This is a genomic window from Pseudomonas karstica (genome assembly GCF_009707515.1).
GTDB lineage: Bacteria > Pseudomonadota > Gammaproteobacteria > Pseudomonadales > Pseudomonadaceae > Aquipseudomonas > Aquipseudomonas karstica.
This window is the reverse complement of record NZ_WLYI01000013.1, coordinates 1-57,671: the sequence shown is the minus strand read 5'-3', so window position 1 is coordinate 57,671 and position 57,671 is coordinate 1. Positions and strand designations below refer to the sequence as shown.

At 58.4% G+C, this 57,671-nt stretch carries 33 protein-coding genes and 2 pseudogenes (1 of these 35 running past the window's edge); 5 read left to right on the top strand and 30 right to left on the bottom strand.

Annotated features, from left to right (window positions below; translation table 11 throughout):
• A protein-coding gene (locus GIR22_RS11305; protein WP_154743405.1) for a type ISP restriction/modification enzyme crosses the window boundary here: on the top strand, positions 1-1,669 show its 3' portion. The gene continues 1,460 nt to the left of window position 1, outside the view; only the last 1,669 of its 3,129 coding nucleotides appear in the window; its start codon lies beyond the left edge, outside the window; it ends in the stop codon at positions 1,667-1,669.
• A 694-nt stretch (positions 1,670-2,363) separates the two neighbouring features.
• On the opposite strand, the gene GIR22_RS11300 is transcribed toward GIR22_RS11305, so the two are convergent.
• The 6 genes and pseudogenes from GIR22_RS11300 to GIR22_RS11280 all read right to left on the bottom strand — a co-directional run bounded on the left by GIR22_RS11300 (position 2,364) and on the right by GIR22_RS11280 (position 10,444).
• The gene (locus GIR22_RS11300; RefSeq protein ID WP_154743404.1) at positions 2,364-5,216 is read right to left on the bottom strand and encodes an AAA family ATPase; all 2,853 of its coding nucleotides are present in this window, start codon (positions 5,214-5,216) and stop codon (positions 2,364-2,366) included.
• Positions 5,217-5,979: 763 nt separating this feature from the next.
• Complete coding sequence (locus GIR22_RS11295) at positions 5,980-6,528, bottom strand: hypothetical protein (protein WP_154743403.1); 549 nt, start codon at positions 6,526-6,528, stop codon at positions 5,980-5,982.
• Between the two features lie 136 nt (positions 6,529-6,664).
• A pseudogene (locus GIR22_RS26395) lies at positions 6,665-6,727 on the bottom strand (hypothetical protein); the annotation flags it as partial.
• Positions 6,728-7,464: 737 nt separating this feature from the next.
• Entirely contained in the window at positions 7,465-8,073 is a 609-nt protein-coding gene (locus tag GIR22_RS11290) for a hypothetical protein (RefSeq protein ID WP_154743402.1), read from the bottom strand.
• Positions 8,070-8,642, bottom strand: coding sequence for an RNA polymerase sigma factor (locus GIR22_RS11285; protein WP_154743401.1), 573 nt, complete (start codon positions 8,640-8,642; stop codon positions 8,070-8,072). The genes GIR22_RS11290 and GIR22_RS11285 overlap by 4 nt, the downstream gene beginning before the upstream one ends.
• 152 nt (positions 8,643-8,794) lie before the next feature.
• A complete protein-coding gene (locus GIR22_RS11280) occupies positions 8,795-10,444 on the bottom strand; it encodes a vWA domain-containing protein (RefSeq protein WP_154743400.1) in 1,650 nt (549 codons plus the stop codon).
• A gap of 565 nt (positions 10,445-11,009) precedes the next feature.
• On the opposite strand from GIR22_RS11280, the gene GIR22_RS11275 reads away from it, so the two are divergent.
• Positions 11,010-12,854, top strand: a complete 1,845-nt coding sequence (locus GIR22_RS11275) for a M10 family metallopeptidase C-terminal domain-containing protein (RefSeq protein ID WP_246208223.1) — start codon at positions 11,010-11,012, stop codon at positions 12,852-12,854.
• 85 nt (positions 12,855-12,939) lie between these two features.
• On the opposite strand, the pseudogene GIR22_RS11270 reads toward GIR22_RS11275, so the two are convergent.
• From GIR22_RS11270 to GIR22_RS11190, 17 genes and pseudogenes are all read right to left on the bottom strand, one after another.
• Positions 12,940-13,590: pseudogene (locus GIR22_RS11270) on the bottom strand (DUF799 domain-containing protein).
• Positions 13,591-13,684: 94 nt separating this feature from the next.
• Positions 13,685-14,380 (bottom strand): transposase, encoded by a 696-nt coding sequence (locus GIR22_RS11265; protein ID WP_154743399.1) that lies wholly within the window; start codon positions 14,378-14,380, stop codon positions 13,685-13,687.
• Positions 14,381-14,617: 237 nt separating this feature from the next.
• Positions 14,618-15,025, bottom strand: a complete 408-nt coding sequence (locus GIR22_RS11260) for an Imm63 family immunity protein (protein WP_154743398.1) — start codon at positions 15,023-15,025, stop codon at positions 14,618-14,620.
• Between the two features lies 1 nt (position 15,026).
• Positions 15,027-26,774, bottom strand: coding sequence for a two-partner secretion domain-containing protein (locus GIR22_RS11255; RefSeq protein ID WP_178122208.1), 11,748 nt, complete (start codon positions 26,772-26,774; stop codon positions 15,027-15,029).
• A 30-nt stretch (positions 26,775-26,804) separates the two neighbouring features.
• Positions 26,805-28,517, bottom strand: a complete 1,713-nt coding sequence (locus tag GIR22_RS11250; protein WP_154743397.1) for a ShlB/FhaC/HecB family hemolysin secretion/activation protein — start codon at positions 28,515-28,517, stop codon at positions 26,805-26,807.
• Positions 28,518-28,780: 263 nt separating this feature from the next.
• A complete protein-coding gene (gene pgaD, locus GIR22_RS11245) occupies positions 28,781-29,254 on the bottom strand; it encodes a poly-beta-1,6-N-acetyl-D-glucosamine biosynthesis protein PgaD (RefSeq protein ID WP_154743396.1) in 474 nt (157 codons plus the stop codon).
• Positions 29,254-30,597: a poly-beta-1,6-N-acetyl-D-glucosamine synthase gene (pgaC, locus tag GIR22_RS11240; protein ID WP_154743395.1), complete on the bottom strand. Its 1,344-nt coding sequence runs from the start codon at positions 30,595-30,597 to the stop codon at positions 29,254-29,256. Before pgaC ends, pgaD begins: the two co-directional genes overlap by 1 nt.
• Before the next feature lie 3 nt (positions 30,598-30,600).
• Positions 30,601-32,598, bottom strand: a complete 1,998-nt coding sequence (gene pgaB / locus GIR22_RS11235; protein ID WP_154743394.1) for a poly-beta-1,6-N-acetyl-D-glucosamine N-deacetylase PgaB — start codon at positions 32,596-32,598, stop codon at positions 30,601-30,603.
• A 12-nt stretch (positions 32,599-32,610) separates the two neighbouring features.
• The gene (gene pgaA, locus GIR22_RS11230; RefSeq protein ID WP_154743393.1) at positions 32,611-35,088 is read right to left on the bottom strand and encodes a poly-beta-1,6 N-acetyl-D-glucosamine export porin PgaA; all 2,478 of its coding nucleotides are present in this window, start codon (positions 35,086-35,088) and stop codon (positions 32,611-32,613) included.
• A gap of 407 nt (positions 35,089-35,495) precedes the next feature.
• The gene (locus GIR22_RS11225) at positions 35,496-36,980 is read right to left on the bottom strand and encodes a YdgA family protein (protein ID WP_154743392.1); all 1,485 of its coding nucleotides are present in this window, start codon (positions 36,978-36,980) and stop codon (positions 35,496-35,498) included.
• A 124-nt stretch (positions 36,981-37,104) separates the two neighbouring features.
• Complete coding sequence (locus GIR22_RS11220; protein ID WP_154743391.1) at positions 37,105-37,737, bottom strand: NADH:ubiquinone oxidoreductase subunit N; 633 nt, start codon at positions 37,735-37,737, stop codon at positions 37,105-37,107.
• A gap of 94 nt (positions 37,738-37,831) precedes the next feature.
• On the bottom strand, positions 37,832-39,280 hold the full coding sequence (locus GIR22_RS11215; RefSeq protein WP_154743390.1) for an efflux transporter outer membrane subunit: 1,449 nt from the start codon (positions 39,278-39,280) through the stop codon (positions 37,832-37,834).
• A complete protein-coding gene (locus tag GIR22_RS11210) occupies positions 39,277-40,167 on the bottom strand; it encodes an efflux RND transporter periplasmic adaptor subunit (protein ID WP_154743389.1) in 891 nt (296 codons plus the stop codon). Before GIR22_RS11210 ends, GIR22_RS11215 begins: the two co-directional genes overlap by 4 nt.
• On the bottom strand, positions 40,164-40,373 hold the full coding sequence (locus tag GIR22_RS11205; RefSeq protein WP_154743388.1) for a DUF1656 domain-containing protein: 210 nt from the start codon (positions 40,371-40,373) through the stop codon (positions 40,164-40,166). The genes GIR22_RS11210 and GIR22_RS11205 overlap by 4 nt, the downstream gene beginning before the upstream one ends.
• Positions 40,370-42,448: an FUSC family protein gene (locus tag GIR22_RS11200; RefSeq protein ID WP_154743387.1), complete on the bottom strand. Its 2,079-nt coding sequence runs from the start codon at positions 42,446-42,448 to the stop codon at positions 40,370-40,372. The genes GIR22_RS11205 and GIR22_RS11200 overlap by 4 nt, the downstream gene beginning before the upstream one ends.
• Positions 42,445-42,876, bottom strand: a complete 432-nt coding sequence (locus GIR22_RS11195) for a MarR family winged helix-turn-helix transcriptional regulator (protein WP_154743480.1) — start codon at positions 42,874-42,876, stop codon at positions 42,445-42,447. The genes GIR22_RS11200 and GIR22_RS11195 overlap by 4 nt, the downstream gene beginning before the upstream one ends.
• A 141-nt stretch (positions 42,877-43,017) precedes the next feature.
• Positions 43,018-43,260, bottom strand: a complete 243-nt coding sequence (locus GIR22_RS11190) for a DUF2789 domain-containing protein (RefSeq protein WP_154743479.1) — start codon at positions 43,258-43,260, stop codon at positions 43,018-43,020.
• A 178-nt stretch (positions 43,261-43,438) separates the two neighbouring features.
• Here GIR22_RS11190 and GIR22_RS11185 point away from each other — a divergent pair, with 178 nt between their 5' ends.
• Positions 43,439-45,595 (top strand): PA5441 family protein, encoded by a 2,157-nt coding sequence (locus tag GIR22_RS11185; RefSeq protein ID WP_154743386.1) that lies wholly within the window; start codon positions 43,439-43,441, stop codon positions 45,593-45,595.
• A gap of 3 nt (positions 45,596-45,598) precedes the next feature.
• Positions 45,599-46,303, top strand: a complete 705-nt coding sequence (locus GIR22_RS11180; protein WP_178122207.1) for a DUF3142 domain-containing protein — start codon at positions 45,599-45,601, stop codon at positions 46,301-46,303.
• A 64-nt stretch (positions 46,304-46,367) separates the two neighbouring features.
• Here the strand turns inward: GIR22_RS11180 and GIR22_RS11175 are convergent, their stop codons facing one another.
• The 7 genes from GIR22_RS11175 to GIR22_RS11145 form a co-directional block, all read right to left on the bottom strand.
• The gene (locus GIR22_RS11175; RefSeq protein ID WP_154743385.1) at positions 46,368-47,216 is read right to left on the bottom strand and encodes an ABC transporter permease; all 849 of its coding nucleotides are present in this window, start codon (positions 47,214-47,216) and stop codon (positions 46,368-46,370) included.
• A gap of 12 nt (positions 47,217-47,228) precedes the next feature.
• Positions 47,229-48,080 carry an ABC transporter ATP-binding protein gene (locus tag GIR22_RS11170; protein ID WP_154743384.1) on the bottom strand — a complete coding sequence of 284 codons (852 nt, stop codon included), beginning with the start codon at positions 48,078-48,080 and terminating at the stop codon, positions 47,229-47,231.
• Between the two features lies 1 nt (position 48,081).
• A complete protein-coding gene (locus GIR22_RS11165) occupies positions 48,082-49,107 on the bottom strand; it encodes an ABC transporter substrate-binding protein (RefSeq protein ID WP_154743383.1) in 1,026 nt (341 codons plus the stop codon).
• A 14-nt stretch (positions 49,108-49,121) separates the two neighbouring features.
• On the bottom strand, positions 49,122-50,006 hold the full coding sequence (locus GIR22_RS11160) for a TauD/TfdA dioxygenase family protein (RefSeq protein WP_154743382.1): 885 nt from the start codon (positions 50,004-50,006) through the stop codon (positions 49,122-49,124).
• A 231-nt stretch (positions 50,007-50,237) separates the two neighbouring features.
• Complete coding sequence (locus GIR22_RS11155; protein ID WP_178122206.1) at positions 50,238-51,599, bottom strand: HlyD family type I secretion periplasmic adaptor subunit; 1,362 nt, start codon at positions 51,597-51,599, stop codon at positions 50,238-50,240.
• Entirely contained in the window at positions 51,589-53,745 is a 2,157-nt protein-coding gene (locus GIR22_RS11150; RefSeq protein WP_178122205.1) for a type I secretion system permease/ATPase, read from the bottom strand. The genes GIR22_RS11155 and GIR22_RS11150 overlap by 11 nt, the downstream gene beginning before the upstream one ends.
• Positions 53,746-53,786: 41 nt before the next feature.
• Positions 53,787-55,139, bottom strand: coding sequence for a TolC family outer membrane protein (locus GIR22_RS11145; RefSeq protein WP_154743381.1), 1,353 nt, complete (start codon positions 55,137-55,139; stop codon positions 53,787-53,789).
• A 339-nt stretch (positions 55,140-55,478) separates the two neighbouring features.
• Here GIR22_RS11145 and GIR22_RS11140 point away from each other — a divergent pair.
• Positions 55,479-57,671, top strand: a 2,193-nt coding sequence (locus GIR22_RS11140) for a retention module-containing protein (protein ID WP_154743380.1), incomplete at its 3' end; no start/stop codon positions are given.

The following is a 57,671-nucleotide window of genomic DNA, read 5'->3' as shown; positions in this document are numbered from 1 at the left end:
TGAGGCTAATACCATAAAACGCCAGGCACCGATAATGTGCGTGATTGGAAACCCACCTTATTCTGGTGAAAGCGCAAATAAAGGAGAGTGGATCTCTGGGCTTTTGAATGCTTATAAAGTGGAGCCTGGAGGAAAGCAAAAACTTCAAGAGCGAAACTCGAAATGGCTGAATGACGACTATGTCAAATTTATCAGGCTTGCGGAGCAGGCAATAGCCAAAAATGGGGATGGAGTACTCGGTTACATTACCAATAACGGCTATTTGGATAACCCCACATTTCGAGGCATGAGATGGCATTTGCTAACCACGTTCGATAAGATATTTGTTTTAGACCTGCACGGCAGTTCCAAGAAGAAAGAGACATCTCCTGATGGTTCGCCAGATAAAAACGTATTCGATATCCAGCAAGGCGTATCAATAATTATTGCTATACGGCAAAAAAGTACAAACACGAAGAGAGAATTTGCAAAACTTTTCCATAGAAATTTATGGGGTAGCAGAAGTTTTAAATACGAAGCTCTATGGGGTATGGAGTTAAGCGACGGAGGGTGGACTGAAATCCTACCGACGCTGCCCAATCTTTTGTTCACACCACAAAATCAAGATCTTAAACAGATGTACGATGAAGGTTTTTCCATCGTAGACTTCATGCCTCTCCGGTCGGTTGGTATAGTTACTGCTCGAGATGCGCTAACTATAGATATGGATAAAGATAGGCTATGGGCGCGAATAAATAACTTTCGTGAAATTGGAGTTGAAGAGGCTCGGACCAAGTACAAGCTGGGGCCCGATGCGCAGGACTGGAAAGTTGAAGCAGCACAGAAAGACATCAAAGATAACTTTTCTGAAGAGCTGATAGTAAAGATGGCATACCGTCCATATGATGTCAGATGGACTTACTATACAGGTACATCCCGTGGCTTCCATTGCCGCCCTCGAGCGGAGGTTATGAGGCATATGGCGGGTAAAGAAAATTTGGCACTTTGCATTCCCGGTCAGAGCAAAGATGGTGTTGGGGGATTTGTCGTCGCGAGCGTCGCAGGGCATAAGTCATTTAGCGCATATGACATCAATAGCTTATTCCCACTATATGTTTACTCGGAAGATGGCTTAAGCAGAAAGTTTAATTTCGAACCTGCTCTTTTGCAAAAAATGCAAAAGATTGTTGGGATTGAAGGACGTCCATTACCTTCTGAGGTAGAAATATTTGACTACATATATGCTATTCTAAATTGGCCTTCATACAAAGCCGCTTACAGCGAATTCCTAAAATCAAACTTCCCAAAAATTCCCTGGCCTCAGTCTCCCGACTTTTTTAATCTAATGGTTAGCCACGGTAAACGGCTGCGCGAGATACATTTGCTCGTTCCTGGTGCACTGGGCTCAGCGATTTACCCGTTCTTAGGTGAAGGCGACGCAACTGTAGATAATGTTAAATTTAACGATGGCAAGATTTGGATTAATGCCGAGCAATATTTTGATAATATTGACCCCGATATCTGGTCGTGCGCTGTTGGAGGTTACCAGCCTTTAGCCAAGTGGTTAAAGGATCGTAAGGGCTATTCGTTAAGCTACGTAGATATAAAGTATTATCAGTCGATAATTAAATCTATAGCTGGCACGTTAGAAATACGGAATGAGATGTCTGAATACAGCGTAATTGAGTGATAGGGTACTTCACGACTTTTAATTTTTACCCAGTATTGGAAAAAATTATGGAAAGTTAGATCTGGAGTAAATAGGCGTCCGCCTGAACTCGCCGTACACCTGTATGGTGAGTTTCAGAGGAGCGAATCCAGCTGATTAAGCTAAGAAGATCAAAGAGTAAACTGAACAGAAAGGCTACGGATCATAATTTCAAATGAGCCCTTCCCCTTTTACAGCTGGTTTTAGGTTAGGGCTTAAGGCCGCGAATTAGCAAACATTTCAACCAATGTGCTAGAGCCGCAGCCACTTCAGGAATACCCCCCCCCCCGGTGCAACGGCAAAGATTTACATCAGCCCAGGTTAATCCCAAACAAGCGGATCTAGCTCGCCGCAACGCAACCAGTCCTTGGTCAATGACCGCTCTTGGCCGATCCTGTTGAAAAAGCCGGTTTGTCCAAAACGCTCGGATACTGATAGGTAAAAACACCTGTTTTGCGTGCTGCTACGCGAAATCCGAGTCGTGAACCTTCTGCCCAAAATATCGACTTCAATCTCGGGCGCGAACTTTTCTAACCTGGAAACCGAAGCCGAGTTTTTCAACACAATTGGCCGGTCTAAGCCCTTCGCGACAGTCAGAAATCAGCAAAAAACGGCCATTGATACTCCACAGAATATCAATCCAAAGCATCTAGATCTGTGCGAAGCGGAATGGAGTTCATGGCAGCTCTTTAGCTTGCTCGCGTTGAGCGATGCTGGCGAGACATTGCTCGATAAACTGAAGCTCTTGGTCGAGTTCGACGGCGCGCTTTTCCAGAGCGCCCAACGCTGCTTGATGCTCCTTCTGCACCTCTGCTGGCGCTTTGGCGAGGCCTGCCAGTTTCCTCTGGCTTTTCTTGATTCTTTCATTGACTTCGGCAAAATACTTTTCTCCGGACTCTTTTTTCCTCGCCGGGAAGAGCTGGCACTCTAGGAAGCGGATGGCATCATAGATTCTCAAAACTTCACCGCTTGTCTTAGAGTGCACAAAGTTCAGGCTGCCCTCGTCGAAGGCGTGATGCTCCTGGTTCTGCCCGCCCCAGTTAACTAAGTCATTCTTGATGAAATTGAAGTACGACAGGTCGTAGTCAATGAACGGCTCCACCAGCGAAAAGGTATGCTCCAGGCTGACCTGCAGGTACATGCTCTTCTTAAGCTGCGACTTATTGAAGTTGGCCGTGACCGTGACGCCGTTTTCGATGCAGAACTCAAGTACCATGGATTCAAACCAGATGCGGCAATAAAGCAACGCCTGGCGGACGTCGAAGACCGACAGCGCCACATAGACCTTCTTCTGGAAGCCTCCCGCGTGATCAATCACCACGATGCCCTTGTTCGTGTAGCTGAGCACATGGCTGGTGTGCTGATCGCACTGAGGGTGGCGGTCGGCGATGATGCAGAACCGCTCCCAGAAGAGGCGGTCATGGGTGGTCACAACCATTTGGATCCGGCGCAGGTAGGCATCGCTGAAGAACAGGTCGATAATGTTTGATCGGTGCTCGGTGTCGATCGCATTTACGACGTCATCGAAGACGATGAGCGGGAAATTGTTTTTTTCAGCCATCGCCAAGAGGATAGACAGGCCCAACGCCCTCAAATGCCCTTCGCTAAGCACAGCAAACGCATCGAGCAATGAGCCGTCCACCTTGATGATCTTGATCCTGTAGCTATCCGCCTGCCGGTCGAAGCTAAGCGATGCGATCTGCTCATGGTCGTCGTCGTGGTTGTTGATCGCACGGTAGTACTCGGCAGCCTTGGCTTCTATACCGGTGATTCGCGCTTTCTCCAGCTCAAGCTTGTAATCCTGCAGGTCGCGGTATAGCGTTCGGTACTCTGCCTCCAGATCCTTGAGCAACTGGTTGAAGTGGATGTTGTCGACGGCATCGTTGAGCAAGGCAGCTTTCTGCTTGATCAGCTCTGCCATCTGGTCGTTGGCAATCTTGAACTCGCGTTTCGCCAGTTTTTTGCTGTCGAACTCCTGCTTCAGCAATTCATCAAGTTCTTTCAGCTTCGCCACTCGAGCTTCGAGGCGTGCTGCCCGGGCCTCTGCCTGGCCAACTTCCCGACGCTTATGCTCGCAGCCGCGCAAGTAGACCTCTATCTGATCTGCACTCCCTGCGCAGAGTTTCAGAAACGAGTCGAGAACGAACGACGCCACTTCTGAGCGATCGGTAGCGGCATGGAACTTTGCAAGCACCGCCTCCAGTTCGTCCATCTTCAGTGGGCAGTGAACCTCCGCATCTTCATTGCCCTTCAGCGAGCTGATTCCCGTGGCGACTTTTGAAGCCCATAGCGCAATCCGAGCGTCATTTCGCTGCCTGGATTGCTTGAGGAAATCCAGCTCACCCAGCGCCTTGATCTGCTCTCGCGCCCTCTCGAACGGATTCACCACCACCCGCTCGAGGGGCGTCAGACATGCGGGACAGGTTTCCGCGACCTGCAACTGCTCGATAGCCTCCAATGCCTCAAACACGGCGCGATAATTGACGTCGCTGGCCCTCTGCAGAAATACTTTCTCGATATCGGCTCTACGGTGAAGCAAACGCTTGGCAATAGCACAGATACGCTTCACCTGCTTCAGCGGGATAGCGAACGGTACCTTGGCGGCTCGCAGGCGCTCCGCACCGCGAATATGCATTTCTACCGTGTCGCGCAACCTTAAGACCTTCGGACGGACATCGAAGTCTTGGTCGGCCTTCAGCCCCAGCAGCCTGCAACTCTCGGAGATGGATGCTTGAAGGTCTGCCCTATGCTTACGCCGTAGATGACCTAGGTTGACTCGGGTGCACTCCAGGGCATCCAGTGCCTCGACTTGGTCGACACGCAGGAAAGCTTTGAGCGAGAAGCTTTCAGGCCGGACGAACCGAGAAATGACATCCTGGAGTTCCTCCAAACCAAACAAGGTAGCCAGGACATCACTCTCAGCACTGCCAGTATCCTTGGAGCCCAAGAGCGAGAATTCTTGAAGACGGTTCCGGTCGATGAAACAGCCTGACCAACTGATGCTTCGCTGGACTGGTAGCTTGTCCGTTCCCATCAGCATGAGCTTGGGCTTGACTGCTCCCCGTGCGATGTACTGATTCACTTTAGTCTTGCGCCTGGCCGCTTCTTTGATATCGCCAGTGGTACCGATTTCCAACGCCTCGCACAACGATGATTTGCCGCCGCCATTGGGTGCGTAGAAGATGTTCTTCAGCTTGCTGAATCGAATGAAGGTGCCTGTGTCGTCAGGGCCAAACTCTCCGAATCCTCGGAAGTTTTTCACGCGTAAGTAATCCAACGTACCGAGGCCGGACGGCGGTATGCGATCGAGTTCCGGCTTGCTATCGAGCACCTTTTTGAAGCGGGTGGCGATGCGCTGGTAGTTGCGACCCAGCAACTGATCAGCTGCCGCCGTGATGTGTGCTTTGATGTGATCGGAATAGCGGCCCTTGCTCTGGTTGGCCTGGTACATACACCAGAGCAACACAAGGTATGCGTCAGTACGCCCTTCAAGATTCTGTTTTGCAAAACTCAAAAGGTACTGACTCATTACGATTCCTCCGTGATGCGAATGATCGTAGTCGGACTGAGATCAGAAAGCCATTACCCCAAGCCAAGTGTAGAGGTCCCTTCGGCCGGTAGCTATGAGTCGAATGCGGTCATGCCCAACATGCTGCATTTGGCCGGCAGCTGCCTTTCTGAACGAAAGCCATAATTCGATGACACCCGCCGTAACCATCACAAACAGCTCCTCCTAAGGCATTCATTTATGTAACACCTATTTGCCATGTAACACGCGCACCGGCAAACCAGTCACAGCCGTGTAACGCTAAATAAATCTAATAAAATCATATAGTTATATGTATACGTAACACGCGTAACACACGTAACACGGTTTTAATAGGGTTGCCCCCTAGCCCCGTTAGTATTGCTCCTTCAGCGAGGCGGGTGGTCATGCTCTTGGATTTGGTTCGATGGTGGGGACCCTGAAGCACTCTTCTAAGTACGGGGCATAGAACCCGCGGGATCGTGTTAGCGGCAGTCTTTCCTACGTCGGTTGACAGGTTGACGTGGTTGACACCCATGATCATGGTTGACGCCATACAGGCGTTCGCTATCAGCAACAGATACCGCCACCTTTACCGAAGCTGTAACGATGGCCCTTTTTCTTCAAGGTCCTTTCAATTTCAACGATTGAAATTTCAGTAACTTCCAACGCCTCCCACTAACTCGATCCCGCGGGTTTCATGCCCCGTGTCCCTCGAATGCCGCCAGGGTCCCCTGCGTTAACCCCCTGGAAATGGCGAGGTTGACTAGCTGAAGTCAAGTGACTCGAAAGCTCCTCCTATAACCTCTCCGGAGGAAATGCAAACTTTGAACGGGGACCAGGAGTCCTCCATGTACCATCCCTCCCCCGTAATAAACCCATCCGCGAGCGAAATTTGGATATCCCTAATCCCGTCTAAAGACAAACGCTCAGTGCACCAGACCTCAGCCTCTCCTTTGAAAAGCCTAAGCCACAGCCCATTTGAAACGAGGGTGCTACCCAGCTCTGGAATGCTGATCAAGTTCTCAATATCGCCACCGAAGTGCTTCAAGAGCAGTCCGTTACGAACGTCCACGATGTAACCCTGACCACCGGCAACTACGATCACGTGAAAACTCGACTCCACTTCCAACACACTGTTGAAGCGGCAAAAACCGGGTTGGAAGTTCCCCACCCAAGAAGGCATCCCTTCCGGCAAGAATCTGATAACGATCCCCTCACTATGCTGCCCTTGGCCGGTTGCACTGAACTGGAGAGGAAGAGGGCCATCACCCGGCAGCCCAGCAAGAAGCTGATGTTGCGGCGTATCGGTCATAGATTTGCCTAGCTGCGAAGTTCATTTCCGGCGAATCATGACACTACCTACCCCTCCGTTACAGAGGCGTGACCTTCCAAAGGCGTGGGGCTGCTTCGTTTACCAGCAACATATAGCGACGGAATACCTTGCCCTACATGTCCTCCAGGTAACGCCCCAGGTGGCCCTGGGTCTGGCTGAAGGTCAGGCCCAGCAAACGTGATTCCTCTCATCGAAAGGCGGAGCCGGCGAAATTCGCTTGGTAGGCTGGAGCGCAAAGTGCCTGCCCACAACACCTGGATGCTGACTTTAGCGTTACACGCACGGGCAGCGTTACATCGGATGTACGCTATGTCGCTCAACTGTGTAACAGGCGTGAAATCCAATGAAAACGGGCGTTTGGTGAAGGGCGTTACACTCGTAACACCGGTTACACCAGTTTTGGAGGGGGCTGGATATGTGCTCTCATGCTGCCTTTCCAAATTGGCCCTACACCACATTGTTGGCCTCTGGTGGATCAAGATGACCAGCGTGACTCCCGAGCACCAGGTGGTGAGGACAGCTGATATGCAATGCGACTGGCTCGAGGTAGATTGACTACCTGACAACACGGCGGGAGAACACCATGGAAGACACCCCTTTGCTTGCGTCATTACTCAAGCGCATGAATGAAAACCAACTGGCGCTGGGGGCAGAAGGTCGAACGAAGAAGTAACTACTCAGCTGAATGGCAACACATCACTAACGATTTGGTGTTGCTTTGCCCCACGGGGATGCCACGAAAAAGTGGCCAGAAGGAAGCGCCGTGTATGCCCACGTGTATGCCTAACCGAAGCACCACCAAACAGACCCAATAAATACGGGCCTCTTACTATCCAGTTCAAACGACGCCGGGCACCAGATACAAACGAAAAAGCCCCAGGTCGAAAGACCTGGGGCTTTTTCGTGGGCGTTTATTCAACGCTTTTGCAACGCCTCCAGCCGGGCCGGCAAGTCTACCCGGGGAAAGCGTTCATACAGCGCCAGCAGCTTTTCATCGGCCGCCTTCGCTTCACCCGCTTCGCGCAGGCGCACAATTTCCAGAAGTTCTTGCTCCAGAGGCAGCGGAGCCACAGCCACCCGCTTGCTCATTTTCGCCACTGACTTATCCGGCAGCAGGCTCGTGGCCTCTGCCTGAACCTGCACACTGTCAGCCTGGGGCGTCATGGCGAGCCGGGCCATGGGCGCGGGTGCCGCTGGAGCGGCCAGCGCTGGCGGTGGTGGCGCGGCGGCGTACTGCGCAACCTCGGGCATGGGCAATTCGGCGGTGGGCACCGGCGAACGCACCACCAACCCAATCATCAGCGCTACACCTGCAACAGTGGCAAATGCCATTTGCCAGCGCGGTCGTTGGCAGGCCTGCAACCAACGTTGCCACAGGCTTGGCTGAGGCATCGGTGCTTCGCGGTGGGCGGTGGCCAGAATGAAAGCGTCCAGCGCTGCCGGTGGCTCGCCGCTGGTGTGTTGACGCAAATGTTGGATCAGCACCTCGTCGGTGGGATCCGAGGTATGTCGGGAGTCAGTCATGCAGGTACCTCCTCGGCCAGCAGCCGACGTAATTTCTGCTGGGCGTAACGCAAGCGGCTTTTGACCGTTTCCAGCGGGACGCCGATCAGGGCGGCGATTTGCGGCACTTCCAGCTCGCCATGCAGGCGCAGCAGAAACACTTCCCGCTGGTCTTCGGGCAGGCTCTGCAAGGCAGCGTCCAAGCGGCCCTGGTCGCGGCTCAGGCTCAGCAGTTGCTCGGGGCTGGCGGTGTCGTCGGGCTGAGCGTGAACTTGCTCATCGTAGCTGTCGTGCAATGGGTTGCGGATGCCATGCTTGCGCCAATGATCAATCAGACGGTTGCGGGCAATCTGGAACAACCAGGTACGAAAACTCGCCCGGCCTTGTGGCTGGGTAGTGCTGCGGATCAGGCTGAGCCAGGTCTCCTGGAAGACTTCTTCAGCCAACTCGGTCTTGTTGCTCAAGCCCACAAGGAACCGGTACAGGCCCTGTCGATGTCGCGCATAAAGGGCTTCGAAAGAAGCCCCGTCGCCATTGCGGTAGCGGGCCAGCAACGATTCGTCGCTGGGTGGATCGGTTGGAGCAGGCATGTGGGTGACGAACTCCTGTGGCTGGCTGATCTGTAGGAGCAAGCTTGCTCGCGAAGGTCGTTAACGATTGCGCGGGGGCAACTGAATACCAGCGTTGCTCCTGAGTTTTTCGCGAGCAAGCTCGCTCCTACAATGGATCGTCGTGTTCGATATCAGGGCTTGCTGAGACTCTGCGCCAGCTCCACCAATTGCACAAACTCATTGCGCAAGCCGAACGGGTCGTCGCCTCGAGCCGAGCGGGCCAGGGCAGCGGTGTCCTTCAAGCTCATGTTGCCAGTGTAGCGGCCCTCCCCTTTGAGCTGTTGGGCAAACGCGGCTACGGCGGCAGAAAAGCGCAGGTCATCGCTGGCGTTCTTTTGCTCGCTGCTGATGGGGTGTTCGATCAAGCGACTGCTACCACCTTCCGCGGGTTTGTAGCGTACTCGCAACATGGCCAGCTCGGCAGTTTTGCCCTCAACGGTTGCTGCTGAGGCGTAGCGCAGCGGCTCCAGCCAACCCTTTTCGCCCTTCGGAACAATTTCATACAACGCCGTTACGGTATGTCCGGCACCGATCTCACCAGCATCCACTTTGTCGTTGTTGAAATCCTCACGCTTCAAGGCGCGGTTTTCATAACCCAGCAGGCGGTACTCACTGACCTGGGCCGGGTTGAACTCCACCTGCAGTTTCACATCCCGTGCCACCACTGCCAGGGTCGAGCTGAGCTGCTCCACCAGCACCTTGCGCGCTTCGCGCAGGGTGTCGATGTAGGCGTAGTTGCCATCACCGGCGTCGGCCAGTTGCTCCATCAGGTGTTCATTGTAGTTATCCACACCAAAACCCAGGGTGGTCAGGGAAACTCCACTTTTGCGCTGGTCAACAGCCATCTGCTTGAGGCTGTCGAAGTCGCTGATACCGACGTTGAAGTCGCCATCAGTGGCCAGCAGGATGCGGTTGATGCCCTTGTCGATAAAGCCTTCGCGAGCCATCTGATAGGCCAGTTCGATACCCGAGGCGCCGGCCGTCGAACCGCCAGCGGTCAACTGGTCGATGGCGTTGCGGATCTTCACCTTGTCGCGGCCTGAAGTGGGTTTAAGTACAACCCGCGACTCGCCGGCATAGACCACCAGCGACACCCGATCCTGATCACGCAACTGATCCACCAGTAGTTTCAGGGTGCTTTTAACCATCGGCAGGCCTTCGCGGCGGTCCATGGAGCCGGACACATCCACCAGAAATACCAGGTTGGCCGGCGCCAGATCGGCAACGGCGCGATCCGACGCCTTGATACCGATACGCAACAGGCGGGTGTGAGGGTTCCACGGCGAGGGCGCCACCTCGGTTGTCAGGCCAAAGGGTGAGCCGTCGGTGGGCAGCGCGTACTCGTAGGGGAAGTAGTTGACCATTTCTTCAAGTCGCACAGCGCCTTCGGGCGGCAAGCGGCCTTGATTGAGGAAACGTCGCACGTTGGCGTAACTGCCGGTGTCGACATCGACACTGAAGGTCGAGACCGGGGTTTGCGCGACGCTGTAGACGGGGTTGTCCGTCAGGTTTTTATACTGTTCGCGGGGTTCGGCACGGTACGCCATGGCCTGCGAGTCGCGCATGACCAAGCGCGTGGCCATCGGTGCAGGAGCGGCCATTCTTTTGATCATGGCGCCCTGTACGTGAGCGGGTTCGCTTTGCAATTCGGGGATGGGTGCGGCTTCGGATGTTTGGGGGGCGTCACGGGATGAAGACAACCCGCAACCGGCCAGCGCTACCAGCAAGGTAACGGTAAAGCCTTGGGCGGCAGGACGCAGGAGCAGGAGAGGACGGGACATGGGCTGAACCTCAAGAGTGAATGATCCGTTCACAGGGTCAGACGCAAAGCACTCAGGGTTCGGGTTAAGCGGTAAGTTTTTTTTGAACTGCCTCCCTTTTTGTTGATTGGGCGCCGCCCCATCTCAAAATGGAGCAACTTTGCAGTAGGTAGATAATGCCATGTAAGGCATACCTTATCTGGGCATGAGAAATTGGCCAGATAAAAGTAAAAATATCCTTCAAAAAAATTTAAACCTACAAAGACCTGACAAACCAAGCAGACAACATCTTCGCTATGTAATCGAATTTAAATGTCCATTAATTTCAAACTTTCCACTCATTCAAAACAAGTTTACATGTGCAAAATAAAACCTTTAAAAATCAATACTCTGCCAAACCAACTTCCAACAAACACAGAACAACAGCTGCAACAACATATGACTTACCAGACCCATCACTCTCAGGAAACAAATAAAGCGTTGGCACACCTCCCTGGGGAATGCCAGATTACTTCACTGCAAATGGACGCTGCTTATGCTTTTTACAACAGGACTAAATATAAATAACTAGAAGAGATCCACCCCATTGAAAATCTACTCTGGAAGCTCTTACATTCCATCCTTATTCAACACTCCAGATAAGGCGCAGGCGCGAAAGGGTGTGTTCTACCCGGACAACCTGCACTTTGTTTTCCATCCGTTTTTTAAAGCGCTCATTCAAAGTTTTCGTCTACGCCAGATCATTCAACCAGAGCGTCGCTCAACCGTACTCGAGCGTGATTCGGGCAACAGAAACCGAGAGGCTATCAGCAATACTAAAGACGACACGCTACGCCCCGATGATCCCTATATCTCCAAAGTAAACAAACGCTCCTTCGACGCCCGACAGGCCGTTCAACAACTATCTCAAAGAACTACAAAGTGGCAAGACAATAATCAAAACAACAAAACCGAGATTTCCTACTCATTCCATAGCGGACGTGGGGGCTCCGGATTCAACGAGACACAGAAGCAGGAAGCTCGACGATCCATAGAATCGTGGGCAGATGCAGCCAACTTGACCTTCACCGAAAATGGTGGCCCGGCTGAGGGGCGATTGACCTTCGGTATTTCCAATAGTGTACGTACCGCTCAGGGTACCTATCCGACGCCCGGCAGGCGTGGGGGTGGTGAAACGCTTTATAGCCCGGGAATGGCGACTCGGGTTGTCATGACCCATGAAATCGGGCACGCGCTCGGTTTGAGCCACCCCGGAAACTACAACGGCAGCGCCAGTGAAAGCCAACGTGCGTATGCCCAGGATTCTGTCGCGCATACCGTCATGAGTTACTTCGGTGACCGCAGCAGTGGCAAGCACCTGGGGGCTAAACCTAAGGCACCGATGATGGATGACATTTACACTATCCAGCAGAAATACGGGACCAATCACGAAACTCGCAAAGAAGACAATATCTATGGCTTCAATTCCAATACGAGACGGGACTACTACACGCTGACCGCTGCCCAAGATAAGTTTGTCGGCTGTATATGGGACGGTGCCGGCAACGATACCGTGGACATGTCTGGCTACCGCGCCAACCAGGTAATCAATCTCAAGGCCGGGTCGTTCTCTGATGTCGGCGGGCTCAAGGGCAACTTGTCCATCGCAAGGGGCTGCACCATAGAAAATGCAGTTGGCGGTTCAGGCGATGATGCCCTTATCGGCAACGACACCGATAACCGCCTCACCGGCGGAACAGGCGCAGACCACCTGCGAGGAGGCGGTGGCGCGGATACCTTTGGCTACAACCTGGCCAGCGACTCCACACCGGAAAATCCAGACACGATCATGGACTTCACCAGTGGCACCGACAAAATCGACGTGTCCGGGGCAATGCAAAACGCCAACACTTCAACCCTGACGTTCGTCAGTGGGTTTACAGGCAAAGCGGGTGACACGTTCCTCACTTATGACGCGCAAAGTGGCATGGGTTCCGTGTCCATCGACCTGACAGGAAATGGCAAAGCCGACCTGATGATAAAGTCCCATGGGCAGGTCAAGCCGACTGATATCGTCGGCACCAACACAGTCGTGCCTGACAAGCGCAACAAGACGATACCCGTCATTCCACCCGTCATTAACCCATTGGTAAAATCGCAGTTCACCTTCGAAAAGGCCAGCGACTCAACCTATGACAACGCACGGTTGCTGACGGACTTCGTCAGCGGCCGGGATAAGATCAACCTGGACGGCGTGATGATGGAGGCCAACACTCCGTTCATCTTGGTCGAGTCTTACACGGGGCGTATTGGCGACACCGTGGTGAAGTACAACGAACATAGCGGTCGGTACTATATCGGCGTCGACCTGACCGGCAATGGCCGGACGGACTTTCTCGTCAAAAGCACGGGACTGATAAAGCCCGAAGATATTGTCTGCCTGAGCCTGTAATCGGCAGTCATCCACTTCCCCAAGACCATCAAGCCCTTTACTGGCAATGGCTGCCAGAGAGGGCCTTACCTCGCAAGCCTGACACTCAATCCGAACCGTACTTGGGCGAACGCGGCCCGTAGAGGATCCCTGTGCGTTGGCCCGCCGACAGCAATCGAGCGCTGGTAATGCCGGCAATCGGATGCGCCGCATCGGAGGAACTGTTGATCACTTGCTTGACCGCTGCCGCAATCAACATCCCCACCAAGCCACCAGCGTTGCTGTTACCTTCCTCGCTGGACGCCCGCGCTGAACCAGTCCACAGGGTGGTACCGGTGCGCAGGTCCACCAGTTTGGCCTAGGCGGTCACGGCGGTATCGCTGGAAATCAGCATGTACTTGGTGCCGTACTCGCTGACGGTGATGTACAGCGCCGAATCCGCACCGAAGATCTCATACAGCTTGCCCGGCGCTACGCCCTGGATATCCGTGGGCGTGGTCAGGCCGTTCTGGCGGAAGGTTTCGTCCACCAGGGCAATCGGCAACACGTAGTAACCGGCTTCTGCCAATGGGTAAGTCACCTGGGACATCAGGCTGTAGGACGCCTGCACCTCAGGGGATTCATTGATTGGCGGCAAGACCAGGATCGACTTGGGTCGAGCCTGTTTGAAGGCCGAGTAATCCACGGTCTTCGGTGCCACACAACCGCCCAGCAACGCCAAGGCCAATAAGCCCGCCGAAAGTTTCAACAGGTTCATTTGACGTCTCCGGTTTTCGCGTTCTTGAGCAGGAAGTCCATATAGGCCGAAAGCAAAAAGAGCAAAAAGGAGCAAAAAGGGGACGGATTTATTTTTATGCATCACGCCGTGGCCTACCCTGACCCCGATGCTCGATTCGGATTCCTGCTATACGCTCAACCTCATCAATGAAACGAGTAGTCCCGGTAAGTTGCCCACGCTGTAGAGCCTGACGAATTGTCTTTAGCTCTTCAGTTGAAACAGACTGACTCATAAATATTTTGTAGTTTTCGTGACGTTCCAGCGTTGTGTCCCCCAACACATCAAAACAAGTATCAATGTCCAACCAATCGCTATCAGGTGAACTGCCGACGCGAGCGTTATAACTCGACCATGGGTAATCCGCTGCATCCGCCACCATGCAGGCACGTACAGGATTCAGTTCGATGTACCGACAGCACGCCAGTAGGTAGGTCTCTGATTGCACCACACTTGACCTGTAGCGGCTTTCCCATAACGTACCTGTTCGCCCCTCTAGCCTGTTCCGATAACGGGTGGCCCGAGCAGCAAGCACCTTCATTAACTGCCCCAACCCAGCCACCGACTCACTTGGCGCGACTAACAGATGAGCATGATTGGTCATCAGGCAATAGGCGTATACCTTTATTCCAAATTCATCCTTGAGCTCTCGAAGATCTCCTACGTAGCGCTGGTAATCTTCCGGCGCTGCAAACACCACCTGGCGGTTGTGACCACGTTGTACAACGTGGTGTGGGTAATTTGGCAGAACAACACGTCCCATCCTGGGCATAAGTAACCTCCTTCTTTAGGAGATTACAGCCTAGCAAATGAGTGAAAAATAAATCCGTCCCCTTTTCCCACCTTTTCCCAGATGCGTTGGGAGCAGCAGCCTCGTTTTTCCAAAACCTAGACCGGACAGCAGACCAGGAGGGGTCGTTGCCTTTAGCCGTTTGATTATAGACGTCATCACCGACCTTCCATCCACTCTTCACTGGAGGGTTGTCGATCTGACCAGTCGCTTTTGCACCTATGCATCAGAGTACGGGGCGTTAATTAATATCAACTTAACCTCATCAGAGGCCTTTTTTTCCCACTCTTCATTGACCTGCCCAAGAATTGAAATATATTTTGAAAAAATCAACCTCCGCGAGTCGACACCGAAAATCCTATTAGCTAGTTCATAGTCTGAAGCCAATTTAAAGGCCACACTACTAATTATCCAATACAGCAACTCATCCAAAGAGGCCGTGCGCCTTCTGTATATTTCAAAACCTCTCTCAGAGCACACGTAGTCAAACTCACCTGAGTTAATTTCCACATGAGGACTCCCATCTTCTGGAGAGCTACTCTTAACAATCAAAAGAGATCTTGATGCTCCAATCTGCTCGCCCAAGGAGTAAGTTGACTCTTGTATTTTTTCGATGACTGATTTCATACTAATTAGTCCTCTTCAGAAAACCTTCTTTCACTAATCGTTCAACATTAAACCTTTCAGAAAAATTAGGCAAAATTTGAGTACCCCCTCCTGGCTCACCAAATGCAGGAGCAATTTTCCCTTGAACGACTGGCAATGGCTTAATCACTTCATACTGATAATATCCTCCGGCTTTTGAGCCAGGCGCCAATGCTCTTTGATCAAACGGAACGCCTTGAGGCGATAAGAAAGAGCCTTCAGGTCCACCATACCGGTCCAATTTAGTACCAACTGGTAATGTGCTCTTAACAGGGCTACCAGAGAAGCCAAATTCTTTCGGCCAATCCCAGTTACCGTCAGCCCTTTTAAAACGGTCGTAATAAGAAAACCCTCCTGCTTCATTATCAGCAATAGCGCCGATCGATGATTGATTCTTTGGAGAAGTTCCTTTTGCACCAACCTCTAATCCCCCCGCCGCTTTCTTAGCCGCCATCTTCTCCAGAATTGTCTCAAGGACAGTCTTCGCAGCCTTGGCCCCCGGCATCACCAACATGGCCGCATCCAACTCTGGAGAGACAGTCACAATCCCTTTACCTGCCAGAACCGATAGGCGCTGGGCCGCAGCTTCTACGTTGGAGTCGTAGCTCGACAGCTTTGCAATCTCACCAGAGTGTTGACCCGTCTGCTCCTGGCCATACTGACGCCACTGTTCATAAACAGCGCCAGGTCCATACAACCCCGCCGCGTTGAACAGCGTTGAATCATTGAATTGTTTTTCGGTAGCGCCGAATGCAAAGACCTTCTCGCCATTTGCAACAATCTGGCTTCCGTTGCTCCACGTCAGCGGAATTTGTTGCGCAGACAATTGAGCAACGATGCCTTTGGCGATATTTAAGTCCGCGGCGAAATGCTGAGATTCCGGGTCATTACCCTGAGACTGCAAGACCAATTGGTTCAATCGCGCCTCGTCGGCGACGTCAACGGCACCACCGGCTGCGATCATCAATAAATCAATCCAACGTGAACTGGAGCCGGGTTTCCCTAAGGTTTTCTCCAGCTCTTCAGCCTTCTTCTCCAGAACCGGAATTTCTTGCTGTTTGTGCAACTGCCGGTTAAACGCGTCAACACCATAAGCCGTACCGCCGGCCACGACTGCACCGTTAGTACCGTTACTCGATCCAACCGCTCCCCCGACCCCTGTCGCAATCAGCGAGGCAAGGGCATTTTGGTCTGCAACTGTCATTGCACTGTCGCTGAGGGCTTTGTCAATGAACGGCATCAACGCTGCTGACGCGCCAGCCCCAAGCGCACCACTCTCCACACTGCCACTGGACAACCCGATCGCAGCCCCCGCCAACGCATGCAACAGGATTCGCGCCGCCCCGCCTTCACCCCACGCAGCTTTAGTCGCGCTATCAATACCCTCTCTATTTTTCTGAGCGTCAGCAAACGTACCTATCTTGTTGAAAATGTCACTGGACGACGTATTAGCAACAATCCCAACCGCCGTACCGCCCGTTGCACCACCCAGGCCCGCAGCAACCAGGCCCGATGCAATATCGGCCATCATTTTCTTATCGCCACCGACCTGCCAGCGCTGGGCCTCTGCGTACGCTGCATCGGCTGCACGTGCAGTTCCTGCAGCATCAGACGAACCTGCGTTAGCCTGCGCCTCCGCCTGCTTGCGCAGTTTATTAGCCTCATCCGCCTTGGCTTTACCCACCATGCTGATCACGCTGCTAGAAAGCTGCGCCGAGCTTTGGATCAGGTCGATCCGCTCCTGCATGGCCTTCTCGTCAGGCCGATCAAGTTGTTTGTTGGCATTGGCGGTGTCGCGACTCAAACCCACCAGATCATTCTCCCCGGCAGCGTCACGTACGACGATGGTCCCAGGGCTGACAGCGCTGCGGGTTTTACTGCTGTCAGAGTCTTTGAGCAGCAATGGCATCGAGCCGCCGACACCCGAGCGGGCGTCGTCAAGTCCTGCGGTGGCGCCGGAATAACTCAGGCTCGCGGCCTGGCTTTTGATATCGCTTTTGTTTTTGATGTCACTGACCAATAACCGATCAGTACTGAGATGGTTTTTGTCGACGCTTGCTTCACTGGCAATCACTGCGCCCTGAAGCGTGGTGTTTTTACCAACGTTGATGTCGTAACCACCCTTGCCCGCAAACAAGCCAGTCTGATCAGTCACCGCCCGGTAATCGCTGTTCATTTTGCTGCCAGCGAATTCGGCAGAGCCCGATACCATAGACCCCAGACAGAACGGCGGCACACAAATACTCACGCCCACACCACCGCTGGTTTGTTTGTTCTTCTGGCTTGCCTCGTCCTGACGTGAGGCGATGTTCAGGTTTCCGCCAATATCCGCCTTGATGGCGTCAGCCCGCACTTGAGCACCTGCCAGCGTGGTGTCCTGACCACTTTTGAGAACCAAAATGCCTGTGTCTACCGTGCTGTTGACTTGGGTGACGTCATGACCAGTACCCATGCCCTTGGCCATTTTTGCACCCAGGTCGAGGGTGAAGCCAAGCTGCTCACCAATGTTGAAACTGGCGCCAATGCTGGTCTTGTTGGTGGTGTTCTGGTTATCCCAGTTTCTTCGATCCTGGGCGCTTTCCAGAGTAATGTTGTTTTTCGCCAGCAGCAGGGTGTCCTTGGACTTGATGCTGCTACCAATGACATGAATATCCCCCTTGGTCTTCGGTGCATCACCAGTAGCGACGATGGCCAGGCTGCCACCGCTGTTGAGGGTCGATTGCTTGACCGTTTCGGCGTTGTATTCGCTGGTACTTTTCTTGCGCGTAGACGCCAGCTCGGTACCAATCTTAATCACAGAGCCTTTGCTGTTGGCAGGCTTGCCGTCCGACTCATTGGCCGCGCTGTCATCACCGCTCATTGCGTTGTAGGCCGAAAGCATCGCTTGGGCGCCTTTGACGGCCTTCAGGCGACTGTCATCGGCCTGTTGCGCGGCCCGTACGTCATTGCGGATGCTCTTGGCGGTATCGATGATTGTCCCGCCAATCACGCGTCCCACCGCCAAACTTCTGGAGCTGTCCTTACTGGTCTGGTTGGCCGTTTCGATCCCTGCAGCGATGGTGACATTCGCGCCATTCAAGGACATGTCTTGGGTGCTGACCAAGTCACTGGCCACAACGCTCAACTCGCGCCCAGCCGTCAACGTCACGTTGCCAGCACTTGATCCGATAGTGCTGCCAGTAAGCGTGGTTTCCTGTGCCGTGCCGTTGTGCTTCTGACTGTTGATAAACAGATGCTGGTTGCCAGTCATGTCATCCAGGCCCAGCTTGTTACCGGTCAGTACACCGGTCAGGTCACGTTTCTTTTCCTTGTGCATATCGGTGCGCGAAAAAGTGTTCTGCGCGGCGTCAATGGTCAAGTCACGTCCGGCTTGAACGGCCAGATCGCCAGTGCTGACCAAAGACGACCCTGTCACTTTCACGTCTTGCCCCGCCGCAACGCTCACCGTCTCACCAGAGACCATGCTACCCACCGCCGTCGTGCGTTTCTCGTCAACCTTGTCCTCGACCTTGCTCGACTTGAACCCACCCCAACTGCTTTTGCTTTCCTTGCGCTCATGGCGGGCGCTATCGGAATCAGTCACGGCAAGAATCTGTACATCCTTGCCCGCTACCAATTTCGCCGCACCTTTCTCCGCAGTCACGGCGCTCCCCGCCAACAGCAAGTTCTCACCGGCTACCAGCGTGCTGTTGCCACCCGAGCTGACCAGGCTGCCGACGTTACTGACGGAGTCAGTTTCATCAAGACGGAATTTCTTGCCCGACGAGCTCTTCTTGGTCTTGCTGTAGAAGCTGTAGTCCTGGTCTTCAGCCGCCTTGAGGGCAAGATTTTTACCCGCCACCAGATAGGCCTCATCCCCCGCATTAACCGTACTGGCCACCAACGCCAAATCCTGCCCCGCACTCAACGTCACATCCCCGCCCGCCTTGAGCGTGGTGGACACTTGTTGAACATGATCTTCCTGGCTCTTGACCTTCTTCGTACTCCCCGCCGAATGCTGTTCATTCGCCGCCGAGGCCAAGGTCAAATTACCCGTGGCGGCCATGGCCAAATCACGCTTGGCATCGATCTGGCTGCCAATAGCGCTGAGATCGCGAGCGGCGACAACCTGGAAGTCGCGGCCGGCTTCGATGACGGTGCCGTATTGCGTGACGCTATCGCTGCGTGAGCGAGTGGTAACCGCGTTGGCGTTGCGCTGTTCGGCGCTGGCCAGGTTGACGTCGCGGCCAGCCTGGATGACGGTGTCGGCGCCGCTTTTCAGTACTCCGCCCACACTGTTGACGTCGCGCCCGGCGCCCAGGCTCAGGTTGTTGGCAGCTTCGATGCGAGCAGCACTGTCGACGAAGTCGGTGCGTTCGGTGCGGTAGCCGCTGCTGCTTTGATGGCTGGTGATGCTGCGTTCGTTGAGTACATCGCCGTTGACGGCAGCCACGCTGGCGTCGCGGCCGGCGATGATGCCACCGGCGCGGTTGGTGAGGTTGTTACCGGCCAACAGGTCTAGACGGTTGCCGGCTTCGATCAGGCCGCTGTTGACCATGTCGCGCCCGGCGCTGGCGACCAGGTTTTGGGTGGCACGCAGGGTGCCGACGTTGTCGAGGTTGGCCCCGGCCATCAGGCTCAGGTCGCTGCCGGTGATCAACGCGCCGTTGGGTGCCAGGCGGTTGCTGGCCTGGGCCAGGTAGAGCACCGGCACCAGTACTTGTTGGCCGGCGACAGTGGCGTTTTCCATCCAGACGATGTCATGGGTCAAGGCCGCCACTTGCTCGGCGGTGAGGCTGACGCCTACGGCCAGGTTAAGGCGCTGCTTGGTGCCGATGGCGTTGTCCATCAGGTACTTGAACATCGAAGCGTCGCTGGTCTGGCCGTCGATGAAGCGTTGCCCGGTGCGGGCGATCACCGCCTGCTGAATCAGGCGTTGTTCATAGAGACCATCACCCAGGCGCTTCTGGGATTGGTCCGGGTCGTAGCCCAATTTCGACAACAGGTAATCGGAGCCCATGAACTGCTGCAAATTGGTGAGCAGCGGGTTGGTTTCGATCAGGTACTTTTGCGGGTTGGATGCGAACTGGCTGTCGGGCAGGCCCTGCACTCGGTTGATGATCAAGCCACTGACTGGCGTGCCGTTGCCGGCGACGGGGGCGACTTGGCCTGGGTCGAGCGGATTGACTGCGCCTTGACCTGTCTGCGTACGTATCGGGATGCCCGGCGTGACTTGCGGGCGATCCGCCGTGGCCAGGTTATTGCCGCCCAAGGTCCAGCTTTGTGGCCCGGTATTGACGGGGGTGGCAGTGCCTTCGCCGCTCAGGCGGAACAAACCGCCTTGGCCAGTGGGCAGGCTGAAACCGGGCAGGCTCAGCGGGTTGATCTGCTGTTGGGCCAGGTCTGGCGGCAGCTGTTGATTGATGGTGATGCGGGTCGAGAAGCCGCTGGCCGCGCTGGCACCCGAAGCGTCGGTGGCGGTCTTGGCACCGGCGCCGACATAGTTGAAGCCTGGCCGCACGACACTGTTGTCGATGTTGCCTTGGGCCTTGACGGTGGCCGCACCGGCGGCCTGGATCACGGCGGCGTAACGTTGGTCACCGGAGTCGATTTTGGTGACTTTGCGCAGGGCAGTGCGTTCTTGCTCGGTCATGCCGATGAACGATGCCATGGCAGCTTCAAGGCCACTCAGGTCATTAGGGTTATAGGCTACGCCCGTGCTGGAGTATCGGTTGTTGAATGCCGCCGCCGCCGAATACCAACCGCTGGCATCACGGGTACGCTCGGAGATAAACAGGCGCCAGGTTTCGGTCTCACCGGTCTCAATGCCGTTGTTGGCCAAGTTGTTGACCGTAATGTTCAGGTTGCCGGCGGTGCTGATGCTGCTGCTCGCGTTCAGCAGGTCGCCACCAGTAATCGTGAGGTTTTGACCGGCGCTGATGCTCGATGCAGCACTGGCGTCAGTGACTTCGAACTTGTCTCGCTGAACGACTTGCCACAGGTGGTTTTCCTTACCGCCGCGGCAATCCCCAGCGTAATTAGGACCTTCCTGGCAGGGAAACTCAGTAATCGAGGCGGTGTAGATGCCGCCGTCATTGGTGGTCAACACCGAACGCAGGTTCTTGATCGCCGACGCGGCCAGGTTCAGGTTGCCGTCACTCTGAATGTTCGAAGAGCTGTTGATGATGCTGCTGGCCAGGCCACCCTTACCGTCACGGTCAATACTCAGGTTGCCCATGCTGTAGATATCGGCGTAGCTGTTGTTCAGCGAATCAACCCGCAGGCCCATGTCGCCACCGCTGAAGATCAGCCCGTGGTCGTTGAGCAATGCGCCGGTGGTGGCGATGAGGTTCTGGCCACTGCCAAGAGTGGCGTAGTTGTTGATAGCGCCTGCGGCCAGGCTCAGGTCGGTGGCGGACGTCAGGCGCCCGTAGTTATTCAGGGTTCCCGCGATATTGGCGGTGGTGATACCGCCGCCGGCGATGCTGGCGGTGTTGCTCAGGTTCAATTGCGCGACATTGACGTTCAAGTTGCCCAGGCTGCTGATGCGCCCGGTGCTGTTCAGGGCGCCGCTCAGGGTCAGGTCGAGGCTACCATCGCTGGCAATCAAGCCGTTGGTGGACCAGTTGCCACCGCTGCCGATAAAGCGCTGGGCGGCCAACAATTGGCCGCCGGTGGTCTGGTCGAGCTGGTTGACATTGATGGTCAGGCGACCAGCCTGGATCACGCTGCTGTTGGTCCAGGCGTCTTGATTGACGGTCAGGTCGCCCCGCGTCACCAGGCTACCCCCGACACTGTTGAGATTGCCCGGAGCGATGTCGAAGCGGCCGATGCCAACGTGCAACACCGTGCCGCCAGCGTTCTGCAGGCTGCCAGTACCGAGAATCAGATCGTTGTTGGCGGTTTCCAGCAGACCATTGCGGTTATCAAACAGGCCACCGATGGCAAACTCGGTGCTACCGCTGTTGCCCAGAGCACGCAGGCGGCCGGCCTGGTTATCCAGGCTGGCGGCGCTGAGCTTGAGGGTCGATTCACTTTCGATGATGCCCAGGCGGTTATTCAGTGCACCGCTCAGGTTGAGGTCGATCTGCTGGCCAGCGACCTGACCATCGTTGTCGCCGCTGTTGTCGAAATCATGGCCGGTGACGTTCAGCAGGCCCTTGGCATAGAGCCCACCGCTACGGTTGTCGAAGTTGCCGGTGGAGACCAGGGCATTGCCACTTTGTGCGGAGATGCGACCGCCATAGTTATCCACAGCCCCGCTCAGCAAGTTCAGGGTTTGCCCCTGGACGATGCCGCCCTGGCGATTGTTGTTCAGGTCGTAACCGTTGCGCAGCACACCGACGATGCGGCTTTGCAGCGCGCCTTTGAGGCTGGAGAGCACACCGCCACGGTTATCAACACTGGCGGCGTTCGCGCTGAGGTCGCCCGCCTGGGCAATCAATTTGCCGCTCTGGTTGTCGATGTCGCCCGCGACGTCCAGTGTCAGGCCCGCCTGGCTTTGCACGGCGCCCTTGGCGTTTTCCAAGCGGTTGGCGGTGAGCTTCAGGTCGGCATTCTGGCTGTAGATCAAGCCGTCGCTGCCGTTTTGTACCCTGCCGCTGGCAGTGATAGTCAGGCGTTCATTGGCCGCTACGGTGCCGCGATTACGGTTATCCAAACCGCCGGTCAACAGGGTCAACAGACCCTGGCTGGCGAGTTGACCGCCCTGGTTGTTGATCTGGGTGGCACGGGTAATCAACAACGGGCCACCGCTGGACAGTTTGCCGTTGGTATTGGTCAGGGTGGCGAGCAGGCCGAGGGTGGCCGCCGTACCGCCAGTGATGCTGCCGGCGCTGTTGTCGAGATTCTGTGCCGTCAGGTTCAGGGTTGTACCGCTGTCGATCACTCCGCCCTGGGTGTTGTTCAACAGGCCGTTGACGGTGAGGGTCTGGCTGCCGGCGCTGGTGAGAATACCCTTGTCGCTGTTGTCCAATTCGGCGGTAGTGACCGTCAGTGCTTTCTGACTGACCAGCGCACCGGCGCCGCTGTTGAGCAAGTCGTGGGTGAGTGTGGCGTTAAGGTCGCCGTAACGGCTGGAGAGCGTGCCGTTGTTACGGTTGTCCAGGCTCGCCCCGCTGACGCTCAGGCCCTGCCAACCGGACATCAGGCCGCCCTGGTTGATCAGGTTGTTGGCCTTGAGCACCAGCAGGTTATTGCTGATCAGCTTGCCGGTGCTGTTGTCCAGGGTGCGACCGCTGAGGTTCAGGCTTTGCGCACTGGAGATCTCGCCGCCCTGGTTATTCAAGTCACGCAGGTGGCCCAGGCTCAAAGAACCTGCCGTGGTGATCAGGCCACCGGCGTTGTTCAGATCGCCCGTAGCGTTGCCAAAGTCCAGCGCAATGGTGCTGCCCAGAAAGGAGCCTTTCTGGTTGTCCAGCGCGGCGCTGTTGACGGTCAGGGCCTTGGTTGCGTTGATCAGGCCCTGGTTCTGGTTGGTCAGTTGCCCATCGACGTTGAGCAGTGCATCGCCACGACTTGTGAGAGTCCCGCCGCTGTTGTCGAGAGTGGCTGCACGGGCGTCCACCGCGGCTGCAGCGATCAGGCCTTTGACGTTGACCAGGGCCTGGCTGATACGCAGGGTGAGCGCGTCGTTGCTCAGCAGTTTGCCGCCGTCGTTGCCGAGGTTGTCAGCCGTGAGGGTGAAGGCCTGGCGGCTGGAAATTTCACCGCCTTGGTTGTTCACGTCCTTGAGGTTTTTGAGCAGCAGCAACGGACCGTTGATCAGACCGCCCTGGTTGTTCAACTGGCCTCGGTTCAGGTCCAGGCTCAGCGTGCCGCTGCTGGTCAGTTGACCGCCTTGCTGGTCCAGGCCGCTGACGCTGGCGGTAAGGGCCTTGGCGCTGCTGATTTGCCCGCCGTCGCCATTGTTGAGCTGACCAGCGACGATGCCCAGCGTTTCAGCCGAGCTGATACTGCCACCGTGATGATTGTCCAGGGTGCCAGTATTGATTTGTACCGTCTGCCGAGCACTCAGGGTGCCTTTCTGACTATTGTCGAAGCGGGCACTGCGCAGGTCCAGGCCGCCGTCGGTGACCAAGCGGCCGCCTTGGTTATCCACGGCGCCCGCGGTGGTGACACTCAATTGGCCGGCACTGGACAGACTGCCCAACCGGTTGGCCAAGGTCGCGGCGCTGACCGTCAACCGGCCTTCGCTGCTGATCAGGCCTTGAGCATTTTGCAGGTCACTTCGCAGGGTCAGTGTGCTGTCTTTTTGGCTGGCGATGGTGCCGCCGGTATTGTCCAGTTGCCCGGCAAGCAGGTTCAAACCGGTTTGCCCGCGCAGTTGGCCCTGGTTGCGATTGAGGATGTCATCAATGGTCAGGTTCAGCGCGTTGCCCGTAATCACTCGCCCGCCGTCGCTATTGTCCAGTCGCGAGCCAATCAGGGTGACACCGGCCTTGCTCGACACTTCGCCACCACGGTTATCGACGCTGGCGACAGTGAGCGCTACCCCTTGATTGCCGGCCACCAGACCGTTCTGGCGGTTGTCCAGGCTGTTGCCGCTCAAGTTCATCGCGCCCTGGGCAATCAGCAACCCGTTGTGGTTGGCCAAGTCTGCAATATCGGCGTTGACGTTTTGCTTGCCAGAAACCTGACCGTTGCTGTTATCCAGACGAGCAGATGCAAGGTTTGCATTACCATCGGCAACCACTACACCGCTCTGGTTTTGCAACGTACCGTCGACGCTAAGGTCCAGGGTGCCCTGGCTGCTGAACATGCCGTTGCTGTTGTTCAGGCTCGCGGCATGGGCGTCAAGGCCGCTGGCCGACACCAAGCCTTTGCTGTTGTTCAAGGCCCGGGCGACCCGCAGGGTCAGACGTTGGTCGCTGGCCAGGTTACCGCCGCTGTTGTCGACGTTTTGTGCCACCAGGGTAAAGCCCTGGGTACTGGAAATTTCGCCGCCCTGGTTGGCGACATCAGCCAGGTTGTTGAACACCAGTGCCGGGCCACGGATCAGGCCACCCAGGTTGTTCAATTGACCACGGTTGAGGTCCAGGTTCAGACCATTGACGCTAGTAAGCCGGCCACCGTTGTTGTTGAGGCTGGCGACGTTGGCGGTCAGTGCCTGGTTGCTGGCGATGCGGCCAACGGCGCTGTTATCCACTGCGCCCGCTTTGAGCGCGAGCGTGCCCTGGCTACTAAGGGTGCCGCCCTGATTGTTGACTGCGCCACTGGCGGTGAGGCTCAGGGCCTCGCCGGCCGTGACCAACCCAGCGACATTGTCCAGGGTAGCGACACCCAGGGTGGCAACATCGAGGCTGGACACTTCGCCGCCACGGTTATTCAACTCGCCAAGGGTGGCGGTCAGCGGGCCACTGCTGGCGATGAGCCCACCTTGGGCGTTCAGCACTCGGTCGGCTTTCACCTCCAGGCTGGCATTGCTGAGCACGCGGCCTTTGTTCTGGTTGTCGAGGGTTGCGGTGGTGACCTTCGCACTCTGCTTCGCGCTGAGGGTGCCGCCCTGGTTGTTCAGGGCCTGGGCGTTGACCGTCAGCGCGCGGCTGGCGATTACGCTGCCGCCGGTGTTGTTGAGGGTCTGTGCAGTAAGGCTGACATCGCCCGTGGTGTTGCGAGTGTTATCGGCGTTGACCCCGGCTTCGATAATGCCGTTGTTGGTCAACTGACCACCGCTGGACAGTTTGATGCTGTCACGGGCGGCGAGGGTCTTTCGACTGTTCAGGTCGCCTTGGGTCTGTACGCCCAGTGCAGTGCCGGCGTAGATCGGCCCCTGGGCATCCAGGCTCACGGCCTTGACGTTGACTGCACCACTGGCCGCCACCTGCGCCATGCTCAATCGCCCATTCGCATCGAGCTGAATATCCCCGCCACTGGCCGCCAGCGTGCCATCGAGCTTCACCCCGACACCGGCCTCGGTGCCCACCAGCTTGATCGCGCCTGCGTACATCCCGCCCAGCGCCGACGAGTCAATCGCCAGTTCCGGCTTGGTGCTGCCGTCATCGGCGCGCGCAGTAGCGCTCAAGGTCTTTGCGTTGACGTCGTTGCGACCGGCGATCACGGTCAGGTTGCGTGCGTTGATCTGCGCGTTGATCTTGGCCGAGCGGGTGATGATTTCGAAGCGGTCGACGTTGCTGGCATTCAGGCCCTTGCCGTCGATGGTCACCGCGCCGCCATCGACCTGGTAACGGTCCAGGCGGCCGTTATCGAGGATGGGTTTACCGGTGGTCAGGGTGACGTTGGGGGTGTTGATAAAGCCGCAACCGTTGCAGGTCACGCCATAGGGGTTGGCCACGATGACCTTGGCCGACTGGCCGGCCACTTCGGTGTAGCCGCGCAACTGGCTGGGGCTGCCGCCGTTGACTTCGTTGAGGATGATGTTGGCGGCGTTGCCCTTGAGGTTAGGGTTGCCGAGGATGATGCCACCCAGTTGGGTCGATTGAGTACGGCCCGTGGCGTTGTTGAGGATTACCCCATTGGCGCCGACGTTGTAGTCCTTGAACTGGTTATGGGATAAACCGCTGCCATTGGGCGCGGCGATGTTGACGATCGGTACGCCATTGCCCGCCGCCCCCAGGCTGGTGCCCGGGGCGCTGACCACGATGCCGTCGGCCTGGGCCAGCAGCGGTTGCCAAAACATGGCGTTCGCCAAAATCAGCGCCAGGCCACGCTTGGGCATGCCCCAGAAGTGCTCGCGCGGTTGTACACGGGCAGAGGGTTGGCGGGCCATGAGGGCGAAGTGGCGAACGTCCATATCAGTTTCTCGATGCAACAAAGCGTTTAATTACAGGAAAAAATCCATGCGGAAGTAGATCGGTGCTTCACGCTCAAGTAGCGTGGCCGGTCGTTCCAGCGAGTGGGCAAAGGTCACGCTGGTGCTGACGTATTGGCCCCGGGCAAACAGCTCAAGTGAGTTACTTGAGACCCGACCGTGCACTTCGCCGTTGTAGCGAGCGTTGCGAATGACACCTTGGTCATAACCAACACTGGCGCCGTATTCGCCGAATACCGGGCGCAGCCAACCGAGGGTCACCGGGCGGCTCCAGCGCAGGTCGTTGCGCCAGTAGCCACCGCTGTCGCCGGTCAGTTGCTGGTCCTTGAAACCGCGTATCGACGAGGAGCCGCCCAGGCTCATGCGCTGGGAGCTGAACAACACGTCTTCGCTGCGTTGGCCGGTGGCCAGGCTGGTAAAACTGAAGGACTCGCCCCACAGCATGAACGGCTGCAGGTAGCTGACGGTGGCGGTGTATTTGCGGTAGCGGGCGTCGGGAATGCCCGGGCCAGGGTTGTGATTGCCCTGGGCGTCGAAGGCACCCGTACCGTTTTGCATGCCAACGTCGAGGTTGACGTAGGCGCTGCCGATCCGCCGGCCGTGGTTGATGCCCAATTGCAGTTCGCTGAGGCGATTGCTGCTCTCTTCGAGGTGGCTGTCGTTGATGTAGTTATTGGTGCGCAAATGGCTCACACCGACGTTCACCGAGGTCTTGCTCAGCCCGTCGCGGTGGATCACCCGTTCGGCGCGCAGTTGATGGTTTTCACTGTCGCCGGTTTGCTTGAAGTCAAAGCCGTCGCCCTGGCCCACGGAGCGGTAATCGCTCTGGTTGTAGCTGTAGCTGAAGTTCCACCAACCCCAGGGCAGGTTGTAGTAGAGCATGGCGTTTTTCGAGGTTTTCTGGTGGTCGCTGATGGCGTCGTGACCACCGCGCAGAAACAACTGATCGCCCAGACCCAGGGGGCTGTCCCATTCAAAGCCGGTGCCCCACTGCTGCTCACCCGTGCTTTTCTGGCCGTCGTTATTACGCGACAGGCTGGCACGCCAAGGCTTTTGCGGGGTGTTTTTCACCAGCACCGAACTGCCGCCAACGGCCTCCCCGGGAGCAAGCTCCATTTGCGCCTGGTTGGACGGCAAGCGGTTGAGCTGATCGATGGCCTGCTCGATTTCCCGCAGGTTCAGCAACTCGCCCTCTTTGCCGGGAAAAGCCATGGCCAGCTCGCGCTCCGATAGTTGGCTGTTGTCGGCGCCTTTGAAGTGTTCAAGTTTGCCCTCCACCACCAGTACTTGCAGGTGACCTTTGGACAGGTCCTGTTGCGGCAAGTAAGCACGGCTGGTCACCAGGCCTTTGTCGATGTAGTAGTCGGTAATGACCTTGAGCAATTGATTGAGCTGGGACACCCCCAGGCACTGGCCGATATAAGGCTTGAGCAAGCGCTCGCGGTCAGGGCCGATAAGGCTGTCGGCGCCCTTGAGTTCGATGGTATTGATGGGGAAGCAGCGGGTGTCGACCGGCGTAGCAGGCGCTTCGGGCCTGGCTTCTTTGCCGGGCAGTTCCTTGAGCTCTTCAAGGCGCCGCCGTTGTTCTTCCAACAGACGGTTCTGCCGGTCGCGGATCAAATCCTGATCGCCAGGCGTGGGAGCCGCTGACGCGCTGTTCAGCGCGAAGCAGGTTAGCAAGCAGACGCCCAGCAACAGCCGAGTCCGTGGCGATAATGAAGGCATGTTCGGTCCATCGAAAATCAAGGGGCGGCAAACTAACACCGAACTTCCAGCAGGCCAAGATTGTGGCCTGGCAGGAAAACAAGTTCGATAATCTAATAACCTACTGATTATTAACGATTAAAAATCGTGAAACGATTGACGACTTGCAATTTGAATTTTTATTCCGACAAGCGGTAATGGTTTTGGTACCGATCTGGCCAAGACTTTAATGGGTGCCATTATTTGGCTATCAGCCAAACCCATCGCACGTACCTCGCCAGCAACTACATGGCCTGGTCTTTGCGCTCCACCAACTTCAACTCCGGTCGCTCAACGTCCCGCGACACATGGGCCTTCACTGTCTGCACACCGCCTTCATGGTCGTTATGAATCACCAGCACGCCAGGTCGGCGCAGCTGTGCCAGGGCCCCTTCCCCGAGGCTGAAACTCTCGCTCAAGCCCTTGTCACTCAGTGCCTTGGCCTTTGACCGGCGCTGGGCAAAGCGCTTGCCGCGTCGTTGCTGGTAACGCGCCCAACTGATCAGCAAAACAGCGTTGAACACCGCGATCCACAGGTAGATTTGCAAAGTATCCAGTGCCGCAAAAATAGGTGCCTCAATGCGCGGGCCGCCATGGCTGTCGAGCATCGGCACCAGGCCGCGCATCAGCAACATCACCAACCCGGCCCAGGCCATCAGGGTCAGGAAAATATCGATGGCCTGCATCACAGGCCGTTGGGGGGTTCGGATCAGGTTCATCAGTTCATTTCCTTGCCGGGGGCCTTGATGCCGCGGTCCGGGCTGACCCAGCGCGCGCGTTTCTGGTGCTGGCGGAACAGCACCTTGGGGAAGCTGACCAGGGTGGTGAACAAACTGACCAGCCAGAACACCAACGGGTACCAGACGGTCCAGAACAGGGTCTTCCACAGGCCCCGTTCATAACGGCGGTCGATCATGATGCTCACCGCAAACTGCACCAGGCACACCACCGCCAACAGCAGGCCGGTAAAGGCCGGCGGCATCAACGAATCGACGGCGATGGCTGCTGGCAGTGTCACGACCTTGCCCACGGCCCAGAAGATCACCGACAGTAAAAAGGTGAAGGCCCAGCCGGTGGACAGGCAGTACTCGAACAGCAATGGCCACAGGTAGCGATGGCGCCATTGCCAGATACCGCGAATATTCTTGAACAGCACTTCGGCGCCGCCCTGGGCCCAGCGCAGACGCTGCTTCCATAGGCCGCCGAGGGTCTCGGGCATGAGGATCCAGCACAGGGCGCGGGGCTCGTAGAAGATGCTCCAGTGATCCAGTTGCAGTTTCCAGCTGACGTCGATGTCTTCGGTGATCATGTCCGGGCTCCAGTAGTCGACCCGGTCCAGGGCCGCGCGCCGGAAGGCAACCACTACACCGGAGACAGTGAAGATCCGCCCGAACACCCGCTGGGTTCGCTTGATCAAACCGATGATCGAGGAAAACTCCCCCACCTGCACCCGACCGATCAAGGTCGAGCGCGTGCGAATCCGCGGGTTGCCGGTGACCGCGCCCAACCGGGGGTTGTCGAGCATCGGGGCCACCAGATAGGGCGCGGCGTTGCGGTCGAGCAAGGCATCGCCGTCAATGCACACCAGGTATTCGCTGTGGGCCGCCACCGCGCCCATGCGCAAGGCCACGGCCTTGCCCTGGTTTTGCGCCAGGTGCAGCACTCGCAGGCGCGGCTCCGTCAAGGCCAGGGCATCGAGTACCGCAGCGGTGTTGTCGCTGGAGCCGTCGTTGATGGCGATCACTTCAATGTTGCGGTAGTGCTGGGCCAGCGCGGCACCGATGGTCTCGGCGGCGTTGTCACCTTCGTTGTAGCAAGGGATCAGGATCGAGATCAGCGGATTGCCGGCCAGGGTCGGCGCCGGGGTGTCTTCTCCCCAGGGCCAGTGACGCTCCCAGTGCAGCCAGAAATACAGGCCGCCGGCGATCCACAACCCGGACATGAACAGTGGATAGAAAAACACGAAGTCCATCAGGAATTGCCCGGTGACCAGAAAGATCAGTCCCAGGGGCACACCCAACACCAATGCCAAGACGAGTAGAGCCAGGATTCTGTCAAACATGAGTCAAGGGTTCCATTGGTTGGAAAGGGCCGGACGCACGGTTTTCAGATCCGGCGAGTTCTCCAGGAAGTTGTCGGGGTAGTAGCCAAAACTGGTGACGCCCTGACGCTTGAGCACGCCCATCCACTCGGCCATTTGCACCCCGCAAATATCGGGAGCGGCCTTGGTGCGCCAATCCTTGGCTTGCAGTTCGAAGACCGTGCGTTGCAGGGCGCCCGGGCGGGCCTTGATGGTAGCCACGAGTTTTTCCAGCCAGGCGTTGGAGTCCTTGAGTTCCTGGCCCTCCATCAGCGGCATGGCCATGGGCGCGGTCCAGTCGTAGCTGGTGAGGAAGTCGTCGAGGTTTTGGGCGAACCAGGCTTCGCTATCGGGGTTGAGCATCAGTTCGGCGAAGATATTGCGTGCGGTCTGCACCTGTGGCCCGCGCAATGCGCGAACCTTGGCGGTCAGCTCAAAGGTGAAGTCGATCAGGTAGCGGCTCTTGAAGCGGGTCCAGCGCTGCATCACGACCGGATCGGCACGCAGGGCGGCGATGTTATCCGGCAGGCCGTTGGCGGCGTATGCCTTGAGTGCGTCGGGGCTGGCGTCTTCGAAGTCAGAGAACACCGCGTCATCGTGAAACAGTACGCCGTCGATGGCGTTGGTGCGCGCCAGGTCTTCGTAGATCTCGCCGATGATCTGCCGCACCTCAGGGTTAAATGGCGACAGGCGCTGGTACTGGTCCGGATCGATCGCCACCTTGCCGGTTTCCGGGTCCCAACGCGTGACACGGGGCAGCTTCGGATCAAGGGCGAAGCTCAACACTGGCATCCAGGCGAATACGTTGACGTGGGCCCGGGTGCGCAGTTGCCAGCTGACGCGGTTGAACAGGTCGGCGCGCATCGGCAAATGGCGGTTGGGGAAGTACAGCGAGTGCACCAGCCCATCGCCCTTGGGGTCGGCGAAGGCTTGCAGGTAGACGGTATTGGCGCCCATATCCACCACGCGTTGCACCAACTGGTCGAGGTTGCGCCCTTGTTGCTCCAGATCGGGATCGTAGACATTGTCCAGGTCCACATGCAGCACTCGCTGCGGTGGGAGCGTCTGGGCGGCGACGATGCTGTTGGCGAAATGCTCGCCATCCGGGTCGGAGGCCACCAGGAAGCGCGGGCTGCTCATCAGGTTGCCGAGGCTGTCGAGACCATCTTCCAGGGTCAGCGCCATCTGGTAGCCCTGCTCGCCCACCACCGCCAGCGAAGTGCCGTCGGCGGCGCCGTAGGGCCACACCCACACACGCGGCGCCTTGCCGGTCACGGCGCGGATCTTGTTGGAGATGGCGGCGACATCGGTGCGCATCCGCGCCTGGAACTGCGCTTCGGTTTCGTACTGGCCCGTGGCGAGATCGAAACGCCGGGTGGTGGCGGCCGGTTGCAGGTTGCCCTGGGGGTTGGCCAGCACACCCTTGTGATTGGCGTCGGTGTGGGCGGCGATTTCCACCAGGCCGGACCGGGAGACTTCGCGGACTTGTTGCCAGGTGAGGAAGTCTGAACGCAGGCGCGGCTTACCGGCGAAATCCACCGGCTGGTTCAACGGCGTATCGACCCAACTGCCCACGGGCGCCAGCAGTGCATGCCAGTTATAGGCCCGCAGGATCGGCATGACCCGGGTGTAGAAGCTGGCATAGCCGTCATCGAAGCTGAGCATGATGGCTTTGGCCGGCAGCTCGGGGCCGCCATTGCGTGCCGCCAGGATCTGGTCGACGGTGACCGGCTGGTAGCCGTTCTCCCGTAGCCAGGACAACTGCTCGATCAAGCGTTCGGTACGCACCGCCACCACCGCCTGGTCGGGGTCGCGATCCTCGACGTCATGGTAGGCAATACCCAGGAAATGGTTCTTCGGCCACGGCGCTTCGTTAGCGGGCTTGAGCCGCTCGGCGGGTGGCGTGAAAGGTGCGGGTTGCTGGGCGCAAGCGCTGCTCAGCACTAACCCCAGGGCCAACAGGCAACGGGAAAGGACAGACATGATCGGACTCTTCTAGAAGCGGTAAGTAAGGTCGACGATCAGGCGCAGATCGCTTTCGCGCTCACCGTCATAAGGTCGGCTGATCCAGCTCAGGTTGGCGCCGGTTTCCAGCACGTCATTCCAGCGAAAACGCTGGCCGTAGCCGATCAAGCCGATGCCACCGGTGGAGTAATCCTGCTGGCTGTAGCTGCCCGCGCCGACCTGGAACTGCTGGCTCCACTGAGTCTCGTAGCGGTGATAAAGCACGTGGTTGACGTTCACCGTGGGCAGTACGCTGAAATCCGAACGGGGGTTGAAGTACGGCGTGTCTTCCTTGCTGTTGCGGCTGGTGCCGACTTCCAGGCCGAGGTCGACTTGCACCTTGGGCGAGCTGTAGACACCTTCGCGGCCGGTGAGTAGTGCTTCGATACGGTTGTTGCCGTCGCTGAAATGGGACGGGCTCAGGGCCAGTTTCCATTCGCGACTTTCATTGGCGCGCCAGCGGATAAAACCGCTGCCGCCATTGGCGGTGATGTCGGCGTTCAAGGCGCGCAGCGGAGTGCTGGCCGAGAGGTAGTCGAGGCTGGCGCCGTATTGCCAGTGGTCATTGATATCCCGGGCCAGCGCCAGGCGTGCGCCTTGCTTGTTACCAAAGCCATAGGCGTGGTTGGAGACTTCGGCTTCCAGGGTCATGTCACGGGTACGCCGCTCCACACCCAGGCGCTGCCAGCGATGATGGCCGGTACCTTCCTGGAAGTCGGCGGTAGCGTAGCCGGCACCGCCGAACACGCGCCAATCTTCATCGATGGGCGGGCTGTAGAGCAGGGTTTCGATGCCAAAGTCACGACTGCCAGACACCGCGCCAGCCCCGCTGTTGCCACCACCGTAGCTTTTACCGGTATAGGCTTCGACACGCAGCTCGGCCATGTCATGTACATCCCGCAAACGACTGAGGCGCTGCACCTGGCGGTTGTCCGGGGCACGGGCGACCACGTCATCGGTGAGTACGTCGAGCTGGCGCCACTCCTGCAAATCCAGGGCGGTATAACCCTGTGAGACTTCCAGGGCGATGTCACGTGGCGCCTGGCTTTCGGTCTCCTTGAGGCTGTTTTCGGCGCGGCGCGGCCAGTCCCGGGCACGGTACATGTCGGCCTGGGCCTGGCGCAGGCCGATATTGCCGGGCGCCTGCTGCACCAAGGCTGCCAGGCTTTTTTCACTGGACGGCAGGTCGGCGCCATAGGTACCGGCCTGGGCCGCCAACTGTTGGGCGTCCATCCAGGCATCGTTGGGGTTGCCCACGGGCAGGCCCTTGAGTTCTACCCGTGTGGGTTGAGTGTTTGCCAGGTTGTTGGCGACCTCACGGGCTTCGCTCACCTGATTGTTTTCCAGCAGGGCGTAGAACAGCGCGGTGCTGTCTTCGACGTGATTACTGGCATCGACGTCCTTGGCTGTCAGCGCCTGGCGATACAGCGGCGCGGCCTTTTCCGGCTGACGCTGGTCGAGGTAGGCGGCGGCGACCCAACGTAGTGCATAGGTGGGCATCTGCACACCTTCGCTCTTGAGGGTCTGGTAGTCATAGATCAATTCGGCGGTGCGGGCACGCGCCTTGAGCGCCCCCATGCGGTCGATGCGCCAGCGCACCACATCGTCATGGGCGCTGGCATCCGGGCCCCAAGTGGCGAGCAACTGGTTGTAATTCTTGAGGGCACGATCGGCGATGACGTGGCGCTCTTGTTCGGTACGGGTCGTGAACTCGGCCAGGCGCACGCGCTCGGCGGCGAGGTCGCCTTCCAGGCGGCGCTGGGTGACCGGGTCCAACAGGCCCGGGCGCTGGGCCGCCAGGCGCAAGGCTGGCTCCGGCATGCGCGCCCGTTGCAGGGCAATGACGTACTCGCGGGCAACGTCAGGATTGTTGCCCGCGCGGATGAAGGCCTGGTCAAATTCGAACAGTGCATCAAAGGTCGAGCCGGCGCGTGTCAGGGCGTAACCCAGCGCCATGCGCCGATCCGCGTCGTCCGGCTTGGCGGCTACCAAGGCCTGTAGGCGCTGCACGGCTTCGGCGCCCTGGCCGGCGTCGGCCAGGGTCAGGGCCAGACCCAGTTGCAAGTCGGGGTTACTCGGTTCGCGCACCATTGCCTGGCGATAGACCGCGATCGCCGGATCCCAGCGCTGCTGGTTGCGGTAGGTACGGGCGACAGTGGCCAGCGCAGAAGTGCTCAGGTTGCGGTTGCGCCCTTGAGCCTCATAGACCTTCAGCACCTCTGTGTCTTGATTAGCCCAACTGGCGATCAGCAGATGATCGCTGATTTGCCCTGGCGTCTGGCGCTCGGCGGGTAATTGGCGCAGCAGTTTGAGCGCCGGCGCATAGTTGCCGGTGCGCGCCTGGTGAATCAATACGTCGTAGGCAGGATCGGCCATTGCCAGCGCGGGCAGTAGCAGTTGGCTGCACAACGCGGCGCGAATAAACAGACGCAATCGGCCATCGGTAGCAGGATGTGAGTGGTGCAGCATTTCGTCAGCGTCCCTTACACGGAAAGCTGTAGCGATAGATTCACCTGTCACACACGGCATCAGGGCGCCGGAGTCCGATGACCCGGCCAAGCTTTCCTGGGGCGCAATATCCCTGAGGGGGGTACAAAAAAGGACAATTCCAAACAATTGTTCAGAATTGTCCTACGGAAATAAAGGTTTATAGCGGTGGCAGCAAAATCAGGCTGCGATGGGGGTGGAGAGGTGCGGTCCTACGGACACGCATCGCAGCCTCGTGCCTCGACAGCGGCTACAAGGACCGGCGATTACCGGTCACCTGTAGCCGCTGGCGTAGCCTGCGATCGGCTGCGTAGCAGTCGTTTGGGTTTTGAGATTGCTGAATGTATGACCCGAAATTGGCTCTTGCCCGATGATGGGCAAGACGGTGGCTACAACGCGCCCAGCCTGCCGAGAACACCGCCAATGAACTGCTCGACGGTCATTTTCTGGCCGTTGAAGGTCACTTCATTATTGGCGTAGTGCAGCTTGGACACGATGTCACTGCCCTCCAGGGTTGCCAGTTGGCTGCCGACGGCCATGTTGCTGATCATGTCACTGGCCATCTGGGACTGCTGCTCAATGGCTTTCGGCTCGGTTACGCCAGCGACCTGCGCTTGCAGGCCCGCCACATCGGCGAGCATCGGCTTGGACAGCGTCAGGTTGGCATCCAGCAGCGTGATGATCTGCTTGCCCAGTTCAACCGGCGGCAGCTCCATGCTCGACGGTTTGGTCATGTCCACCACCAGGTTGAAGCGGCTTTCGCCATTGGTGGTCTTGAGGGCCAGGTTTTCCAGGGCCACTTGCGGCTTGGCGGCCAACAGTTGGTCGACGTTGGTCTGGGCCAGCACTTGTTCGGCTTCGTTCAGTTGCAATTGCGGGATGGGTTGGCCGGCAGCGGAAGCCGCCTGTACTGGTTGCATCTTGTCTTGATAGAGCTTGGTCAGTACCAGCATGGCCGGGATATCGATGTTCTTCACACTCACGGCCATGGCTGCCGAACCCACGGGTTTGTCCTGGTAATCGATCTCGGCGATCTTGTAGTCGACGCGACCGGACAAGTTGTTGTCCTTGGTTTCGCTGCTGTCTTTCTGTTCAAAGCCCTTGAGGGTCAGCACCGCTTGCTGCGGGCCAAAGGTCACCTTGGTGTTGGTCAGCTCAATGGTGTTCTTCCCGGTATAAAAGCCGAAGGTGCTCTTGGCCAGGTTGCTGGCCACCGTCAACCCGTTCAGCTCGGCCTGGAACGGCGCGCCGCTGGCATCAACCAGCGCAACGTTGAGGGCATCCATGTAACCGCTGACCTTGACCTTCTGGCCGTCGGCGGAGCTGGAGAAGTCCAGGTTGGCGCCGGAGAAACTCACCGAGGACTTCTCGTCCTTGATTTCCAGGGGTTGCAGTTCGACGTTGCCATCTACCGAACGGCTGTAGCCGATATTGGCCACCCCCTTGATCGGCGACACGTCCTTGGTGGCAGCGAACCATTTTTCGGTGGTGGCGTTTTTCTCAAGCGTGTAGTGACTGGTGGCCATGACCGGCAACCACTTCAGCGACACCAGGCGGGAGAACGGCAGCGGGCCGTGTTCGATATGGTCGACAAACAACAATTCAGAGTCTTTTTGGTCTTCGCCAAACACCGAGCCTTGGGCCTTGAGCCGGTAATGGGCGGTGCTGCTGAACAACTGGCGGTCCAGGGACACCAGTTCGAGGGTCACCGTGCCGTCGACACCGGCCATGGAAGCCTGCAGTTCCTTGTTGGCGTCCTGGATCGCGGTCTGCAGGACCGGCTCCAATTGCTTGCCGGTATACCAGGCGCCACCGGTGCTGATAACCCCGACCGCAACAACAAACCCCAAAAGTACGACTGCTGACTTATTCATGTAGTGACCTGATCAATCCTGTGGATGTGGGCTGTCTTCCCTGAACCCCGGAAGGGTATCGGCACGCGCCCGCCGAAAATCCGGGGAAGGTTAGCATAGGCACCTAACCACAGTGGCAGGCCGCTCAGGAATACTCGGTCTCGAACTCATCCAGTTGATGATCAAAGCTCTTCAGCCGCGCCGTCCATGTGTACACCAACACCTCGAACTCCCGATGAATGACCGCATTGCTCGGCGTATCCGCCCTGGGGTCGCAAAAATCCAGCTGGTAGCGCTCCCGTGCCATGGCCGTGGCGACATCAGACAGTTCCCGCGCATTGTCCAGCCAGTGCCGGCCCTCGGCTACTTGGCTGTCCAGCACCATGCATTGGTGCTTCAAGGCTTCGAGGCTTTTTTCCAGGGGTGTACCGGTAAGTTCGCCCATGACTTCCTGGAAAGTACGCCCGGGTTGCCAGTAACTGCCCCAGAAGTAACGGTCAAAGACCGTCTCGACCCGGCGCAGGGCGACTTTGGTGTCCCAGATGGCCACCCGCGTCTTGCCTTGTTCGAGGAGTTTTCTCTTGGTTCGCTGACTCTGGTAGGAGGCCCAGGCGACCATACCGATGGACAGCACGGCGATCAGCGCGCTGGCGCTATCCAGGAACACCATGGCCTTATCGATTTGATGAGCCAGCATGATGCCGTAGAAGTAAGTCGCCGATAACAACACCAGTGCGAAGAAGACGCACCAGAAAGCGGGAGCATAAGGGTTTTTCATTATTGGAATCCCCATGAACGTCGCGAGCAATGTCAAGCGGACGCTCCACCTGTAAAAAGCACGGGGGCCCACTTGTCAAAGCATAGCAATCACTTCAGGGTTTGCCGGGTTCTGTGCCTTGCGTTCGTCCGCTTTCCCAGCCGCCACCGAGCGCGAGGAACAAATCGATCTGGCTCATGGCGACCTGAGTGTTGGCCATCGCCAATTGCGCCCGCACATCGGTATAGGTACGAGTGGCTTGCAGGTCGGCCAGGAAGGACTCGCGGCCCGCCTGGAAGAACCGGTGAGTCTGGTCGGCAGCCTGTTGCGCCGATTGCTCGGCTTCGGCCAAGGCGTCGCGGCGCTCCAGTTGTGCGGTGTATTGCGCCAGGCCGGTCTGGGTCTCGCGGATAGCGTTGAGCACCACCCCGTCGAAGTGCGCCAGCGCGCCCTGGGTCGCAGCTTCGGCCTCATGGACCCGGGCACGGGAACCGTTGGACGGCACGGTCCAGCTCAGCAACGGGCCGAAGCCCCAGCGGTTGGCGGCCGGTTTGCCGAGGTTCTCCAGCAGGCCGACAGTACCGATGGAGGCGCCGATGCTGATGTCCGGATACAACTCACCCGTAGCAACACCAATGCCAGCCGTGGCCGCCGCGAGGTGACGTTCGGCCTGGCGCACATCGGGACGACGCTTGAGCAGCGCCGCGCCATCACCCACCGGCAGCAATTGCGCAATACGCGGCAACTCGGCGCAATCACGGGTGCCGGCGGGCAATTGGTCGACAGGCCTGGCCAGCAGCATCGACAGGCGGAACAACCCCGCCTGGCGGGAAGCTTCATAACGCGGCAGTTCGGCGCGCAGGGATTTGAATTGGGTTTGCGAGCGGGTGACCTGGGTTTCATCGCCACGGCCGGCGTCCCGCAGGCGCTGGATCAGGCGCGTGCTTTGCGCTTGCAGGTCGAGGGAGTGCCGGGCGATCTCCAACTCTTCGTTGGCCGCGCACACCTGAGTGTAGGAGCGCACCACGTCCGCCACCAGGGTAATGCGTGCGGTATCGACGGCGGCCTGGGTCGCGTCGGCATTGGCCTGGGCGGCCTCGATGCCACGCTGCAAGGTGCCGAACAAGTCGAATTGATACGAGGTGCTGATGCCGACGTCACCGACGTTGGCCACCGGCACTTTATCCGCCAACAGGAAGGCTTCGCCGGACTCCTGCAAACGCTGGGCACCAAGCTTCACGCCGCCACTCCAGCCGCCCGCCGACTGAGCTTCCTGTACCTGGAAACGCGCCCGTTGCAGGTTGGCTGCCGCTACCCGCAGATCGGTGTTGGAGGCCATTGCCTGGTGCACCAGTTCATCCAGGCGCGGGTCCAGGTAGAGCTTCCACCAGTCGGTGGGCACTGGTGCCGAGATGACGTTATTGCCCTCCCCGGCCAACCGACCTTGCAGGTCGGCACGGTTGACGGCGGCCTTGTCCGGCAATTGATAGTCCGGGCCGACCACCTGACAGGCCGATAGCAGCAATCCCAGCCCGGCGGTGGCTAACAGCGCCGCCGGTTTCATGGTGTATCTCCCTGCTTTGGCTGATCATCGATGATTGACACCGTGGCGGTGCGCCCGGCGATCATGCGAAAGTCCTCCGGCACATCGTCAAAGGCGATCCGCACCGGGATCCGCTGGGCCAGCCGCACCCAACTGAACGCCGGGTTGACGTTGGGCAACAGGTTGGAGCCGCTGCTACGGTCGCGGTCTTCGATACCGGCGACGATACTCTGTACATGGCCCCGCAGGCGGGCGTTGTCGCCGATCACGCGGATGTCGACACTCTGGCCGACGTGGATGCCGTTCAGCTTGGTTTCCTCGAAATAGCCGTCGATGTGGAAAGAGTTGCTGTCCACCACCGACAACACCGGGCGACCAGCAGTGACGAACTCCTGCACGCGGGGTGCACGGTCATTGACGTAGCCGTCCACCGGGCTGCGAATCACGGAGCGATCAAGGTTGAGCTGGGCGCTGTCCACCGCCACTTGGGCTTCGGCCAGGGCCGATTGGGCACGCGCCACGCGGGACTGGCTTTCTTCCAGTTGCTCGCTGGCCACCAGGTTGCCCAGGCCACGGTTGCGCTTGGCCTCACGCTGGGCCTGGGCCAGGGTTTCATGGCGGTCGGCCACGGCGGCCTGGGCCTGACGCAGGGCCAGTTTGAAGCGGTCCTGGTCAACCGAGAACAGCACCTGGCCGCGCGCCACCAACTGGTTATCGTGCACGTCCACTTGCTGGATCAACCCGGAAACGTCCGGGGCGATCTGTACGATGTCGGCACGGATGTGGCCGTCGCGGGTCCAGGGCGCAAACATGTAGTACATCACCATGCGCCAGACCATGACGCAGGCGAAGCTCACCACCAATAACGTCAGGACCACGCGGCCGATGGTCAAAAAAGGTTTTTTCATGTCATCAGGTATCGACTGAGTGAATCCACCGCGCCCAGCAACAGAGCGTAGAGACCCACATTGAACAATGCCCGGTGCCAGACCAGGCGATAGAAGTGGATGCGCGTCAATAAGCCGTGCACCCCCAGGTACAACACATACGTAATGCCCATCAGCACCAGCAGCGTGGGCAGGAATACCCCACTGATATCCAGGTCACCGATCATAAAGGCGCTCCATCAGGCAGCGGCGCGTCCATCTCAGCGCTGCTGACAAATTCCACGCCAGGCAATAGCGCCAGGCGCAAGCCACTCAAGGCATGCAGCAGGTGCAAGCGGGTTTCGCCCTCATCTTGCAGGCCCTGGCCGTTGAGGGCGCGGCGGGTGCGGTCCAGGGTCATCAGCAGAGCGCTGGGGGCTGGCAGGCGTTCGCCGGCTTTAAGGCATGCCTTGAAATACTCGCCAACGTCCGCCACTACCTGATTGAGCAGCACCCGAGGTACGCCGAGGACCCGTGGCGTGTGCGCCAGCAAGTCCAGCAGGTTCAGCGCCACCCGCAACTCCCGCAGGGCGATGCCGGTGTCTTGCCCGATCATGGCCAGGCGTGGCAGGTGTTGCATCAGGCGGTCAAGCATCTGTACCCCCATGTGCCGGTGTTCGGCCAGGGTCGCAGGCTCAGTGAGGCTGACAATGTCACGCCAACTGAAACGGGTAAGGCGCTTGGCCGCCAACTCGGCGCCGAACGGCCGGGCGATCAGGGTCCAGACGAAGGCAAACAACAAGCCCATGGGGCCGGCCAGGTTGGAGTTGGCGAAGCTCAGGAAGTCGGCGTCGTAGGCACCCTGGATGCTGATAAAGGACGAGGTGTTGACGATGGTCAGGAGCATGCCCAGGTAGAAGCGCGGCTGTACGGTCAGAGTGCCGACGCAGATAAACGGTACCGCGAAGGCCAGCACCAGCATCGGGAAATCGTGCAGGTTGGGCAGGATCAAAAACAGGTAGAGGCTGGCGAACAGCACCGACATGGCGGTCCAGAAAAAGAACCGGTAAATCTGCGGCGCCGGGTCGTCCATAGAAGCAAAGAAGCTGCAGGCCACCGCCGCCAGGATCACCGCGCTGCCGCCATCAGTCCAGCCCAGCAGGATCCACAGCACCGAGGCGACGATGATCGCACTGACGGTGGAAAACGCCGAGTAGAACATCAGGCCACGGTCGAGAAACGGAGTCAGCCGGCCCAGGCGCCAATGGCGGTAGACCGCGCGCCAGGTGTCCTGGCTTTCGCATTGGATGGCCGTTTGCAGGCTGCGGCAGTCTTGCCACAGGTCGACCCACTCGCCCAGCCGATACAGGGCGTTGGAGAACAGCAGTTGATGGCGATCATCCAGGGCCTGCGCGTCGGGTTGCAGGGCTTCGATCTGCTCGCGCAGGGCGCGCCAGCGTTCGACAGGGGCGTCCTTTTGCGTGCTTTGCAGCCATTCGACAGTGGCGGCCAGTAACGGCGCGAACTTGCCCACCAGCTCCGGGGTACGGCGTTCCAGGGCATACAAGGCATCGTCGAGAGCATCCACCACGGGCAACAGATGGATCATCCGCCCACGCAGTTCTTTGGTGTTACGCACCGTTTGCGGCCGCGCGCCCTCGTGGGGAAGCTGGCCAATCATCAACTCCAAGGTGTTGAAGGTGGCAACCATGGCGCCGCGCAGGGTGCTGACCTCTTCGGGCTGTACGTTGCGGCTCAGAAAGCGCTGGCTGTAGACCTGCGCCTCGGCAAACCACTTGCTCACCGAATCATCAAACACCGGCGCCAGGCGCCTGGGCCAGAACATCGCGCCGACTACCGCCGCTACTGCGATACCGAGGAAAATTTCCTCGGTGCGCGCTTCAGCCACATCCCACACCGCCAAGGGGTTATCCACCACCGGCAGGGCAATCAGCGGCAAGGTGTAGCCGGCGAGCATCAGGGCATAGCTGTTGGCAGTGCGCAGGTGCATCGAGAGGAACAACAAAATACCGGTCCACAGCGCAATCACCACCACCAGCAAATACGGGGTTTGCACAAACATCGGCACAAAAAACACCGCCGCCGCCGCCCCGACAAGCGTGCCAGCGGCGCGGTACAGGGCCTTGGAACTGGTGGGACCGACAAACGGACTGGAGACGATATACACCGTGGCCATCGCCCAATATGGACGCGGCATTTGCATCAGCATGGCGATGTACAGCGCGATCATCGACGCCGCAAATGTTCGAGCGCCGTAGAACCAATCTCGTGCCGGCGGCATGCCGCTAAAAAATCCGTTCAAGGCGCCACGACCGCAGGTTGTTGATGGGCGGCCTCAAAGGCGTGCAACACACGCAGCGCAGTCTCCAGCTCACCGGGCGTGATGCCCGCCAGCACTTCACGGCGCAAGCGCACCAACTGCTCTTCCACTGCCTGCACCAGTTCACGGCCACGGGCTGTGAGGCTCAAGGCCTTGGCGCGGCGGTCATGGATATCTTCGGTGCGGCACACAAAGCCTGCGTTGCACAGTTGGTCCAGCAGGCGCACCAGGGACGGGCTCTCCATCCCCGAGGCCTGGGCCACCTTGACCTGATGCACGCCGTCGCCAAGACGACCAATCATCAACAGTGGCACTGCGCAAGCTTCGGAGATGCCATAGCTCACCAGCGTGGCCTGGCAGATTTTGCGCCAATTACGGGCGCCTACCACCATGCTGCTGCTGACGTTCATCTGGAGTTGTTCGAGGGCTTGGGACACGGGATCATTCGCACAATGTTAGTTTGCTAACTATCAATATGATGGATGGACCCGATTCAGTCAAGTTTTGATACAAATATGTGGATGGGTGGCAGCTTATCCAGATTTACCGGCTCAGGCCCTCCCGCCCCTCAGCATTAAATTCAATTCATCCACCACTTCTGCCCAATCCGCATCATCGAGAATCTGCTCACGCAAAAATGCCTTCTGGCTGTCGCTCCAGAAAAACGCATCCGCCAGCTTCAGGCTCGGTTTAAGCGGCGAATGTGCAGAGATGAATTGCTCTATACCTTGCACATCGTCCGGCAACCCGAGTTGCTTGAACAAGGAAGGCAGGCTATGGACTGGCGATTCCATGACGTATTCCTGATAAAGGGGTTCCTTGGAGTCTAGTCCAAGCGCCGCCCAGGACAGCGGCGTTGACTCATCGCCTTCCCAATCAGACAAATCTGCAATTTGCATAGGACCTTACCGACGTTTTTGTCGGTTCCGCTATGATTGCCACCTTCGACGGATTCAGGATCAAGGACTTTTCATGCGCATCAGTCTTCTGTCACCTCTGGCGCTGGCACTGTTCGCCGGTTTTTCTCTTCAGGCCCAGGCCAGTTCCGACGACTCGTGCTATCCCGACTGGCGGGTATCGCGCAACACCCTGAATGGGTGCAGCAACCTGCCCTTCCTGAGCCCGGGCAACGATAGCCGGGTCAACCTGCGCCTGTTGCTGGCCGACAAAAAAACCACGCCGCTGGTACCCAATGCCTTGAATGAAGAGGATCTGTCCCAGGGGTTCGGGCAGGTGCCATTCCCGGTGTACCGCCTTACACCGACTCCTGGCCCTGAAGCGGATAACGACGGGGCTGCCAATGAACTGGACCAACTGCTGGGCTCACTGGGTATCCCACGCGACAGCCGCAAGTCAGCAGGCGATGCGTTCCTTTCCGGCGAAGGCAGCCGCTGCCGCAGTAACAACGACGACAGCGCCACTGCGTTTATCGGCCAAGTGTTGAAGGCGGACATGCCTGGCGCCGAACAGCAACTGCTGGCCAAGCAACGCCTGCAGATGCTCACAACCTGTACTTGGGACAGCATGGCGGCCGGCGACGCCGAACAGTTGAAATCAACTGACGGCAAGGCGCTGCTGGCCTACCTGCAAGCCGCCGGCGATTTTTACAGCGGGCGTTTTGCCGACGCACAAAAAGGTTTTGCAACACTGACTGACAGTAGCCTGCCCTGGCTCAAGGAAACAGCGCTATACATGAGCGCCCGCACCGCCCTGAACAGCGCCCAGCAAAACGCTTTCGACGAATATGGCACCCCTTCTCTGGAGCATGTGGATAAGTCAGCCCTGCAATGGGCCGAAACGGGCTTCAAGAGCTACTTGAGCACTTATCCACAGGGCGAATACGCCGCCTCGGCCCATGGCTTGCTGCGCCGGGTGCATTGGCTCGCCCCCGACCCGGACGCACTGGCCAACGACTTCACCTGGCAGTTGACCCAGGCCAGCGACGCCCAGCGCAATGTGTCCCTGGATGAATTGGTGGAAGAAGTCGACACCAAGCTATTGATGAGCCCCCACAAGGCAGTCAACAACCCGCTGATCCTGGCCCTCAACGACCTGATGTGGATGCGTGCCGGCAACCCACCCATGCTGACCCGCGAAGCCCTTGATGCGCAAAAACCGATATTTGCCCAGGAACCTGCGCTGTACGAATACGTGCAGGCAGCATTCGACCTATACGTGGAGCATCAACCTGACAGCGCCTTGAAGTGGCTGCCGTCCGATATGCCGCCGACCCTCGATTACTTCGCCTTCAGCCAGCAAACCCTGCGTGGCCTGGCCCTGGAAGCCAAGGGCGACTGGAAAGCAGCCCAAGCCCTGTGGCTACAACTGCTGCCGCTGGCCAAACAACCGCTGCAACGCGACCAGTTGGAACTGGCCCTGGCGATGAATTACGAGCGCAGCGGCCAGTTGGCCAAGGTATTCGCCGCCGATTCGCCGATCAGCGCCAAACAGGTGCGCTACATCCTGCTGCGCAACATCGCCGGCCCCGAGTTATTGCGTCAGCAAATCTCCCAGGCCAGCGACCCGGTTGAGCGCCAGACCGCGCAATTTGTGCTGCTGTATAAGGACCTATTGCACAGCCAGTTCAGCACTTTCGCCGAAGACCTCAAACAATTGCCCACCCCGGCCCCCGAGGACAAAATCGGTACCAGCCTGGGTTACGTCTACGCCGCTGGAAGATCCCTGCAATTGTTCCAATGGAGCGGTGAGAAAAGCGAATCCGGCTACGCCTGCCCGAGCATCGCGCAAACCGCCAGCACCTTGCAGATCGACCCGAAAAACCCCCAAGGCCTGAACTGCTTCGGTGAATTCATCCTGCGCAATGGCCTGGACGGCATGCCCCTGGAACAGGCACGTGCCGCTGGCAGCCTGGGCAGCACCGCATCGGCCTTCAAAGGCGAAACATTCTCGCGACTCGACGGCTACACACAGGTCATCGACAACGCCAAGGCGCCCCATGACGACAAGGCCTACGCGCTGTTTCGCGCCATCAACTGCTACGCGCCGTCCGGCTACAACAGTTGTGGCGGTGAAGACGTCGACAAGGCTGTGCGCAAAAGCTGGTTTCGCCAGCTGAAAACCGGGTTTGCCGATACCCGGTGGGGCAAGTCGCTGCAGTATTACTGGTAAGCCGTGAAAGGCTTCTGGCTGGCCCTGCTCCTGCTAACAAACCCGGCCTTCGGCGCCGTGGAGGCTGGCGACTATGATGCCTTTTGGCTGTGGAGCGGCGTTGCTCCCCAGCCTGTGCTCAAGCAGGCCAAAACCCTGTACATCCTGCAAGGGCAGATCAACTCCACCCGCCGCGCGCCCCAACGTGGCGTGCAGTTCATTGCCCAGGGCATGAGCGTGCCGCGCCTGACCCAGGGCGAGGTATGGATCGTCTACCGCGCCCACACGCTGCACTGGCCAGAGTCGATCTACACGCAACTGATGGGGCAAGTGCAACGTTGGCGGGATGCGGGCAACCCGGTGGTCGGCATCCAGATCGACTTCGACGCCCGCACCCAATACCTGCACGAGTATGTCGATTTCCTGCGCGACCTGCGCCGGCGCCTGCCCCAGGACCTGCGCCTGAGCATCACCGGCCTGATGGACTGGAGCAGCAACGCCGACCCTGCCGCCATCGCCCAACTCAACGGGGTGATTGATGAAGTGGTGGTGCAGACCTATCAGGGACGCCACAGCATTCCCGACTATGCAGCGTATTTGCCGCGGATGAATCGGTTGGGGGTGCCGTTCAAGATAGGGCTGATTCAGGGTGGCGCGTGGGAGGAACCAGGGTATTTGAAGGGCAGCGAGTGGTTTCGGGGCTATGTGGTGTTTTTGCAAAACCCTTGAATGCTGAAGGATTGCGGTGTATCGGGACTCCCACAGGGAGCGTGGGAACGATCTGAGCGCAATCTTAGCGCTGCATGCCCCAACGCTTGACTGTAAGCCGCTCGAAGGTGTCGAACACCAGGTTTTCCACCAGCAACCCGATCAGGATCACCACTGCCAAGCCGGCGAAGACTTTGTCGGTGTACAGCTCGTTGCGGTTCTGGAAAATGTACCAGCCCAACCCGCCCTTGCCGCTGGTTGCGCCAAAGACCAACTCGGCGGCAATCAGGGTACGCCAGGCAAACGCCCAGCCGATTTTCAGCCCCGCGAGGATCGACGGCAGCGCCGCCGGGATCAGGATAAACAACACAAAACGCATGCCCTTGAGGCCATAGTTGCGCCCGGCCATACGCAGGGTTTCCGAGACACCGAGGAAGCCCGAATACGTATTGAGAGCCAAGGCCCACAGCACTGAATGCACCAGCACGAAAATCAGGCTGTTCTGCCCCAGGCCAAACCACAGCAGCGCCAAGGGCAGCAAGGCAATGGCCGGCAGCGGATTGAACATTGAGGTCAAGGTGCTCAACAGGTCGCGCCCCAGCTGGGTCGACACGGCCAAGGTGGTCAGGGCAAACGCCAGCACGATGCCGATCAAATAGCCCTTGACCAGCACCACCAGCGAGATGCTGACCTTACTCAATAGCTCGCCACTGGCGATGCCGTCGTAGAACGCGTGAAAGGTCTGCAAGAAACTCGGCAACAGCAGGTCGTTGTCCTGATACCGCGCCGCGGCTTCCCACAGGATGGCCAGCACGATCAGGATCAAGCCCTTGCGCAGCCAGCCTTGTTGCCACAGGCGCTGACGCAAGGGCAGCTCGCGCTCCACGCGAATACCGGGCAACGGTTCGAGGGTGATTTCATATTCCTGGCGCATGGGGACAATCCTTCAATAAGCGATGCGGATATCGGCGAAACCCAGCTCGGTTTCGGCTTCGGGCGCCTCATCAAACAGCAGACGATGAATACGTCGTGCCGAGGCCTGGAACTCCACGCCGCCGAGGCTGTGCAGGTCGTATTGATGGCTGTGGATTTGTGCCCGTACCCGTCCCGGATGAGGCGACAGCAATAGGATGCGATTGCCCACCACCAGCGCTTCTTCGATGGAATGGGTGACAAACAACAGGGTGAAGCGCACCTCTTCCCAGAGCAGCAGCAATTCTTCCTGCATCTTGCGCCGGGTCAGGGCGTCAAGCGCGGCAAAGGGTTCGTCCATCAGCAGGATTTTCGGCTGCATGGCCAAGGCCCGGGCAATCGCCACCCGCGCCTTCATGCCTCCGGACAACGTGTGCGGGTAAGCGTCGGCAAACGCTGTCAGGCCGACTTTTTCCAGGTAGTGCAGCGCCCGTTCCTCGGCCTCGCGACGTTTGAGGGTCCTGGAGGCCAACAGAGGAAACATGACGTTCTGCTTGACGGTTTTCCACGGCGGCAACTGGTCGAACTCCTGGAACACCACGATGCGATCCGGCCCCGGCTGCTCGACCTTTTGCCCCAGTAGACGGATCTCGCCTTCGCAAGGTTTGATAAAACCGGCCACCGCCTTGAGCAGCGTGGATTTACCACAGCCCGACGGCCCCAGCAGCACAAAACGGTCGGCGGGATCGATCTCGAAACTCACCTGGTGAGTGGCACGCACCACCCGCTCAGGGGTGCGGTATTCAAGGCTGATATGGTCCACCGACAGCAGTGCGTCGGTGGTGCTCTGGTTGCTGGCCGCGTGGCCTTGCAAAGGCGCGTTCATCTCAGCTTCCTTGTAGCGGTTTGGCATCCTGGAAGAAGTAATCCTTCCACGATTCGGGTTTGTGCTTGATCGCGCCAACGCGGTAGAGGAACTCTGCCAATGGGTAGGTATTTTTCGGCGTAATGCTGAATTCGAATTGCGGGTTATCGATGATTTTCAGCAATTGGGCTCGGTCGATCTTGGCTTTGGTCACACGAATGTAGGTATCGGCAGCGGCGCCTTTGTCGTTCTGGGCGAACTGCGCGGCTTCGGTCAGCGCCTCGATGAATGCCTTGTAGGTTTTCGGGTTGTCGTTGCGGAATTTTTCGGTGGCAAACAGCACGGTCGGCGAGTTCGGGCCCAGGACATCGTAGGAATTGAGAACCACATGCACGTCAGGGTTGGTCAGGGCCTGTTCCTGGAACGGTGGGTTGGAGAAGTGCCCGGTCAGTTCGGTGCCGCCGGCAATCAGTGCGGCGGTGGCATCCGGGTGCGGGACAGCGACGGTGTACTTGTCCAGGCGATTGAATTCCTTGTCGCCCCACTGCTTGGCGGCCGCGTATTGCAGGACCCGTGACTGCACGGAAACGCCGACGGCCGGCACGGCAATCCGGTCTTTCTCGGTGAAATCGGCAATGGTCCTGACCTCAGGGTTGTTGCTCACCAGGTAGTAGGGGAAGTTGCCCAGGGATGCCACGGCCTTGACGTTCTGCTTGCCGTGGGTGCGGTCCCAGATGGTCAGTAGCGGGCCGACGCCCGCCCCGGCGATGTCGATGGAACCGGAGAGCAATGCATCGTTGACCGCCGCGCCGCCGGACAATTGGGTCCAGTCGACCTTGATGTCGATACCCTCTTGCTTGCCATACTTTTCGATCAGGTTCTGGTCGCGCACCACATTGAGCAGCAGGTAGACGATGCCGAACTGCTCGGCAATGCGGATCTCGCCTTCAGCCTGCGCGGCCGCCGGTGCGATCAGGCTGCCGGCCAACAGACTGGCCCCCAGGCCGAGGGTTGCGGCGAGACGCGCGAAGGAAATTTTCTTGGACATAGTCATGCTCCGATTCAGAAAGGCGCGTCACCCTGGATGGTGGTGCGAAACAGCTTGCGGCGCAGGTGGCTGGGGCAACCGGCGGCCAGGTGAATCAGCGAGCGGTTGTCCCAGAACACCAGATCGTGGGGCTGCCATTGATGCCGATAGATGTTTTCCGGCAGCACGCTGTGGGCGTAGAGCTGCGCCAGCAGATCACGGCTTTCGTCCTCCGGCAGGCCGACGATGCGCGTGGTGAAGCCTTCGCTGACGAACAAGGCCTTGCGACCGTTCTCCGGGTGGGTGCGCACGATCGGGTGCACCACTTCAGCCACTTGAGCCAGTTGATCGGGGGTCAGGGTCGGGCGCCAGTTGCCTTCGAATTTGGTCTCGCTGTAGCGCGCGGTGTAAGAGTGGGCGGCGTTGCGGCCCTCGACAGCCTTACCCAGGTGCCTGGGTAACTGGTCCCAGGCTTTGTGCAGGTCGGCAAACAACGTGTCACCGCCTTCGGACGGCAGCTCCTGGGCGTGGAGCATGGAGCCCAGGCTTGGCAGTTCTTTATAGGACAGGTCCGAATGCCAGAACTTGCCGGCGTCTCCCAGGCCGATGGATTGGCCGTTCTCGATAATGTTCGAGACGATGAGGATTTCCGGGTGGTTGGCCAGCAGGAACTGTTTGAGCACATGGATCTGCAGCACACCGAAGCGGCGGCTGAAGGCGATCTGTTGCTCGGGGATGATGCGTTGGTCACGAAACACCACAACGTGGTGGTCCAGGTGCGCGCGGTGGATGCGGGCAAAGTCCTGGTCGTTGACCGGTCGGGACAGGTCCAGCCCGATGATCTCGGCCCCTACTCTGCCGGGAAATGGACAGATGTCGAAGGTTTGGGCAGCGTGGAAAGCGGCTGTGGTGGTGGACATGGAATCACTCCCTGGCAGTCAGGAGAGTGACTTTATAGTCATAAGAATTATAATTTAAATACCGTTAGAGAATAACGATATGGTCGTTTGCGGCAGGCTTGCATGTTGATCGTGCCAACGTTCTGCATGGGGGTGCGTGCTGTGACGCTCCGCGTCAGGGCGTTGAGAGCGGACGCGGAGCGTCCAGGGCGGCATTCCCACGCAGAGCGTGGGCAACGATCAGGGCAGGAATTAGCGCTCGTGCAACGCCTCGGCCCGGGCCTTGATGATCGGCTTGAGCAGGTAGCTGAGGATGCTTTTCTTGCCGGTGATGATGTCCACCGAAGCCACCATGCCCGGGATGATCAACAACGGTTTCTCGTCCGTGCCCAAATGGCTGCGGTCGGTACGCAAGGTGATCATATAGTAGGTGGTTTTCTTGTCTTCATCAGTGATGGTATCGGCACCGATACGCTCCAGCTTGGCTTTCAGGCCGCCGTAGATGGTGTAGTCATAGGCGGTGAATTTGACGACTGCTTCCTGCCCTGGGTGCAGGAAGGCAATGTCTTGCGGACGGATCTTGGCCTCCACCAGCAAGGTGTCGTCCAGCGGCACGATTTCCACCATGTCGCTGCCCGGCTGGATCACGCCACCGATGGTGTTGACCAGTAATTGCTTGACGATCCCGCGCACCGGCGAGGTAACCAGGGTACGGCTCACCCGGTCTTCCAGGGCCTTGCCGGTGGCTTGGGCTTTATTCAGGTCGGTGCGGGTTTCGTTGAGTTGCGTCAGGGCTTCACTGCGGTACTTGCCGCGCGTCTCGTCGATCTTGCGCTGCACTTCCTTGATTGCCGAGTTGGCCCGGGGAATGGCCAGGGTAGTGGCATCCAGTTGCCCACGGGTTTCCATTTCCGCGCGTTTGAGGCGCAACACTTCCACCGGCGACACCGCCCCCTGGGCGACCAGAGGTTCGGACATGTTGATTTCCTGGCGCTGCAACGACAGTTGGTTGCGGTACTGGCTTTGCTTGGAGGAGTACTCGCGCAGTTCTTGCTGGCGTTGTGTCAACTGTTCCTGGAGGCCGCCAATTTCATCCTTGAACTGCTGGCGTCGACTTTCGTACAACGACTGCTCACTGACGGCCATGCTCGGCGCGGCGGTACGCACCTCTTGCGAGATATTCAATGGCCGGTCTTCAACCTGCGCACTCAAACGCTCGATGCGCAACAACAGGGACAAGCGCTGGGCCTCGGTTTCCCCGGCATTGGAGACGAAGCGGGTGTCATCGAGGCGAATCAACGGCGCACCGGCATCGACGACCTGTCCTTCCTTGACGTACAGCTCGGCGACGATGCCGCCTTCCAGGTTCTGGATTTTCTGCAGTTTGGAGGAAGGAATGGCCTTGCCATCACCCCGGGTCACTTCATCGATCTTGGCAAAGTTGGCCCACACCAGCATGCACAGGAAAAAGCCGATAATGCCCCAGATAGTCAAACGCACCACGCGCGGTGCATCTTCGATCAGGGCCTTCTTGACCTCGGGCAGCGGCTGGCCGTCCAGCGAGTCGGAGCCGATGAAGTAGCGGCGGACCGCGTCCTTGAATTTACGCAACACTGATCTGCCCCTTCTTCAACGCTTCCATGACCACGGCTTTCGGGCCATCGGCGAGGATTTGCCCACGGTCGATCACCAACAAGCGGTCCACCAGGGACAGCAGCGAGGCCCGGTGCGTCACCAACACCACCGTCTTGTTTTCCACCACGGCTTGCAGGCGTTGCTTCAGACGTTCTTCACCGGTGTTGTCCATGGCGCTGGTGGGTTCATCCAACAGCAGGATGGGAGGGTTGAGCAACAGCGCACGAGCCAGGGCGACGTTTTGCCGCTGGCCGCCAGAGAGGTTCTGGCCACGCTCACCCACTTGCAGCTCATAGCCTTGCGGGTGCAGGCGGGCAAACTCATGGACACCGGCCAGTTCGGCGGCTTGCAGCACCAATTCGTCCTCGACATAACGGGCGCCGGACACCAGATTGTCGCGCAGGGTACCGGCCAGCAATTGGATGTCTTGCGGCACGTAGCCGATGTTGTGGCGCAGTTCGCTGACGTCGATCTGGCGGATGTCCACACCATCCACCAGCAAGGCGCCGGAGTCGGGCTGGTAGAGGCCGACGATCAGCTTGGCCAGGGAGCTTTTACCCGAGCCGCTGCGGCCGATGATGCCGATTTTCTCCCCGGGTTTGATCACCAGGCTGATGTTCTTGAGCGCCATGTTTTGCTGGTTGGGATAGGTGAAGTTCAGGCCCCGGCACTCGATGGCGCCTTGCAGGGTGCGGCGGCTCAAGGGGCGTTCTTCGAAGTTACGCTCTTGGGGCAACTCCATCATCTGGTCGGTGGAAACCATGGTGACCTTGGCTTGCTGATAGCGGGTCATCAGGCCCGACAGCGAAGCCAGGGGGCTGAGGGCACGGCCACTGAGCATGTAGCAGGCGATCAGGCCGCCCATGCTGAGGTTGCCGTCGATGATCTGGTAGACCCCGAAGACGATCATGATCACACCGGCCAATTGCTGGATCAGCAGGGTGATATTCATCGACAGGCCAGAGAGCATTTTCACCCGCAACTCGAGGCGACTGAGGGTGCCAATGGTTTGCTCCCACTGGTACTGGCGCTCGCTTTCGGCATTGTTGACCTTGACCGCATCCAGTCCGGCCAGGGTTTCAATCAGGCTCGACTGGCGCTCGGAGGCCAGGGCCATGGTTCGCTCCATGGTCGCCACCAGCGGCTTTTGCAGCAAGTAGCCGATGCCCAGGGCAATCGGGAAGGCCAGCATGGGGATCCACACCAGGTGCCCGCCGAGCAAGGCGATGACCAGGAAAATCAGCAGGGTAAACGGCAAGTCGATCAGGCTGGTGAGGGTCAGGGACGCCAGGAAGTCTCGCAGGCCCTGAAACTCGTGGATGTTTTGGGCAAAGCTGCCGACCCGCGCCGGACGGTATTTCATCGACATGCCGACAATACGCTCGAACAGCGTGGCCGAGATGATCAGGTCGGTTTTCTTACCGGCCAGGTCCAGGCACAGGCTGCGCAGGCTCTTGAGGATCAGATCGAAGATATAGGCGATGATAATGCCGGTGGCCAGCACCCACAGGGTCGCGGTGGCCTGATTTGGTACCACGCGGTCATAGACATTCATCACGAACAAGGGCGCGGCCATGGCGATGATGTTGATCAGGAAACTGGCGGCGATGGCGTCGGCATAGAGCCAGCGCGACCGTTTGAGAGTGTCGCGAAACCAGGAGCGGGCCCGGGGAATCAGGGTGCCGTGGCTGACGTCGAACTTGTGCTGGGGCTGGGCAAAGAACACTTTGCCGATGTAGTCATCGGCCAATGCTTCGCGCTTGACGATAGTCTCGCCGCCGTCGCTTTCGCTGAGCAGCACCTGGGCTTCGTCTTCACCCTGCCAACCGAGCAGCACGGCACTGCGGCCGTCCTTGAGCAACAACAACGCCGGCATGGCGATAGCGGGGATCGAATCAAGCTTGCGTTGCAGCAAGCGCCCCTGCAACCCGGCGCGGGCAGCGGCACGGGCCAGCAAGTCGGCGCTCAGGCGCTGGGACGGCAACGGCAGGCCGGTGGTCAGCATTGCCGCACTGGCGGGCTTCTGGTGCAGGGCACAGAGTGCCAACAACCCGTCAAGTAACGGGTCGTCGTGCAGCGTGCGCGGATCATGACTGAGATTAACTCGACTGACTTCGGATTCCACGCGGGCACTCTCGACTAACAGGTGGGATTATAAGCAATAGCTCAATTCATTCCGGGCAGTTGGACTTGAGGCTTCACATCGTTCTGTACGACGGAGGCCATTGGCGCGACCACTCCCTGGCTCTTAAGCAACTCGCCCATGGTTGCCTTGATGCGATATTGAGTAAATAACTGAATATTCTTGATTTCTTCCAGACGGCGGGAGGCCGTGAACATTTCGTTCTCGCTGTCGAGCAAATCCAGCAGGGTCCGTTCGCCCAGGCTGAATTGCTTCTGATAGGCGGTGCGCACACTAGTGCTGTGATCAACGTATTGCTGGGCGATTGGCACCTGAGCGTTGGCGTTGTTCAAGGCGTTCCAGGCCAGGCCAAGTTCTTCGTTCAACTGGCGCAGGGCGTTGTTGCGAATGTCCAGGGCCTGGTTGGACTGGTAGGACTTGGATTGCAGGTCAGCCTTGTTGCTGCCACCGGCAAACAGGTTGAAACGCATGCGCACCATGGCTTCCCAACCATTGCTGTGGGAGGGCTCACCGCCGACGTTGTTGTCGGCGTTGGTGCCCAGTTCGGCATCAAAGCGTGGGTAGAACGAGGATTTAGCCGCTTCGTACTGCTTTTCGGCAGCGACGATATCGGACTCGGCCGAGCGCAGGATCGGGCTGTTGTCGAGCATCTGGCGGCGCGCTTCGTTCAGGTCGGCAGGCAGCATGGCCATGAAGCTGGGCGGACGCTCCAGTTGATCGGGCATCTGGCCAACGGCACTGAGGTAGTTGGTCTGGGCATCGGCCAGGTTAGTCTGCTCAGTGATCAGGTTGTTACGGGCCTGCGCCAGGCGCGCCTCGGCCTGGTCGAGGTCGGCGCCACTGCCCACACCACGCTGGGTGCGCAACTTGATCTGGTCGTAGATGCGTTCGTGATTGCGCAGGTTATCTTCGGCCAATCGCACAAACTCACGACGGGTCAGTACTTCCAGGTACACCTGGGCGACGGTCAATGCGGTGCGCTCGGAAGTACCGAGTAACGAGTAGGCGCGTGAGTTGACGGTGGCTTGTTGACGCCCGACTTCGCTGGAAGTGGCAAAACCGTCAAAAATCATTTGTTGCAGACGCAGGCTCGACTCGCCGCGGTTCAGGGTGTCCCAGTGATTGGAACCACCAAGGGCGCGGGTGGTGGAATTATCGACGCCTGCGCGGCCATAACCGGCCAATGCATCCACACGAGGCAGGTAGCCGCCCTGAGCTGCCCTTAACTGGTAGTCAGCGGACAGACGGCTATTCACGCCAGCTTGAATTTCCGGATGCACGTCCAGCGCTTGCTGCATGGCCTGGGGCAATGTTTGAGCGTGTACAAAACTGGCGGCGAAAACCAACGGTATTGCCTTGAACAGGTGCAAATGCATTTAAGAATTCCCCAGGACATCTTGTCTCAAGTCACCGCGGACCGTGCCGCAATGTCGGAAAAAGGCAACCGTATTAACCGTACGTCGGAAAGTTCAAAAAGCGGAACTGGTTCACACAAGTAGGACGGTTCGCCGCTGAAATATCAATGTGACATTAGTGGGGCGATTGTTTAGGATGGCGCCCGAAAGGTCAATAGTTTGGCACAAAGTAAACTCACTCAAAAAATAGCCAAATTATTGACCAATCCATGCGTCAATATTTCAACTCCCTCTGCCTGATAGCAAATTGATCATCAGGCCTATGGAAGTTACCCGAACGGATCGCCGGAGAAATCTTCAATGAGCAGTGTTGTTGCCACCGTCAAAAGCATTGTTGGCCAGGTTTTTGTCATTTCTCCGCAAGGAGCCCGGCGTGTACTCGTTGAAGGTGACCGACTGTTCGTGGGCGATCAGATAGACACAGGGTTGTCGGGCGCTGTCAGCCTGGAGTTGGCCGACGGCCGTACCCTGGACCTGGGCCGCGACACCCAATGGAGCGCCGACGCGCCGGATTCCAGCATCGACCTGGCTGCCGCCACCGCACACACCGCGCCCTCGGTTGCCGAGCTGCAGCAAGCCATTGCGGCCGGCGCTGACCCGACGACCGACCTGGAAGCCACGGCTGCCGGCACAGCCGCTGCGGGTACGGGTGCCGCGGGTGGTGGCCACAGCTTCGTGATGCTGGATGCGACCGCAGGCCATGTCGCACCAGTCATTGGTTTTCCAACCGCCGGCCCGGGCTCAACCTCTTCGACCCTGACCCAAAATGCCGGCGGGCAAACAAACACCAATAATGGCCTGACGCAGCAGGCGTCGACCCTGACCCTGAGCGCGACCCCGACCATCACCGAAGCGGGCGGCGTACTGACCTATACCGCCACCGTCACTCAGGCATCCAACTCCGACCTGAACGTCACCTTGTCCAACGGTTCGGTGATCACCATCCCGGCCGGCCAGTTGACCGGCTCCGTCAATGTGCCCCTGGCCCCCAACGACAGCCCGTACATCGACCCAAGCCAGATCAGCGTCACCGTCACCGACACCACCGGCGGTACCAACCTGGTACTGACCGTCGACCCGACGCCGGCCGTGACCCAGATCACCGACACCCTCGACACCACCACCGTGACTCTGACGGCCGCGGAGACGGTGACCGAAGGTGGCCAGATCACGTACACCGCAACCTTGACCAACCCGGCGCAGACGCCAGTCACCGTCACTTTGAGCAATGGCTCGGTAATTACCATTGAGGCGGGCAAATCCACCGGCACCGTGGTGGTCAACACTTCACCGAACGACGTCTATGTCAACGGCAGCACAGTTACCACGACCATCACCGGGGCGACCGGCGGCAACTTCGAGAACCTGGTACCCAGCACCACCCCAGCCGTCACCACCGTCACCGACTCGGTCGACACCACCACCGTGACGCTGACCGCACCGAACAATGTCAGCGAAGGTGGCCAGATTACCTACACCGCCACGCTCTCTAACAAGGCGGACACTGACGTTACGTTGAAGCTGGATAACGGCTCGATCATCACCATCAAGGCCGGTGAAACCGTTGGTTCCGTGACCGTTGCAGCTCCTGGCGATGACGTGTTCATCGATAAGAGCACCCAGGCCGTCAAGATCACTGACACCACTGGCGGTAACTTCGAGAACCTCGTTGTGGCCGGCAATGGCGCAACCACCACCATCAACGACACCATCGATAAAGTGGAAGTGGTGCTGACCGCTACCACCACCGTCGGCGAAGGCGGCAATATCGTTTACACCGCCAGCCTTGTGGATAAAAACGGTGCACCGGTGACTAACATCACCAACCCGTTGACGGTCACTTTGGACAATGGCCAGACCATCACCATCGGTGTAAACCAATCCAGCGGTACCGTCACCGCCGTGGCACCGAACGATGTATATGAAGGTACTCAGACCGTCACCACCGCCATCACCAACGTGACCGGTGGCACGCACTTCGAAAACCTGCTGCCAGGTACCACGCCGGTCACTACCACTGTGACCGACACCCCAGGCACCACCGACACCACCACCGTGACCCTGACGGCGCCAAGCGAAGCCAACGAAGGCGGCACCATCACCTACACCGCGACCCTGAGCAACAAGGCCAGCAGTGACCTGACCCTGACCCTGAGCAATGGTGACGTCATCACCATCGCCAAAGGCGAAACGAGGGGCCAAGTGATTTCCAAGGCGCCAGGCGACGATGTGTTCAAAGACGCAGGCCCGATCAATGTCACGATCAATCCGAGCGTCGTAGGGGGTGGTTTCGAGAAACTCGATATCGCACCGGGCGGGGCGACTACGCAGATCAATGACACCATCGATAAAGTGGATGTAGTCCTGACCGCCACCAGCACTGTCGACGAGGGCGGACAGATTGTTTATACCGCCAGCCTTGTGGATAAAAACGGCGCGCCGGTGACCAACATCACCAGCCCGTTGACCGTCACGTTGGATAACGGCCAGACC

Excerpts from the sequence above, each read along its gene's own strand:
- GIR22_RS11300 (WP_154743404.1), bottom strand. The coding sequence starts at position 5,216 with ATGAGTCAGTACCTTTTGAGTTTTGCAAAACAGAATCTTGAAGGGCGT.
- GIR22_RS11295 (WP_154743403.1), bottom strand. The coding sequence starts at position 6,528 with ATGACCGATACGCCGCAACATCAGCTTCTTGCTGGGCTGCCGGGTGAT.
- GIR22_RS11290 (WP_154743402.1), bottom strand. The coding sequence starts at position 8,073 with ATGACTGACTCCCGACATACCTCGGATCCCACCGACGAGGTGCTGATC.
- GIR22_RS11285 (WP_154743401.1), bottom strand. The coding sequence starts at position 8,642 with ATGCCTGCTCCAACCGATCCACCCAGCGACGAATCGTTGCTGGCCCGC.
- GIR22_RS11280 (WP_154743400.1), bottom strand. The coding sequence starts at position 10,444 with ATGTCCCGTCCTCTCCTGCTCCTGCGTCCTGCCGCCCAAGGCTTTACC.
- GIR22_RS11265 (WP_154743399.1), bottom strand. The coding sequence starts at position 14,380 with ATGCCCAGGATGGGACGTGTTGTTCTGCCAAATTACCCACACCACGTT.
- GIR22_RS11260 (WP_154743398.1), bottom strand. The coding sequence starts at position 15,025 with ATGAAATCAGTCATCGAAAAAATACAAGAGTCAACTTACTCCTTGGGC.
- GIR22_RS11255 (WP_178122208.1), bottom strand. The coding sequence starts at position 26,774 with ATGGACGTTCGCCACTTCGCCCTCATGGCCCGCCAACCCTCTGCCCGT.
- GIR22_RS11250 (WP_154743397.1), bottom strand. The coding sequence starts at position 28,517 with ATGCCTTCATTATCGCCACGGACTCGGCTGTTGCTGGGCGTCTGCTTG.
- pgaD (WP_154743396.1), bottom strand. The coding sequence starts at position 29,254 with ATGAACCTGATCCGAACCCCCCAACGGCCTGTGATGCAGGCCATCGAT.
- pgaC (WP_154743395.1), bottom strand. The coding sequence starts at position 30,597 with ATGTTTGACAGAATCCTGGCTCTACTCGTCTTGGCATTGGTGTTGGGT.
- pgaB (WP_154743394.1), bottom strand. The coding sequence starts at position 32,598 with ATGTCTGTCCTTTCCCGTTGCCTGTTGGCCCTGGGGTTAGTGCTGAGC.
- pgaA (WP_154743393.1), bottom strand. The coding sequence starts at position 35,088 with ATGCTGCACCACTCACATCCTGCTACCGATGGCCGATTGCGTCTGTTT.
- GIR22_RS11225 (WP_154743392.1), bottom strand. The coding sequence starts at position 36,980 with ATGAATAAGTCAGCAGTCGTACTTTTGGGGTTTGTTGTTGCGGTCGGG.
- GIR22_RS11220 (WP_154743391.1), bottom strand. The coding sequence starts at position 37,737 with ATGAAAAACCCTTATGCTCCCGCTTTCTGGTGCGTCTTCTTCGCACTG.
- GIR22_RS11215 (WP_154743390.1), bottom strand. The coding sequence starts at position 39,280 with ATGAAACCGGCGGCGCTGTTAGCCACCGCCGGGCTGGGATTGCTGCTA.
- GIR22_RS11210 (WP_154743389.1), bottom strand. The coding sequence starts at position 40,167 with ATGAAAAAACCTTTTTTGACCATCGGCCGCGTGGTCCTGACGTTATTG.
- GIR22_RS11205 (WP_154743388.1), bottom strand. The coding sequence starts at position 40,373 with ATGATCGGTGACCTGGATATCAGTGGGGTATTCCTGCCCACGCTGCTG.
- GIR22_RS11195 (WP_154743480.1), bottom strand. The coding sequence starts at position 42,876 with ATGAACGTCAGCAGCAGCATGGTGGTAGGCGCCCGTAATTGGCGCAAA.
- GIR22_RS11190 (WP_154743479.1), bottom strand. The coding sequence starts at position 43,260 with ATGGAATCGCCAGTCCATAGCCTGCCTTCCTTGTTCAAGCAACTCGGG.
- GIR22_RS11185 (WP_154743386.1), top strand. The coding sequence starts at position 43,439 with ATGCGCATCAGTCTTCTGTCACCTCTGGCGCTGGCACTGTTCGCCGGT.
- GIR22_RS11175 (WP_154743385.1), bottom strand. The coding sequence starts at position 47,216 with ATGCGCCAGGAATATGAAATCACCCTCGAACCGTTGCCCGGTATTCGC.
- GIR22_RS11170 (WP_154743384.1), bottom strand. The coding sequence starts at position 48,080 with ATGAACGCGCCTTTGCAAGGCCACGCGGCCAGCAACCAGAGCACCACC.
- GIR22_RS11165 (WP_154743383.1), bottom strand. The coding sequence starts at position 49,107 with ATGTCCAAGAAAATTTCCTTCGCGCGTCTCGCCGCAACCCTCGGCCTG.
- GIR22_RS11160 (WP_154743382.1), bottom strand. The coding sequence starts at position 50,006 with ATGTCCACCACCACAGCCGCTTTCCACGCTGCCCAAACCTTCGACATC.
- GIR22_RS11145 (WP_154743381.1), bottom strand. The coding sequence starts at position 55,139 with ATGCATTTGCACCTGTTCAAGGCAATACCGTTGGTTTTCGCCGCCAGT.